Raw genomic sequence first — 57,671 nt, forward strand, 5'->3', positions numbered from 1 at the left:
GAATACAAACTTTTTAAGATTTAAATATGGATTATCATTTGTTTGGAATACCTATAGCTTAGACAACAACAATTATTTTGTGGTTGATGGTAACCAAAACAACATCGTAGAGTTTTCTGAAGACCTAGATAAATCTGAATTAAGACTCACCAATCTTGTTGTACCCTTGTTTTTTGAATTTGGACCATCCAAGAAAACCATTGAAAACGGTGTAACAAGCTACAACACACTACATAAAGTGAAATTTGGTATAGGTGGTTATGGCGGATTTAATATTGGCAGTATGCAAAAACTAAAATATAAAGTAGATGGTGACCGCGTTAAGACTAAAGAAAAAAGAGATTTTAACACCACAGACTTTGTTTATGGTCTTAGTGCATATGCAGGTTATGGCGGATTTAGCCTTTATGCAAAATATGGTTTAAATGATACATTTACAGATAGCACATTACAACAAAACGACTTCTCAATTGGATTGAGAATAGATTTTTAAAAGCAATGATTTAGCCAGTTATTATGAATTAAAAACCCTTCAAGTCTTCTAAAACCTGAAGGGTTTTTCTATGTTTGTACTACTTAAATTTTTAACTCTTGATTTCACAAAATACCATAGCCCAAGTATTTGAAACCGCTCGTGTAGAAGAGGTTATAGGTGATTTTGTGCAACTTAAAAAGTCTGGCTCTAATTTTAAAGGCTTAAGCCCATTTACAGATGAGCGCTCGCCAAGTTTTATGGTGTCTCCTGTAAAACAAATATGGAAAGATTTTTCAAGTGGTAAAGGAGGAAGCGTGGTTACTTTCTTAATGGAGCACGAGCACTTCTCCTATCCAGAAGCTATAAAGTATTTAGCTAATAAATATGGCATAGAAGTAGAAGAAACAGAACGCACAGACGAAGAGAAAGAACAAGCAAGTGAAAAAGAAAGTATGTATTTGGTAAATGAATTTGCCAAAGATTACTTTAATAACATGCTTACCAAAACCGATGAAGGCAAAGCTATTGGCCTTAGTTATTTTAAGGAGCGCGGCTTTAGCGAAGACACCATAAACACATTTCAACTAGGGTACTCACCAGATTCTTGGGAAGCTTTTACTACTGAAGCAATTAAGAAAGGCTATCAATTAGAGTTCTTAGAAAAAACAGGGCTTACAATTGTAAAAGAAGAAAAGCAATTTGACAGATTTAAAGGTAGAGTCATGTTCCCTATTCGCTCTATGTCTGGTAGGGTTTTAGGTTTTGGCGGTCGTATACTGGATAATAATAACAAAAAAGCTGCAAAGTATTTAAACTCACCACAAAGTGAGGTTTATGATAAAAGTAAAGTATTGTATGGTATTTACAATGCTAAGCAAACCATTGCTAAAGAAGATAATTGCTACTTAGTTGAAGGTTATACAGATGTCATTCAATTTAACCAAAGTGGTATTAAAAATGTGGTATCTTCTTCTGGTACTGCGCTCACACCAGAGCAAATAAGACTCATAAACAGACTCACCAAAAATATAACAGTCCTTTTTGATGGTGATGCTGCAGGAATGCGTGCCTCTATAAGAGGTATAGATTTAATCTTGGAGCAAGGCATGAACGTAAAGGTGTGTACCTTTCCAGACGGTGAAGACCCAGATAGCTTTGCCAAAAACAATACCGAAGAAGACCTTGTACTATACTTAGAAGAAAACGCAAAGGATTTTATTAATTTTAAAGCATCTCTTCTTGTTGAAGACTCTAAAAATGATCCTGTAAAAAAAGCAGGACTAATTAGAGATATGGTTACCAGTATTTCTAAAATACCAGAACCTATACAACGTGAGGTTTATATAAAAGAAACTTCCAGAATAATGGATATTTCTGAAGAAGTCTTATTCTCATCTCTAGCACAACTCTCTGCAAAAGAAACCAAAGACAATTCAAAAAAAAACCAAGGCAAAAGCTACAAGCAGTCTTTTGAGGTTGTAAAAGAACCAGAGCAGCAAAAAGTTGTTATTAATAGGCTATATGAATTAGAGCGAACTATTATTAGCCTCCTTTTATTATACGGAACTTTAGAAGATGATTTTGAAGAACTGTATTTAGCAGAAGATGATGATGGCCATCCTAAACTTGAAGCAGATACTCAAAAACTAAAGGTGTTCGAAAAAATTTATCTTGATCTTCAGGAAGATGAAATTGCTTTCGCTAATTCAAATTTCCAGACACTTTATAATCTTATTATTAGCAAACTCAACTTAGAATCTGAGCTTAAAATTGATGCGTTCATTAATGAGATAGATCCAGAACAAGCTAAAGAAGTAACCTCTATCCTTATGGATGATGAACAACATGTTTTGCATGATTGGGAGCGTAAAGAAATTTTTGTGAGAGATAAGAAAGAAAGTATTGCCCAACTTGTTAGCGAAACCATATTATCGCTTAGGCAGCATTTGGTAAAACTTCAAATTTCTGAACTTATGAGCAGTTTAAAAAATGCCGACTCAGAACAGGATAACAGCGAAATACTTCAAGATACCATGGATTATAAAGGACTAGAACTTTTATTATCTCAAAAACTAAATAGAGTCTTATAGCCTTGTTGTGGCACATTAAAATGAACATCCGAATAGACATTAAAAATCTTATAATTTTCTCGCTTGCATTCATTTTGTTAATGCAATCGGAACAGTCAGTCACGAATACGGTCATATAACTGCAGCCAAAATTTTAGGCTATGAAACTACTCTGCATTACAGAAGTATGAACTATGATAGTAGCGAATTAAATGATAAACTAATCCAAATTTATAACAAGTACGAAACTGAAATAAAGAATAATCTTAATTTTGAAAAGCGGACTGAATACGAAACTGGAATTGAAACATTAAAATCAAACGGACTTCTAATAACCATTAGTGGACCTTTACAAACAATATTTACAGGAATTATAGGCTTGATAATATTAATTTGGTGCAGAAAACAAATACATCAAAATGGATTGAAAATAATTGATTGGCTGGCTGTTTTCTTGTCTTTATTTTGGTTAAGAGAATTTTTTAATCTTGCAATGTCAATTGGTCATGAAATCATTTCACCAAATGGAACTTGGTTTGGTGGCGACGAAAAAAATATCTCTCAAGGATTTGAAATATGGTCAGGCACTTTTCCAATTATATTGGGATTACTTGGATTGCTAATATCAATATTTGTTATCTTTAAAATCATTCCGAATAAAATTAGATTGACATTTATATTAAGCGGATTTATAGGTGGAATAATCGGATTTATTTTGTGGATGAATATAATCGGCCCGGAATTAATATCGTAAAAATAAAGTACCACTACAACGTATAAAACAATAGGGCAATTTGTTCTTAATCTAATGTTTCAGGCACTTTTTTAAGATTACTAAATTTTTAAATTTGGATTATTGAGGGAAAAAGATAATAAGAAAAATTTGATTTGTGTTAATCCGAAAAGTTAATGCCTTTTTACACGCTACGTTTCATACACAAATCCGTTACTTGCAACCTAATTAAAAATCTTTAGGAAAGCTCCAACATTTTAGACTGCTTAATTAATCCAGCGACACTATCTACATTTAGCTTTTTTTGCAAACGTGTTTTATAGGTACTCACTGTTTTCTCATTAATTTTTAGCATTTCAGCAATATCTTTATTCTTTAAACCTTTTGAGATAAAATTAAGCACCTCAATCTCTCTACTTGAAAGAGCTCTATATTTAGAAACGACACCTGTTTTAGAGCTAGATTTAGAAGATATTTTTTCGCTTATAACCTTACTTAAATAAATGCCACCTCTAGCAACCTGATCTATAGCTGTTTTAATTTTCTTTAAAGACTTACTTTTGTTTATGTAACCCGAAGCACCAAATCGTATTGCACTTAATGCATATAACTCTTCTGGCTGGTGGCTAAAAATTATTATTCTAACCTCTGGATTATTTTGTTTTAGGGTTTTTATTATAGATAAACCACTTGAGTTTGGCATATCTATATCCATAATAATAATATCTGGAGACTTTAAGCTTATATGGTTCTTAAGTTCATTTTCATCATTAGATTTTGCTACAATTTTATAAGCTTCATCTTTTTTTAAAATGCTAGCTAATCCTTTAATAACAATAGGATGTGAATCTGCAATTAAAACATTCTTCATTTAACGTGGCTTTAGGATCTCACAAATAAAGCCGCAATAAAAACGTTGTAAATAAATCCTACTAATGAAATTAAATCTAATCGATAAAGTGCTAATTTTTTAGATGTAAGGGAATTTCACAAACTGGAATTGGCAACATTTTATGAAGATTGTTCCTATTATATCGTGAATAGATATCAAAAACCTCTTTCTGTCTTCCTACAAAGTCATCAGTAGTTTTTCCGGATTCTTTCATTTCCATAGCCCATTCTAACTCGTCGTAATTAGCACCAATTTGGTCTTCATCACTTCTACTGTCGCCATATAAGCCATCTGTTGGTTTTGCTACCATAATAGAATTTTGAACTCCTAACAACTCAGCTATCTCATAAACTTCGCTTTTCAACAAATCTGCAATAGGGCTTAAGTCTACGCCGCCATCACCATACTTTGTATAAAAACCTACACCAAAATCTTCAACTTTATTTCCTGTACCTGCTACTAAATACCTGTGTAATCCTGCAAAATAATACAATGTAGTCATTCGTAACCTAGCTCTAACATTGGCTAAGGTTAAATCAAGTTGATCACTTGGCTCTGCAGCGGGCAATCCTGTTTTAAGAGTCTCAAAAGTCTCTGTAAGATTCACCTCTACATTGGTAACATTTGCAAATCTATTTTTTAGTTGTGCAATATGCTCTTGCGCTCTGGTAACCTGACTTGGTGCTTGGTGAATTGGCATTTCAACACATAATGTTCTTAAACCTGTCATTGCACAAAGTGTAGACGTTACTGCAGAGTCTATTCCGCCACTTACACCTACAACAAAACCATCTTGTTTCGCGTTAATTGCATAATCTTTTAACCAGTTTACAATATGGTCTATTACTTTTTGAGATTTCATAGGTTTATTTTAAATATTATAGTGCCTAAGCATTTTATTTTCAAATTATTAGAAAAGATTAAAAATCAAGAAAATTTAAATAACGAAAAGCATAAGTCTTCATATCTTAACTATAACTCAATTTGTACCTTTGCAAACAAAAATAAGTCATTGAACTTAGGAATGAAAACAAAACTAACATCCCTTATAATCTTACTTTTCATAGTTGTGTCTTGTAATACAGATTGCACTGTTAATAAAGATATCTCCAATATACCAATGGATGTTGAAGTTGTAAGATTTGACAAAGCTTTTGCTGAAGCAACTACAGAAGATTTACCACAACTAAAAACAGCATTTCCAGAACTGTTTTCATCTCGTATTCCAGATAGCATTTGGGTAAACAAGATTAATGACACTTTACAAAATGAGCTTGAGTCTGAAGTTATTAAGACCTTTCCCGATTTTATTGAAGAGACTAATGATATAAGCACTTTATTTAAGCATATTAAATACCACTTCCCTGAATTTAAGAAGCCAACTGTAATAACTGTCACATCTGATGTTGATTACAGAAATAAAGTTATTGTTGCAGACCGTTTGCTTTTAATTGCTTTAGATAATTATTTAGGCACAGACCATCGTTTTTATGTAGGAATTCAGGAGTATTTAAAAGACAATTTTAGGAAAGCACAAATTGTCCCAAACATTGCTCAAGAATATGCAAATCAATTAGTACCCAGACCAACTAGCCGAACATTTTTAGCACAGATGGTATATTACGGCAAGTTACTTTACTTGCAAGATGTTTTTTTACCTTGTACAAATCCTAATGAGAAAATAGGCTATTCTAAAGAAGACTATCAATGGGCGTTAGATAACGAGGAACAAATTTGGAGGTATTTTATTGAAAAGGAACTTATATACAAAACAAGTAATAAATTACAGGAACGCTTTATAAACGAAGGTCCTTTTTCCAAATTTTATCTTCAATTAGATGCAGAAAGTCCTAGTAAATTAGGCCAGTATATAGGCTGGCAAATTGTAAAACAATATATGGACAAACATCCTGTAAGCTTAAAAAAGCTACTTATTACAGATGCTGAAACAATTTTTAAAACTTCAAAATACAAACCAAAGAAATAATGGCTAACAAAGTATCAAACATTAATATACAAGTAGAGGTTGATGAAAATCACGTACCAGAATCCCTGAATTGGACAGCTGAAGATGGTGGTGTTAAAGATGAAGAAGCTAAAGCAATGCTGCTTAGTATTTGGGATAGTAAACAACAAGAAACACTTCGTATAGATTTATGGACAAAAGATATGCCTGTAGATGAAATGAAAAAATTTTTTCACCAAACATTAGTAGCAATGAGTGATACATTTAACAGAGCTACACAAGATGAGAAGATGACAGCTACTATGAAAGATTTCTGTGATTACTTTGCTGAAAAACTTGAACTTAAAAAAGAGTAATTTAGTAAGGTGGCTTATAAATTTAACCTTGGGTTTTTAAGCTTTCATTTATAGTATCAATATACTCTAAAACCTCTTCAGCACCTGTTTTGTGTAAAGAACTGGTGGTAAAATACTCTGGCATTTCTGCCCAGGTTTCCATCATTTTTGAACTATAAACTTTAAAATTTCGGTCCCATTCACCCTTCTTAAGCTTATCTGTTTTGGTAAAGATTATAGCAAACGGAATTGAGTTTGTACCGAGCCACTCCATAAATTCTAAATCAATTTTTTGGGGCGCGTGTCTACTGTCTACAAGAACAAATGCACAAACAAGCTGTGATCGTTTTACAAAGTAATCTGTAATAAACTTCTGGAATACTTTTTTGGTTTTCTTACTGGTTCTAGCATAACCATAACCTGGCAAATCTACCAAATACCATTCATCATTAATTATAAAATGGTTTATAAGCTGTGTCTTTCCTGGAGTACTAGAAGTTTTTGCCAACTTCTTATTATTGGTCATCATGTTTATTAGTGATGATTTACCCACATTACTCCTTCCTATAAAAGCATATTCAGGAAGCTTGTCTTGAGGACATTTATCAACATCACTATTGCTAATTACAAATTTGGCAGTATTTATCTTCATGATTCAGAACGTTCTAAATATTGAAACAGATGTGTTTTAATTTAAGAATTAAAACTTACGCGCTTCTAACCAAGAGTTTAAAATACTATTAAATTCATCTGGGTGCTCCATCATAGCAGCGTGACCACATTTATCTATCCAAAATAAATCAGAATCTGGTAATAGTTTATTAAAATCGACAGCTACTTCAGGTGGCGTAACATTATCGTTTTTTCCCCAAATAATACACGTAGGAGTCGTCATATTTGGTAAATCTTTAGCCATATTGTGACGTATTGCACTTTTAGCAATTGCTAAAGTCCTAATAAGTTTATTACGGTCATTTACAACTGCATAAACCTCATCAACAATTTCTTTTGTTGCCACTTTAGGATCATAAAATACATTTTCAGCTTTCGCTTTTATGTACTCATAATCACCACGTTTAGGGTAACTTTCACCCATAGCACTTTCATAAAGCCCAGAGCTACCAGTTATAACTAAAGCTTTAATTTTTTCAGGATAAAGTTTGGTAGCCAATAAAGCTATATGACCTCCTAAAGAATTACCAAGCAATATCACTTCCTCATAACCTTTAAAATCTATAAACTCTTTTATAAAGTCTGTAAACTTACTCACCTTAGTTTTAAGGATAGGCATAGAGTATAGCGGCAGCTGTGGTATCACCACTTTATAACCTTTGTCTGGAAAATAGTTCTGAACACCTTCAAAGTTGCTCAAGCCTCCCATCAATCCATGCAGAATGATAATTGGCGTGCCTTCTCCAATCTCTAGGTATTCAAATTTTCCTTCAGTTTTAAGTTGGTTATCCATTAATAATATCGCAGTTAGAAGTGGCAAATATACGCATTCTGTGCAATTCGAGGCGCTACTTGTTTTTTGAGTTGAGAAAGTTTAGCATAATGTCTGATTTTGAGATATTTCCAATTTCACCTCCCACTTATAAACCCTATGTTAATAGCTTTTCAACAAACTGCAACACAGCATTTTAACAGGTGTTTAAACAAATTTACATCAATAAAACACAGACAACTTATTAACAATGTGGTAAAAAGTGGTAAAATGTGGTAATAATTTTTATATTTTTGAAGTTATAGTTTAAGACGTGGTAAATCTCATCGGAACATATGAATGTAAGGCAGATAGCAAAGGGCGCTTAATGGTTCCTGCTGCCCTCAAGAAGCAACTTTTGCCGTTGCTTCAGGATGGCTTTGTCATAAAACGTTCTGTTTTCGAGCCATGTTTAGAGCTTTATCCTATGGAAGAGTGGAATGCCATGATGGCAAAAGTGAATAAGCTTAACCGTTTCCGTAAGAAAAACAATGATTTCATTCGTCGTTTTACAGCTGGTGTAAAAACTGTGGAAGTAGATGCTAATGGAAGATTACTTATCCCTAAAGACCTATTAGGTTTTGCAGGAATCACTAAAGAGATTGTCTTAAACTCTGCTATTAATATTGTGGAGATTTGGGATAAAGATAAATATGAAACTGCCATTGAAGATGCTACAGGTGATTTTGCCGATTTAGCTGAAGAAGTAATGGGACAAGACGAAGAAGATGGAATATCATAACCCAGTTTTACTACACGAAACCGTAGATGGTCTCAACATTAAGCCAGATGGTGTATATGTTGATGTCACATTTGGTGGTGGTGGTCACAGTAAAGAAATCTTAAACAGACTTGGTCCTAACGGAAAATTATTTGCATTCGACCAAGATCAAGATGCTTTAGAAAATGCACTGGAAGATGACAGGTTTACACTTATACCACAAAATTTTAGATACGCTAAACGTTTTGTACGTGTTCAAGGTTACAAAACTGTAGATGGAATTCTTGGAGACTTTGGAGTATCGTCTCATCAATTTGATGTCGCAGAGCGAGGTTTTTCAACCAGGTTTGACAGTAGGCTTGACATGAGGATGAATCAAAATGATGCACTTAGTGCTTATGAGGTGGTAAACACCTACGAAGAAGGAAAATTAAGACAAGTGTTGTCTCAATATGGAGAGTTAAGAAACGCACCTAAGTTAGCTCGTGCAATTTATGGCGCAAGAAAAGATACGCCTATTGAAACAAGTGAACACTTAAAGGAAGTTATAAATAGTTTTTTACCGCGCGGTAAGGAGCACAAAATGTTAGCCCAAATATACCAAGCAATAAGGATAGAGGTAAACCAAGAATTAGAGGTTTTAAAAGAATTTTTAAAACAAACCGAAGATATGCTTACTACTGGAGGTCGCTTAAGTCTTATCTCCTATCATTCGTTAGAAGACCGCTTAGTAAAACGCTATATAAGAAGCGGTTTGTTTGAAGGTGAGCCTGAAAAAGATTTTTATGGAAATATCGAGGTTCCATTTAAGAAAGTCGGAAAACTAATAGTACCCAATGCTAAAGAAATAGCAACTAATAATAGAGCACGTAGTGCAAAATTAAGGGTTGCAGAGCGTCTTTAATTTAAAGACCGAGAGATAGAGTTATGAGTAACAAAATGTATGACATATTAAAAGGAACGTTTTTAATAAACGATGATGCCATTAAAAACTGGCAGTTTATCCTGTTCTGTACAGTTTTAGCAATTGTAATGATTGCTAGCTCTCACAGTGCAGAACGCAAAGTTCATACTATAGCTAAACTCAATAATGAGGTAAGAGAGTTAAGAAGTGAATTTGTAGATGGTCGCTCTAAATTAATGGATATGAAAATGGAGAGCACCGTAACAAGGAAAATGGCAGGCAGAGAAATTAAACCTTCATTAACGCCGCCTTATAAAATTAAAGTGAAGGCAAGAGACTAAAGGTAAATATGACAAATGAAAAGAACATATTAAACCGATTATATTTTGTAGCAGGATGTATGTTCATCTTTGCTATCCTTGTCGCGTTGAAACTTCTCAACATTCAATTTATTGAAGGTGACAAATACAAGGATCTTGCAGAAAAGAAAACCACAAAGAATTTTATTATACCAGCAAACAGAGGTAATCTATATGACGCCAATGGTAATTTACTAGCCACATCTGTTCCTAAATATGACATTAGGTTCGATGCCGTAACTGTAAAACAAGATGTCTTTGAAGCTAATGTAAATGACCTTTCTCAGGAACTTTCTAAACTTTTTGGTAAGCCAGCATCGTATTACAGCACCAACTTAAGAAAGGCTAGAGCAAATAAAAACAGGTATTATTTAGTGGCCAGAAACCTTGGCTATTCAGATTATATTAAAGTAAAAAACTTTCCGCTATTTAAACTTGGCGCATTTAAAGGTGGTTTTATTTCTGAGCAAAGAACTGTTAGAGAACATCCCTTAGGAAAAATGGCGGAACGCACGGTTGGCTATGAGCGTGTAGATGAAAAAGGCTATTACACTCGAGTAGGATTAGAAGGCGCATTTGGTCCTTATTTAAGAGGTAAAGAAGGTAGAAGGCTAAAACAAAAAATAGCTAAAAACCAATGGAAACCTATTAGCGATGCCAACGAGGTAGAACCGCGTGATGGTATGGATGTTATTTCGACTATTGATGTAAACATACAAGACATAGCACATCATGCGCTTTTAGGGCAATTAGAAAAGTTTGAAGCAGATCACGGTACTGTTGTGGTTATGGAAACAAAAACAGGAGAGATAAAAGCTATGTCTAACCTTGGCCGTACAAGCTCTGGCAAGTACTACGAAAAATTAAATTATGCTGTTGGTGAGTCTCACGAACCTGGATCTACATTTAAATTAATGGCAGTTGTTGCTGCATTAGAAGATAAAGTTATCGATTCTTCAACTGTAGTTGATACGGAAAAAGGAAGAATTAAGTATTACGACCGTACTGTATACGATTCAAAATGGGGTGGCTACGGAAAAATTTCAGTTGCAAGAGCTTTTGAATTGTCTTCTAACACAGCATTTTCAAAATTCATTTATCAAAACTACAAGGATAACCCTAAGCGCTTTATTAACAGACTTAGGAATATGGGACTTGACAAAAAATTAGGCTTAGAAATAAAAGGTGAAGGCGCTCCAATATTACCAAGTCCAGATGATAAGAATTGGTACGGTACAACATTACCTTGGATGGCTTTTGGCTACGGAGTATCTATGACACCATTACAAACACTTACATTTTACAATGCGATTGCAAATGATGGTGAAATGGTAAAACCAAGATTTATAAAGGCCATAAAAGAATGGGATAAGACAGTTGAGGAACACCATAGAGAGGTAATAAATAAAAGTATTTGCTCTAAGGAAACCGCTAAACAAGTACAAGAAATGATGGAGAACACTGTCATAAGAGGTACTGCAGATAATATTTACGAAGAACGCTTTTCAATGGCTGGTAAAACCGGTACGTGTCAAGTTGAATATTGGAAAAAGCCAGGACAGTATATCTCTTCTTTTGCTGGATACTTTCCTGCAGAAGATCCTAAGTATTCTTGCATCGTAGTTATACATAAACCTAAAAAAGAAATTGGCTACTACGGTAACATTGTAGCTGCGCCTGTTTTTAAAACTATAGCCCAAAAGATTTATACAGACACTCCTGTTACAGATGAGGTTGAAACTATAAATGTACAACACACCTCTGTAGAAGAAGAATACAACAGCTATTACAAGACTGCCCAAACGTATAAAACCATAATGCCAGATTTAAGAGGCTTGCCAGCTATGGATGCCGTTTCCTTATTAGAAAATATGGGAATGCGTGTTCAAATAAGCGGTACTGGCTCTGTAAAATCTCAATCGGTTAACAAAGGCACAAAACTAACTCCTAACCAAACCATAACCCTCATATTAAGTTGATTACACTAAAAGACATATTATATAGAGTATCTATTAACAAAGTGATTGGTAATACAAACGTAGCCATAACAAATGTTGAGTTCGATTCTAGAAAAGTATCACTTAATGATGTCTTTGTAGCAACGCGTGGCACAGTGTCAGACGGCCATGAGTATATTAAGAATGCAGTAAATCAAGGTGCAATTGCTATTGTTTGTGAAGAACTCCCAAAAGACACCGTTAACGGTGTTACATATGTTAAGGTTCAGAATGCACAACAGGCTTTGGCGTTTATGGCATCTAATTTTTATGAAAATCCTTCAGAGAATTTACAATTAGTAGGTGTTACGGGTACAAATGGCAAGACCACTATTGCTTCACTACTCTATCAACTTTATACTAAAGCAGGCTTCAAGGTTGGTTTACTTTCTACAGTTAAAATAATGGTGGGCAATATTGAGCATAAAGCAACACATACTACACCAGACTCATTAACGATAAACAAGTATCTGTCTAAAATGACAGATACTGGCTGTGAGTACTGTTTTATGGAGGTTAGTTCTCATGGAATTGCTCAACACCGCACAACTGGATTAAAATTTACTGGTGGTATTTTTACTAACCTATCACACGACCATCTAGATTACCATAGCACATTTGCTGAATATCGTGATGTTAAGAAAAAATTCTTCGATGAGTTACCATCTTCTGCTTTTGCACTTACCAATGCAGATGATAAGAATGGTATGGTTATGCTTCAAAATACAAAGGCTAAAAAAAGGACCTACGCGTTAAAATCTATAGCAGATTATAAGGCGCAGATATTAGAGAATCAATTTAGCGGGTTATTATTAAAGCTGAATAACAACGAACTATGGAGCAAACTCATAGGTAATTTTAATGCCTATAATCTCTTGGCAATCTTTGCTACTACAGAGTTATTAGGTATGCAAACAATGGAGTCCCTTCGGTTAATAAGTGAGTTAGAATCTGTAAATGGACGCTTTCAATACCTTATTAAAAATAAGATTACAGCAATTGTAGATTACGCACATACACCAGACGCTTTAAAAAATGTTCTGGAAACCATAAATGCCATCCGCACTAAAAATGAAGAGCTTATTACTGTAGTTGGTTGTGGTGGAGATAGAGATGCTACTAAACGTCCTAAAATGGGTCATATAGCTTCAGCATTAAGCACCAAAGTTATTTTTACTAGTGACAATCCTCGTACAGAAGACCCAAACAAAATTATAGAAGCTATAGAGTCTGGAGTTGAACCACAACACTTTAAAAAAACACTTTCGATAGCAGACAGAAAACAAGCCATAAAAACGGCTTGTTCATTTGCTAAAGAAAATGACATAATACTAATAGCCGGAAAAGGTCATGAAACGTACCAAGAAATTAATGGTGAACGTACAGACTTTGATGATTTTAAAATTGTAAAAACCCTACTAACACAACTGAATAACTAATGCTATACTATCTTTTTGAATATCTAGAATCAGAATTTCAGCTTACAGGAGCTTCAGTATTTGGGTTTATCTCATTTAGAGCAGCAATGGCTATCCTTATGTCTTTAGCTATCTCAACTATTTATGGTAAAAGTATTATAAACTACTTATTAGCTAAACAGGTTGGCGAATCTGTTAGAGATTTAGGGTTACAAGGGCAATCTGAAAAGGCAGGAACACCTACAATGGGTGGTTTTATCATCATTCTTGCAACGTTAATACCTGTAGTGCTATTAGCTCGATTAGACAATATTTATGTAATACTCTTAATAGTAACCACACTTTGGATGGGAACTATTGGTTTTATAGACGATTATATTAAAACCTTCAAAAAAAATAAGGAAGGCTTAAAAGGCAAATTTAAAGTTATAGGACAAGTAGGATTAGGAATTATTGTTGGAGCAACAATGTTTTTTCATCCAGATATTACCATAAAACAAGAGGTAGTAAACCCTAAGAATTCTCAAGAATTACTAACTCAAAACTTACCTCAAGAATTTAGGGAAGAAGAAAAGTCACAAAAGACAACTATTCCTTTCTTTAAAGACAATGAGTTTGATTATGCCGATTTAATTACTTGGATAGATCCTGGTTATGCTAAATATGCGTGGTTAATATTTATACCCATTGTAATCTTTATTGTAACTGCTGTATCTAATGGTGCAAACTTAACAGATGGTATAGATGGTCTCGCTGCTGGCTCTTCTGCCATAATTGTCCTCACATTAGGGTTGTTTGCTTGGGTATCTGGAAATATTATTTTTTCAGATTACCTCAACGTCATGAACATTCCAAGAACTGGTGAAATGACAGTGTTTATTACTGCATTTGCAGGTGCATTAGTCGGTTTTTTATGGTACAACACATTTCCTGCACAGGTATTTATGGGAGATACCGGAAGCTTAACCATTGGTGGTATTATAGCAGTATTAGCAATTGCTACACGAAAAGAATTATTAATACCTGTATTGTGTGGTGTCTTTTTAATTGAAAATCTATCTGTAGTAATGCAAGTAGGCTGGTTTAAATACACCAGAAAAAAATATGGTGAAGGCAGACGCATTTTTCTAATGAGTCCATTACACCATCATTATCAGAAAAAAGGACAGCACGAAAGTAAGATTGTAGTTCGCTTTTGGATTATAGGAATTTTATTAGCTGTCATAACAATTGTCACACTTAAATTAAGATAAATGGCTAAGAGGATTGCCATACTTGGTGCTGGAGAAAGTGGCGTTGGTACAGCTATACTGGCAAAACAAAAAGATTACGAAGTCTTTGTTTCAGACTTCGGTAAAATAACTGAAACCTATAAAGACGTTCTTGAAAATTTTGAGATTGAATGGGAAGAAAACCAACATACAGCATCTAAAATTTTAAATGCAGATGTGGTAATGAAAAGTCCTGGTATTCCAGACAAAGCGCCAATTATAAAACGACTAAAAGATAACAAGGTTGCTATAGTTTCTGAAATTGAATTTGCTTCAGAATTTACAAATGCAACAATAATTGGAATTACTGGAAGTAATGGCAAGACAACCGTAACACGTTGGACACATCATATTTTAAAAGAAGGTGGTTTAAACGCTTCTGTTGGTGGTAACATAGGAGACAGTTTTGCAAAACAAGTTGCTGTAAATCCTAGTGAACATTATGTATTAGAACTTAGTAGTTTTCAGTTAGATGACATTAAGAATTTTAGACCTCATATTGCAATTATCACCAATATCACACCAGATCATTTAGATAGATATGATTATGATTTCAGCAAGTATGTAGCTTCAAAATTTAGAATCACAATGAATCAAACAAAAGATGACTATTTAATTTATGATGCAGATAATGAAGCTATTAATGATTATTTAGAAGCACATACCATTCAACCAAAACTAGTGCCATTTTCAACTACAAAACCATTGAAATACGGTGCTTACATAGAACACAACGAACTGATTATTAACATTGACGAAAACAAAATACATATGCCAATTGACTCACTAGCCCTAAAAGGCACACATAACCAGAAAAACGCAATGGCATCTTCGAGTGCTGCTAAAATGCTTAAAATTAGAAAGCAAACTATTAGAGAAAGCTTAGCTAATTTTCAAGGTGTAGAGCACCGCTTGGAGCACGTTTTAAAAATTAATAACGTTAACTACATTAACGACTCTAAAGCCACTAATGTAAATGCTACGTTTTACGCATTAGAGAGTATGTCTAGCGATACGATCTGGATAGTTGGCGGTGTAGACAAAGGAAATGACTACAGCCAGCTTAACGCTTTGGTGAATGAAAAGGTTAAAGCAATAATCTGCCTTGGCGTAGACAATCAAAAAATACTGAAAGCTTTTAATAACTGTGTAGATATTATGGTTGAAACTCAATCTATGAGTGAAGCTATTAAGATTGCATACAAAATTGGTGAACGTGGTGATGCTGTGTTATTATCACCAGCGTGTGCAAGTTTTGATTTATTTAAAAACTACGAAGACAGAGGAAGACAATTTAAAGAGGCTGTACGTCTTTTATAAAACATAGAGAACACAACACATGAAACGTATTTTTCAAAATCTTAAAGGCGATAAGTTCATCTGGGCTATAGTCGGGTTATTAGCGATATTTTCGTTTATACCTGTATATAGTGCTAGTAGCAACTTGGCATACCTACAAGGTGATGGTAGTACGTTTAAGTATTTATTAAAGCACGGTGCTCACCTTTTCTTAGGTTTCATCTTGCTATACGTTATACATAAAGTGCCTTATCGATTCTTTAGAGGCTTATCTATCATAATGATTCCGGTAGTAATACTGCTCTTGTTATACACAATGGCGCAAGGCACAACTATAGATGGTGCTAATGCTAGTAGATGGATTAATGTTGGAGGTTTAAGTTTTCAAACATCAACGTTAGCATCGGTGGTTTTAATGGTTTACGTTGCAAGGTATCTATCTAAAATACACAACAAAGCCATAACATTTAAAGAAACCCTATTACCGCTTTGGTTACCTGTATTTGTAATCTTGGCCTTAATTCTTCCTGCTAACTTTTCAACTACTGCTATTGTTTTTGCAATGGTTGTAGTACTAGTTTTTTTAGGTGGTTATCCTTTAAAATATCTAGGTGTTATTTTAGGAATAGGACTAGTAATGTTAACCATATTTATCTTATCTGCAAAAGCATTTCCAGGAGTTTTCCCTAACCGTGTTGATACGTGGATAAGTAGAGTTGAAAACTTTACAAGTGATGATGATACAGACGCTTATCAAATAGAAAAAGCAAAAATCGCAATTGCTACAGGTGGCATTACAGGAACAGGTGCAGGAAAGAGTGTACAACGTAACTTTTTACCTCAATCCTCATCAGATTTTATATATGCAATTATAGTTGAAGAACTTGGATTAATAGGTGCCTTTGGAGTAATGATTGCATACCTATTGTTACTGTTTAGATTAACTATAGTCGCAACAAAAGCAGACTCAGTTTTCGGAAAATTAGTAGTTATAGGTGTTGGTTTACCTATTATTTTTCAAGCACTAATAAATATGGCAGTAGCGGTTGAGCTATTTCCAGTAACAGGACAAACCTTGCCACTAATTAGTAGTGGTGGAACATCTATTTGGATGACGTGTTTATCCTTAGGAATAATATTGAGTGTAAGTGCTAAACGTGAAGCCATTAAACAAATGGAAAGCGAAGAAAGTGATAACCCATTAGACATTTTAAGCGAAGCAATATGAGCAACTTAAAATTCATATTATCAGGTGGCGGAACTGGAGGACATATATATCCTGCAATAGCAATTGCCAATGAATTGAAAAATCGTTACCCAGATGCAGAGTTTCTATTTGTAGGAGCTAAAGACCGCATGGAAATGGAAAAAGTTCCAAACGCTGGTTACAATATCAAGGGACTTTGGATAAGTGGCATACAACGCAAACTCACCTTCACAAATCTTATGTTTCCATTCAAACTACTGTCTAGTTTATGGAAAAGTAGAAGCATTATAAAAAGATTTAAGCCAGACGTGGTAATTGGTACAGGAGGTTTTGCGAGTGGGCCATTGCTTAAAATGGCAAATAGCAAGAACATTCCTACCCTTATACAAGAACAAAATAGTTACGCAGGTATTACCAATAAATGGTTAGCAGATAAGGCTAACAAAATATGTGTGGCTTATGACCATATGGAAAAGTATTTTCCAGCAGAAAAAATTATAAAAACTGGCAATCCTGTTAGGCAAGACATTAAAGATCTTGATTCAAAAAGAGCAGAAGGCATAGACCATTTTGAATTAGATGAAACAAGAAAGACAGTATTAGTTCTCGGTGGAAGCCTTGGTGCTAAGCGTATAAATGAGTTAATAGCTAATCACGCTAAAGATTTTGAGGAAACAGGTGTAAACGTTATTTGGCAAACTGGTAAGTTATACTATGAACAATATAAAACGCTTGAAGAAAATAAACGTTTACAAGTGAAGGAGTATATAAACCGAATGGATCTAGCATATAGTGTAGCAGATATAATTATTAGCCGTGCTGGTGCAGGATCTGTAAGTGAGCTTTGTATCGTAGGAAAACCTGTGATCTTAATTCCTTCTCCAAACGTAGCAGAAAATCATCAAATGAAAAATGCTATGGCATTAGCTGTGGAAGAAGCTTGTTTAATTATGAAAGAAAGCGAAATGGACGAGCAATTTAAAAGACAATTTATAAGTCTTTTAGAAGATGAAGCAATGCAAGTAAAGCTTTCAGAAAATATAAAAAAACTAGCAAGGCCCAATGCAACTAAAGATATTGTAAACGAAATTGAACATTTAATTAATCATACTGCGTAGTAAAAAGCAGCAAAGACAATGAACACTCAAAACAACATAACACATTATTTCTTTATCGGTATCGGTGGTATTGGTATGAGTGGTCTTGCGCGCTATTTTAAAGCAAGAGGATTTGCTGTGTCTGGTTACGACAAAACTCCGTCAAGTATGACTAAAGCCTTAGAAAACGAAGGTATTCCTGTAGTTTTTAATGCATCATTGTCTGCTGTACCAAAAGGCTTTTTAAATAAGGATACTACACAAATTGTTTACACTCCAGCTATCCCAAAATCTCAGGAGCAATTTGTATATTTTAAAGAACAAAACTTTAGTGTAAAGAAGCGTGCAGAGGTTTTAGGAGATGTTACAAAGAACCAAAATACCTTAGCCGTTGCAGGAACACACGGTAAAACAACAACAACCTCTATCCTAGCCCATCTTTTAAAAGATTCTGGTTTAAATATAACAGCATTTTTAGGAGGTGTTTCAGAAAACTACAACACTAATTTTATAAATGATGGTTTAGATGCCATAGTTGTTGAAGCCGATGAATTTGATAGATCTTTTATGCATCTTTCACCAAATAAGATTGCAATAACATCTATGGATGCAGATCACTTAGATATCTATGGTAGCGCAGAAGAGTTATCACATACATTTAAAGGCTTTGCAGATTTAGTAAAAGATAAATCAAATGTCTTTTTAGCTAAAGGCTTGCCACTTAAAGGGGTATCAATTAGTGTAGATGGTAATGCAGACATAACAGCAGAAGACATCACAATTAAAGATGGTTCTTATCGTTTTAACTTAAGACTACAAGACAATATCATAAAAGGGTTTGAGTTTAATTTACCCGGAAAACACAACCTACAAAATGCGGTTACAGCTTTGGCATTAGCAGCACCTTTTGTTTCCCCAAGCAACAGTCTCACCAAAGCTTTAGCCTCATTTAAAGGTGTGCAAAGGCGTTTTACATACAGAATAAAGTCTGAGAAACTAACAATTATTGATGACTATGCACATCATCCTTCAGAAATAAATGCCGTTCATCAAGCGGTAAGAGAAATGCACCCAAATAAGAAGGTATTAGCTGTCTTCCAACCACATTTATTTAGCAGAACAAGAGATTTTATAAATGAATTTGCAGAAAGCTTGTCAAAGTTTGACAGTGTAGTTCTATTAGATATATATCCTGCTAGAGAAGAACCAATAGAAGGCATTACGTCTCAAGCATTACTTAAACTTATAACTAACCCTAACAAAAAAGTAATTGGAAAGGTAGATCTGATAAAAGAAGTTAAAGCAACATCTGCAGAAGTTGTAGCAATGATAGGTGCTGGAGACATAGGTGAAGAAATTTTAAAGGTCACTAAAGCAATGCGTCATGAAGATTAACTGGAACTACATAAAAGCATTTTTGGTTTTGGCCTTGGTAGTCTTTCTATTTGGCTTTGCTGAGAAACGCAATAACAATCGAAAAATCAACAATGTAGCTATAAATTTTGTGGATGACGAAAATCTATATGTTACCCATGAAATCGTTAATAAATTGTTGATACAAAATAACGAAAAGGTTAAGAACGCTTCTAAAGAAGCAATAGCTTTGAAAGACGTAGAAAATAGAATAGACAATCACGACATGATTGCCGATTCTGATGTGTATCTCACTGTAAATGGGACACTTGGTGTAACAGTTAAACAACGTAAGCCAATAGCAAGAGTGTCTCATCAAAAAGCGTTTTACATAGATGAAGAAGGCAAGATCATGCCGCTATCTAAATTTCACTCTGCTCGTGTACCACTTGTGTATCACATTTCAGAAAAAGATATAGATGTTCTGTTTCCGTTGTTAAAGTATATTACTAAAGATGTGTTTTTAACTAAGCACGTTACAGCAATTCAAAAAACATCTAAAGGTACTTACTACCTACAATTAAGAGATGTAGATTTTGAAGTTGATTTTGGACACATAGAAGATATAGATCGTAAAGTAAATAATCTTAAAGCATTTTATCAAAAAGCTTTAAAAGATAAAAAATTGAACCTGTATAGTAAGGTTAACTTACAGTTTGGCAGTCAGGTAGTTTGCACAAAAAAGGAATAGACATCAAATAGAATGATGATGGAAAAAGACAACATTGCAGTAGGATTAGATATAGGAACAACCAAGATTGTAGCTATGATTGGTAAGCACAATGAGTATGGCAAGTTAGAGATACTCGGCATTGGGCGTTCTAAAAGTTTAGGTGTACATCGTGGTGTGGTAAATAACATTACCCAAACCATACAGAGTATACAACAAGCTGTAGATGAAGCACAGGCAGATAGCGGTCTTAAGATTGAAGATGTTGTTGTTGGTATTGCAGGACAACATATACGCAGCCTACAGCATAGTGATTACATAACAAGACCTAACGCAGATGAAGTTATAGACTCAAAAGATATTGAAAAGCTTTGTGGGCAAGTACATAAATTGGTTATGCTTCCTGGAGAAGAAATAATTCACGTACTACCACAAGAGTTTAAAATAGATGGGCAAGCAGAAGTTAAAGAGCCAATAGGAATGTATGGCGGTCGTCTTGAAGCTAATTTTCATGTCGTTGTAGGTCAAGTAGCATCAATAAGAAATATTGGACGTTGCGTAAAAAGTTCAGGATTAGAACTTAGTACAGTAACTCTTGAGCCTCTTGCATCTGCTAATGCAGTGCTAAGTCAAGAAGAAAAAGAAGCTGGTGTTGCACTTATAGATATAGGTGGTGGTACTACAGATTTAGCAATTTTTAAAGATGGTATCATACGTCATACAGCTGTAATTCCTTTTGGAGGCAATGTGATTACAGAAGATATAAAAGAAGGTTGCTCAATTATTGAAAAGCAAGCTGAGTTATTAAAAATAAAGTTTGGTTCTGCGTGGCCAGGAGAGAATAAGGATAATGAAATAGTTTCTATACCAGGATTACGAGGTCGTGAACCAAAAGAAATTACATTAAAAAACTTGTCCAAAATTATTCACGCTCGAGTGGTAGAGATCATAGAGCAAGCGTATTTGGAAATAAAGAATTATGGCCACGAAGAGCAAAAGAAAAAATTAATTGCAGGAATTGTCTTAACTGGTGGTGGCGCGCAGCTTAAACATCTTAAGCAATTAGTGGAATACATAACCGGTATGGATACCAGAATTGGATTTCCTAATGAGCATTTAGCTCACGATAATGAAAAAGAGTTAACAAGCCCACAATATGCAACAGCAGTAGGTCTTGTTATGAATAGTTTAGAAGAAAACAAAAAGAAACCTCTCGTAGCAAAAGAGGAAGTTGTTGAAGAGTCTCAGGATGATACCTACGAAGACCAACCTATGTCTGAAGAGACAGAGCAATTGGTTAGAGAACATAAGGAACGTAAAAATTTCTTTGACAAATGGGTAGATAAATTCAAGGATTTTCTAGACAACGCAGAATAAAAAAGAAAAGAAAAAGAATAAAAAAAGCTCAGTAAAAGGAGTATAACACAATAAAAATTTGAATTATGAGTAGCACAGAATTCGAAAACATTGCATTCGATTTGCCTAAAAACCAATCGAACGTTATTAAGGTCATCGGTGTAGGTGGTGGTGGTAGCAATGCCATTAACCATATGTTTCAACAAGGTATTAAAGGTGTAGACTTTGTAATCTTTAATACAGATGCTCAAGCATTAGAAAACAGCAGCATTCCAAATAAAATTCAACTAGGAGTTACCCTAACTGAAGGTTTGGGTGCAGGTGCTAACCCAGAAGTTGGTGAACAAGCTGCAATCGAAAGCTTTGAGGATATAAAACAAATGTTGGACACTAACACAAAAATGCTGTTTATCACTGCTGGAATGGGTGGTGGTACAGGAACAGGTGCTGCTCCAATTATTGCCAAACAAGCTAAAGAAATGGATATTCTTACCGTAGGTATTGTAACTATCCCGTTTCAGTTTGAAGGTAAAATGAGAAATGAGCAAGCACAAATTGGTGTCGAAAAATTACGCCGAAATGTAGACTCATTAATAATTATAAATAACAATAAGCTTAGAGAAGTTTATGGTAACCTAGGCTTTAAAGCTGGGTTCTCTAAAGCAGACGAAGTCTTAGCAACTGCAGCTCGAGGTATTGCAGAGGTAATAACACATCACTATACGCAAAACATTGACTTGCGCGATGCTAAAACAGTATTAAGCAATAGTGGTACGGCTATTATGGGATCTGCAACAGCTTCTGGCGGTTCTAGAGCTCAAGATGCTATTACTAAAGCTTTAGACTCTCCGTTATTAAATGACAATAAAATTTCTGGTGCTAAAAACGTATTGCTACTTATCGTTTCTGGAACAGAAGAAATTACATTAGATGAAATTGGAGAAATAAACGAACACATTCAAAACGAAGCTGGGCATGGTGCTAATATTATTATGGGTGTTGGTGAAGATGACAGTTTAGAAGATGCAGTTTCTGTAACAATAATTGCAACCGGTTTTAATGCAGAACAGCAAAATGAAATCTCTAATACAGAAACAAAGAAAATAATACACACATTAGAAGACGAGCAAAAAGCAGTACAGGATTTAAGTGCAAAGAAAACAAGCACTCCAACAATGCCTCGGCCCGTTGTAAATGAAACTCCAGAACCACCAAAACCAACTAAAATAGTTCACGTTTTAGAAGATGATGTTACAGAGCCTGCTAAACCAAAAATGGATTTAGTGCAGACAACCAACAGCATTAAAAACATAGACGTAATCTATGAAGAAGTTAAAGAGGTTCTAGATACGCCTAATCACATAGAAGATGAAGAGTTCATTATAGTTGAAACTACAGAGCACATAAAAGATATGCGCGTAGTTGATGCTGAAGAAGTAAAGAACTCAACAACTACAACAGAAACTGAAGAAGAAGATCAATTTACATTTTCTTTTGATTTTCCTATAAACACCTCTAAAGAGACAGCTCAAACACAACCTGAAGCTGAAGAAGAGCACGAAGAGCCTGTAGTTTTTAATTTAACTGAAGACACTAATAATGCAAGAAATATTGAGGTTAAGGAATCTATAGAGATTATTCCAGTTACGGAAACAACATCTGGAGGAACTACTCGCTATAGTTTAGATGACTATATGGATCTAGAAGATGAACTAGAACAAGCTAAGCCTGTTGCTAAGAAAGAAGAGGAAGTTGAGGAGTCTTTAAGAATGGAAACAAAAACCGTTAAAGCGCCAGAGACTACACCAAATGATAATGATGAAGACCCTTTTAATCAACCTATTTCTAAAGACCTTATAGATAGAGCTGCAGAACGTAGAGCAAAGATGAAAGAGTTTAACTACAAATTTAGAAGTAGTACAAACCATATAGACGAGATTGAAAAACAACCTGCTTATAAACGCGCAGGTGTAGATTTAGAGCGTAAGCCAGAAGACTCTAAACTTTCAAGAACAACGTTAAATACAGATGAAGATGAAATTACGTTACGCAGTAACAACTCTTTTCTTCATGACAATGTAGATTAAGCGTTTGCTTAATTATATAACAATCCGCTTCCTATAAGAAGCGGATTTTTTTTGACTCCTATTTCTTATATTCGCACTATCTAAAACAAACAATTATGAGCTTATCTGCAGATGTAATGACGAAGATGAAAGAAGCTATGAAGGCTAAAGATCAAAACGCTTTAACCAGTCTTCGTGCAATAAAATCGGCATTGCTGTTAGCGCAAACCGAAACAGGTTCTAAAGAAGAAATTTCTGAAGAACAAGAATTAAAAATGCTTCAAAAATTAGTTAAACAACGTAAAGACAGTGCCGCTATTTATCTAGAACAAGGAAGAGAAGACCTTGCAGCACCAGAATTAGAGCAGGCAAAAGTTATTGAGAGCTTTTTACCAGAGCAAATGAGTGAAGACGAAATTGCTAAAGTTGTTGAAGATATCATTGCAAAAACTGGCGCATCTTCTATGGCAGATATGGGTAAAGTAATGGGAATGGCTAGTGGTCAACTTTCTGGAAAAGCAGATGGTAAAACTATTTCTACAATAGTTAAATCTAAGTTGGCGTAATTACCAAAATTTTAAACATTAAGAACTTTAAGACTTAAAAGGCCGCGTGGCGCAACTGAATAGCGCATCAGATTTCGGCTCTGAGGGTTGGGGGTTTGAATCCCTTCGCGGTCACAATTATAATAAAACCATCAACAAACACTTGTTTATACAGTGTTTGTTGATGGTTTTTTTGATTTTTAATATTAATTACAGGCAAAGAAGCTAAACCATTTATTAACACAAAATTAAAAGTTACACAACTGTTAATTAATAGCAAAATACATACACACTAATAGTATTACTATTATATTTGTGCATAATTAATGCATGATGAAGGAATTACTAAAAACACTTCAAATTAAAGTTAACGATAAAACGTATTTAAAAGATCCCGAAACATCAGATCTTGGTAAGCGTATCGTGGAGCACAGTATCATTTTAATTAATGAAATAGGCTTTGAAGCATTTACTTTTAGAAAATTAGGACTTAAGATAAACTCAAACGAAAGCTCTATTTATAGGTATTTTGAAAACAAGCATAAGCTCCTACTCTATTTAACATCTTGGTATTGGGCTTGGATAGAGTATCAAATTGTATTTGAAACCTATAGCATAGAGAATAATGTAAAGAAGTTAGAGAAGGTTATAGAGATAGTCTCTAAAAAAACAGAAAACGACTCTAAGTTCTCTCATATTAATGAGATGCTTTTAAACAAAATAGTCATCAGTGAATATTCAAAATCTTTTCTGACAAAGGAAGTTGATATAGAAAACAAGGAAGGATATTTTTCAATTTACAAAAGACTCATTTCTCGTATTAAAGATTGTATTGTAGAAGTAGATAAAAACTACCCATATCCTGCATCATTAGCTAGTACATTGGTTGAGGGTTCTTTACATCAATATTTCTTAGCAGATCATTTTCCAACAATCACAGATTGTAATGAAGCAACAAAACCTACAGCTTACTTTTCTCATTTAATTTTTAAAACATTAAATATTAATCTCGATGAATAAAGATATGACTCCTTGGCAGCGGTTTGTAAATCTGCTAAAATTAGACAAGAGAGATCTTAGGCAAATCTTTTATTATGCTATTTTCTCAGGATTAGTAGCACTTACGCTTCCGTTAGGTATACAAGCTATTGTAAACCTTATACAAGGTGCTCAAGTATCTACATCGTGGATAATTTTAGTAATTTTAGTTACAGTTGGCGTTGCCTTTCAAGGTATACTTCAAGTTATGCAAATACGTATTCTTGAAAATATGCAACAAAAGATCTTTACAAGGTCTTCTTTTGAGTTTGCATATAGGTTTCCTAAAATAAAATCGAGTGAATTTAACCACTATTATCCGCCAGAATTAGCAAATAGGTTTTTTGACACACTTACTGTTCAGAAGGGCTTAGCTAAAATTTTATTAGACTTTCCTGCTGCAATACTTCAAATAATATTTGGGCTAATACTGCTCTCACTTTACCATCCATTTTTTATTATTTATGGTTTACTGCTCGTTATTATGGTATATATCGTGTTTAATCTTACAGCTAGAAAAGGACTTATATCTAGTTTAAACGAATCTAAAAGCAAGTATGCTGTTGCACATTGGCTTCAGGAGATTGCACGTTCAATTACAAGTTTTAAACTTTCTGGGAACACATCTTTAGCAATGGACAGAAATAACAAACTAACCGAGTCTTACCTTGAGTCTAGAGAAACACACTTTAAAATCTTAATGCTTCAATTTGTGCAGATGATAGGTTTTAAGGTATTGGTTACAGCTGGATTGTTACTTATAGGAGGTCTTTTGGTACTAAACCAAGAAATGAATATTGGTCAATTTGTGGCTGCAGAAATTATAATTCTTTTAGTAATTAATTCAGTTGAAAAATTGGTTACTGGTTTAGAAAGTTTTTATGACGTCTTAACTTCCTTAGAAAAAATTGGTCAAGTAGTAGACAAAGAATTAGAGTCACAAGATGGCACAAATCCTTTTAAGAGTAATAAAGAGGCTACCATTTCACTAGATAATGTGAGCTATGTTGGTGGCACTGGAGACACTGTTTTACAAAATCTAAATTTAGAATTAAATCCTAAAGACAGAGTTTTTATAGATGGTCCATCTGGTTCTGGAAAGACAACACTATTAAAATTACTTTCAGGAATTATTGAACCAACATCAGGATCTATTTATGTAAATGACTTTAATATAAAAGGCATGCACATGAATACATACAGATCTCAAATTGGGCAAGTATTACCAGAACAAATGCCTTTTGAAGGTAGTATTTTAGAAAACATAACATTAGGCAACACAAACATTTCTATTGACAAGGTTAACCAAACCATTAGAGATGTAGGTCTTTTAGAGTTTGTACGAAAACAACCAAGAGGCATAGAAGATTTTATTTTTTCTGAAGGTCAAAAAATTCCGCATACAGTTTCAAAAAGGCTACTTATAGCAAGAGCTATAGTGCACAATCCTAAGATATTAATTTTAAAAGATGCATTAGAGCATTTTGAAGATCACGAGGCTCAAGAACTAATTCAATTTTTATCAGATCCAAATAGAGATTGGCTTCTAATTGTTTCTGGAAAACATACCGATTGGGAAGACGTATGCAATAAGCAGCTTTCTCTACATAAAGTTAACACTTCATCTTAAGATTATATATATGCTTAACATCTCACATAATCAGCTTAACAAAAAGGTGAATTTGTCTAAATATTCAGCGTTTACAAAGGCGCATCATATAAGGCATTTTAAATACTTTAATCAGTTTCTGTTCACCTTTGCAATTATAGGCATCATTATTCTATTTTTACCTTGGACGCAGACAGTTACAGGAACAGGTGCAGTTACCACACTCACACCTGAGCAACGCCCACAAACTATACAGTCTCCTATTCCTGGTCGTATAGAAGAATGGTTTGTAAGAGAAGGAGATTACGTAAATAAAGGAGACACAATTCTATTTATTTCTGAAATAAAAAATGAATATCAGGATCCTAACTTAGTATTACGAACAAAGGAACAACGTGATGCAAAAACAAATGCACTATCCTCATACAAGGAAAAAGTAAAAGCATTAGACAATCAGGTTTCTGCACTAAGAAGCGAACGTCAATTAAAAATAGAACAAGCAGAAAATAAATTAAAACAAGCCCAATACAAGGTTAAAAGTGATAGTATAGATCTTATTGCTGCCAAAACCAATAAGGATATTGCAGAGAAACAATATAACCGAACGGTAACCTTGCAGGAGGAAGGACTTAAATCTACTGCAGATGTTGAAGACAAACGCTTAAAACTACAAGAAACAGAAGCTAAACTTATTAGCCAAGAAAATAAACTCTTAGCTAGTAAAAACGATCTTATAAATGCACGAATAGACATAACACGTACCAGTGCAGAATATGCAGATAAAATTAGCAAAGCACAAAGTGACAAGTACACGGCATCTTCTGCACAGTATGATACAGAGGCACAAATATCAAAACTTGAAAATGCTTCAACCAACTATGAGTTAAGGGATAAAATGAGGTTTATCCTGGCGCCTCAAAATGGATACATTAATAAAGCTATTAGAGCTGGTATTGGGGAAACATTTAAAGAAGGTGAACAATTGGTTGGTATTATGCCATCAGACTATGATTTAGCTGTAGAAACCTACGTTGCACCTATTGATCTGCCTCTAATTCATGTAGGAGAACAAATACGAGTGCAGTTTGATGGTTGGCCTGCCATTGTTTTTAGCGGTTGGCCAGATGCCTCTTTTGGAACTTATGGAGGAAAGGTTGTCGCGGTTGAAACATTTATAAGTCCTAACGGAAAGTTTAGAGTCCTAATAGCTCCAGATGAAACAAAGGAAACTTGGCCAAAAAATGTTAGGGTTGGTTCTGGCGCACGCACCATAGCACTGCTAAATGATGTGCCTATCTGGTATGAATTATGGCGAAAAATTAATGGATTTCCACCAGATTATTATACCCCAAAAACTGCAACTACATCTAAATAAATTTTAAATCGCATGTCTAAATACTTAAAAACAGTATTAGTTATTTTAGCTTTTATGGGTTGTGGTTTTGCACAGCCAACTTTAAATGAATCTATTTCTTTTGAAGAATATCTCGCTTTTGTAAAGAAATACCATCCATTATTTAAACAGGCTAACTTAACGCTTTCTGTAGGAGAAGCAAACCTCTTAAAAGCTAGAGGTGCGTTTGATCCTAAGATTGAGGTAGATTATACACGAAAGAAATTTAAAGGCACCACATATTATGATAAATTAAATACTGCATTTAAAATTCCAACGTGGTATGGCATAGAGTTTAAAGGAAACTTTGAAGATAATTCTGGCGAATTTTTAGACCCAAGTTTTACTGTCCCAGAAGATGGTTTGTATAGTGCAGGCATATCCTTTTCTTTAGCACAAAGCTTTTTAATTAATGAACGAATGGCGTCGTTAAAAAAGGCAAAATACTTCTTATTACAATCTAAAGCAGATAGAGACCTTCTTGTAAACAATGTGTTGTACAACGCAAGCCTCGCCTATTTTGAATGGATAGAAGCCTGGCAGGAAGAACGTATTTACGAAAGTTTTTTAGAAAACTCTACTACCAGACTTCAAGCAATTACACGTAGTGTAGAAGAAGGTGATAAAGCAGAAATAGATATTACAGAAGCAAAGATTACGGTACAAAACAGGACGTTGGAGTTAGAAGCGGCACGTTTAAAAAGAAGAAAGGCAAAATTAAAAGCATCAAACTTTTTATGGTTAGAAAATGTTCCCTTAACAATTGAAGATGCAGTAACACCGGAAATACCAAGCTTAGAAATTCTGAAAGAAAACTTAATCCTAAGTGGTATTACAAATACTAATTTATTAGAAGAAAATCATCCTAAACTAAGAAGTTTGGAGGCTAAAATTGGCAGATTAGAAGTAGATCGTAATTTAAAAATTAACAAACTACTACCTAAGGTAAATTTGCAATACAATTTTTTATCTACAGAATATGATAATCTAGACAGCTTTAATACTGCAAATTATAAAGCAGCACTAAATGTAAGTGTACCAATATTGTTAAGAAAAGAACGTGGTGATTTAAAATTAGCTAACCTAAAACTAGCCGATGCAGAGCTTGAAAATCAAGCCGTATCACTAAGCCTTAAAAATAAGATTGAAGCAATTAACCTTGAGATTAATTCGCTTAGCACTCAGTATTCCTTAATTAAAGATATTGTAGTTAATTATTCTGTCTTGGTATCTGCAGAAGAACGAAAATTTGGCTTGGGAGAAAGCTCTCTGTTTTTAATAAACTCTAGAGAGCAAAAACTAATTAGTGCTAAGCTTAAGGAAAATACGCTTTCGGTTAAACAACTTACTGCGTTAGCTAAGCTTTACAATACATTAGGAATAACAGACATTACAGAAAATTAAATAACAGTATCTAAAAGCACCACTTAAACACACTCGTTATTATTCTTATATTTACAGTGTGAAATATATTACTGTCATACTATCTTTTTATATGCTGGCTCTAAACTTTGTCCCTTGTGGAGATGACAAACCAGAGCCTAAAGAAGATACTTATGAAACCTGTCAAGAGGTACAAAGTACAGATTCACATGATCATAGTGATACAGATATTTGTTCGCCATTTTGTATTTGTCACTGTTGCCAAATACATACCATAGATTTTAAATTACCTAATCTTGAGCCTGCTATTCCACTAGTATTTCAAGATGTATTCATCTATTTTGAAGGTCACGTAAATACCTACAACACTTCTATCCTACAACCACCACGAGTTTAATTCAGTATAGGGACACCTACGTCCAATCGAGATTTCTCTTTTTTAAATAATAGAGGAATTTAAATTATAACTGAACAAATTCAATTTCCATGATTAATAAAATCATTGATTTTTCAATCAATAATAAATTCATCATTGGGTTATTTACACTAGCACTTATTGGTGCTGGCATTTGGAGTATAACCCAAGTTCCTATTGATGCTGTACCCGACATAACTAACAACCAGGTACAAGTAATCACTCAATCTCCAAACCTTGGTACAGAAGATATAGAGCAATTTGTAACCTATCCGGTTGAAATTGCCATGAGCAACTTACCAAATGTTGAAGAAATAAGGTCTGTTTCCAGATTTGGTCTTTCTGTAGTAACCATTGTCTTTAATGATGACATAGGCACTTACTTACCAAGACAATTAGTTTCAGAAAAACTCCCAGAAGTTCAAGAACAAATACCTGAAGGATTTGGTAAACCAGCAATGGGACCTATCTCAACTGGTTTGGGAGAAATTTATCAATACACTTTAGAAGTAGATGATGCGTATAAAGGCAATTATGATATTACAGAGCTACGTACTATACAAGACTGGATTGTGCGCCGCCAAATGGCTATGGTGCCAGGTGTTATAGAGGTTAATGCTTTTGGAGGCAATAAAAAACAATATGAGGTTGCTGTAAACCCAAGTAACCTTAAAGCTTTAAATATTTCTATCACAGAACTCTTTCATGCTTTAGAGCAGAATAATCAAAATACAGGTGGCGCTTATATTGAGCGCAACAAACAAGCAAATTTTATAAGAGGTGAAGGTCTTGCCAGAACAGTTTTAGATATAGAAAACATTGTTGTGGCTAATAGAGATGGTATTCCTATTAAAATTAAAGATGTAGGTTCTGTACGTATTGGAAAAAATGTAAGATATGGTGCCTTAACTAAAGATGGCAAAGGTGAAGCTGTTGGAGGTATGATTTTAATGCTAAAGGGCGCAAACTCTAATGAAGTTATTAAAAATGTAACCGCACGTATTACCGAAATTCAAAAATCTTTACCCGAAGGTATTCGCATTGTACCCTTTTTAGACCGAAGTGAACTTATTGCAGAAACTACCGGCACAGTAAAAAGAAATTTACTGGAAGGTGGTCTCATTGTAATTTTTGTGCTTGTCCTATTGCTAGGAAATTGGCGTGGCGGATTAATAGTAGCGTCCACTATTCCACTTTCATTATTATTTGCCTTCATATTAATGAACGTTTTTAATGTGTGGGCAAATCTTATGAGCTTAGGAGCAATAGATTTTGGAATTATAGTAGATGGTGCTGTAATTATTGTCGAGTCTACCGTGTTTTTAATGTATAGATATGCTCGTAAAAATAAAACCGAATCTGTAGTAACTACAGATGAAATCGCCGCAAAATCATCTAAAAAAATGATGAATGCAGCATTTTTTGGTCAACTTATTATACTTATAGTGTTTTTACCTATTCTGGCTCTGGAAGGTGTTGAGGGCAAAATGTTTCAGCCAATGGCACTTACCTTCATCTTTGCTATGATTGGTGCAATGTTGTTATGTTTAACCTATGTGCCTATGGTTTCCGCATTAGTTCTTAAAATTCCCAAAGAACACAAGATATCATTTGGAGACAAAGTAGTTTTATGGATTGAGAAAAAATATGAACCGCTACTTAAAACTGCATTAAAACATGGTAAACTCATTATCGGGTCTGCCATTTTATTATTTGGAATAACAATAGTTTTATTTAATAAGATGGGTGGCGAGTTTATACCACAACTCGATGAAGGAGACATAGCATTTCATGTAATTTTAAAACCAGGCAGTTCCCTTTCTGAAACTATTGAAACGACTACTAAAGTAGAACGCATAATAAAAGCAAAATTTCCCGAAGCACAATCTGTAATTAGCAGGATTGGCGTGGCAGATGTTCCTACAGATCCTATGCCTATGGATATTGCAGACGTCTTTATTATTTTAAAACCACAAGAAGAATGGGTTACTACAGGCTCTAAAGATGAACTCTTAAATAAAATTAAAGAGGAAATAAGCATTTTACCAGGTGTTAATTATGAGTTTACGCAACCTATCGAAATGCGATTTAATGAGCTTTTAACTGGCGTGAGAGAAGATGTTGCTATTAAGCTGTTTGGTGAAGACCTTAATATTCTTGCTAGCAAGGCTCAAGAAATGGGTGCTCTAATTTCAAATATTCCAGGTGTTGCAGACTTAAAAGTTGAAGCTACAGATGGTTTACCACAAATTACAGTTAAATACAACCGTTTAAAAGTTGCACAATATGGGCTTAATATAAATGAATTAAACACCACATTACAAACTGCTTTTGCAGGTGGTAAAGCAGGCGTTATTTTTGAAGGAGAAAAACGGTTTGATCTTGTAGTAAGATTTTCAGAAGACAACAGGACTAGGATTGAAGACTTACAAAACCTCTTTGTTAATTTACCTAATGGCTCACAAATACCACTTAGAGAAGTGGCCAAGATTAGCTACGAGCCAGGTCCTATGCAAATTAGCAGAGATAACACGAATAGAAGAACCTATGTTGGTATTAATATAAGAGATAGAGATGTACAGTCTGTTGTTTTAGAAATTCAAAACGTATTAGATGAAAAATTTGAATTACCACCAGGATACTTTATAAGATATGGTGGCGCATTTGAAAATTTAGAACGTGCCAGCTCTAAACTAAAAACTGTTGTACCAATAGCTTTAGTGCTCATATTTGTACTTATTTACTTTGCATTAAAATCATTTCCTCAAACCGTAATGATTTACTTGGCCATACCAATGGCAACTATTGGAGGTATTTTAGCTTTATGGTTAAGAGGTATGCCTTTTAGCATTTCTGCAGGTGTAGGTTTCATTGTGCTATTTGGCGTTGCTGTGCTAAATGGTTTAGTTATGGTGAGCGGTTTAAATGAACTTAAGGAAGAAGGTGTCACCAATCTTAAAGACCGAATTTTACAAGGGACAAAACGAAGAATTAGACCTATATTATTAACTGCATTTACAGATATTTTAGGCTTTTTACCAATGGCCATTTCAGCTTCTGCAGGAGCTGAAGTACAACGTCCACTTGCAACAGTAGTAATTGGAGGTCTTATTACCTCTACATTACTCACCTTATTTATTTTACCAATATGCTATCATTGGGTAGAACAACGCTCGTTTAGATCTATAAAACTTCAACCAAAATATGCTATGTTACTTAGTATAGTTGCGTGCTTGTTTTTTCCATTGGCAGGGCATTCACAAGAGAAACAACCCGTTATTACTTTGGAGGAAGCGGTAACAATGTCTAAAGAAAATTTTCCGCTACTAAAAGCTAAAGCGTTAGAGATAACCAAACAAGAATCTTTTAAAAGCAATGTTCTAGATTTAGGAACCACAAAAGTTTTTACAAGTGGAGAAGAAATTGGGGACAATCGTGGTATTTATACACCAATTGGTCTTGGCCAACAAAACATAGATTTACTAGGGATTTCTGCCAAAAATAAGCTTCTAAAGCAGAAAGTTGCTGTTGCAGAATCTGCGTTATTAGTTTCTGAATTACAACTGGAATTAGAGGTAAAAAAAGCTTGGGCAACTGCATACGTGGCTAACCAGAAACTAAATTTATATAAGGAGCTAGATAGTGCATATGGTACATTTTTATCTGCTGTAAGCTTAAATTATGAAGTTGAATCTATTTCAAAATTAGAATATGCTTCAGCTAAAAACCAAGCGCTTCAAATTTCAAATTCATTTAGACAGTATGAAAGTGAGTTTCAAATTTCCTTAGAGCATTTAAATTTATGGTTAGCTTCAAAAGAATCTTATACTGTTCCAGATGCTCTTGTTGAGCAAAAATTAACCGCATTACCAACTGCTGAAGGATTATTAAATCATCCTGAACTTTTGCTAGTAAGCAAGGAACTAGACAAAACAGAAGCCGCATACACAGCTGCAAAAGCAGATTTACTTCCAAAATTTAATATTCAAGGTGGTTTGCAACGCGTTAATGGCAACTCTGGATTTTACAGTTATCAAGCAGGAATTAGCATACCATTATTATCTGGAGAAGAACAAAGCTTAGCTAAAGCTTCAAAAGTAAATACTCAAATTGTGCAATTAAATGCGTCTTATAAACAAGAGCTACTCACCTCTAAGTTACAACAAGCATTACAACGTTATAACACGAACAAGGTATCTTGGGAATTTTATAAAGATGATGCTTTACAACTTGCAAAACAACAACGTGATGGCGCATTACTAGCTTATAAAGAAGGCGCTATAGATTATGCTGCTTTCACACAAATTATTAAAGAAGCTATAGATGTTGAGCTACATGCTTTACAAGCGTTAGACCAGTATTTAATATCATTATTTCAATTACAATATTACACGCGATAATTATGACATCAATTATAAATTTAAACAGAATAGTCTTGCTTAGCAGTCTACTTTTAATAGGTGCTTGCAATACTAAAGAGACAAAGCAAGAAGACACACACACAGAACATACAGAAGGCACAATGACCGATGTTATGTTAACACCTCAGCAGTATAATGCTTTACAAATGCAAGCAGACACTTTACAGGTAAGAACTATGAGTGGCTACATAGAAGCTAACGGAACCTTAGAAGTGCCACCACAAAATGAAGCAGAAATTACTACGGCTGTTGGAGCAAATGTTGTTTCAATTGAAGTTATTGAAGGTGATAAAGTAGCAAAAGGAGAAACTGTGGCTTTTTTATCTCATCCTAATATTATTCAAATTCAAACCGATTATTTAAATGCATACAGTAATTCAGAATTTTTAGAGAAGGACTATTTACGCCAAAAGAAACTATATGATGCTGGTGTAGGTAGCGGTGCTAATTTCGAAAAAGCCGAAGCTAACTTTAAAGCTTCTAAAGCAAAAGCAAATGGGCTGAAGGCACAGTTAAGACAATTAAATATTAGTGCAACTGGTATAGAAAATGGAACTATTTACCAACGTGTTGCATTACGTAGTCCGATTGAAGGGTTTGTACAAAAAGTTGAAGTTAAAACTGGACAGTATGTAGAACCTCAAACGCCATTATTCGAAGTGGTAAACACACATCACGTTCACGCAGATTTAATGGTTTTTGAAAAGGATGTGCATCAATTAAAAATTGGACAAAAGGTAAGTTTCAATATACAGTCTATGCCAGATAAGGAGCTTACCGCAGAAATTTATTCCATAGGCAAAACTTTTGAACAAGAAACAAAAGCCTTACATGTTCACGCAGAAATAGAAAATAAGGAAGGCAACCTTATACCAGGAATGTATATTCAAGGTCGTATAGAAGCTAATGCTACACAGCTTACCGCAATACCAGAATCTGCTATTATAGAAGATGGCGGTAAACATTATATTTTTAGCGTTGAAAAAGAAGGTGAAGATTGGAGTTTAAAACCTGTAGAGGTTATTACTGGTACTACAGATGGTAACTGGACAGCCATATCATTTCTTGAAACTCCTAAACCAGATTCTAAATTTGCCTATAATAATGCCTATTATCTTATGGCAGAACTTAAAAAAGGTAGTGCAGGACACAGCCATTAAAACTTATATACCACAAGCCTAATGCATACTTAAGAGGCTTGTGGTATATTTACTGTTATATTTTATTATTATGGCATCAAATAGCAACATTACCTTAAAGGGTCTATCTAAGATTTTAAATCTATCTATTTCTACCATTTCAAAATCTTTAAATGATAGTAGCGAGATAAGTCAACTCACAAAAGATAGAGTTAAAGAAGTTGCCAAATTATATAACTACCAACCTAACAAAGTTGCTGTAAATTTAAAATCTGGGAAGACAAAGACAATAGGTGTTGTCTTGCCGAGTATTCAAAACTATTTTTTTAATAATGTTCTTAATGGTATTGAGCAAACCATAGAAAATACAGGTTACAATATCCTTATTAGTATTACCAATGAATCTCACAAAAAAGAAAAGCAGCATTTAAACAGCTTAGCAAATGGATTAGTTGATGGCTTTATAATTTCAGTTGCTGAAGAAACTCAACAATTAAAAGATGTAGAACACTACAAAAATGCCTTAGCTCTTAAAAAGCCAATTGTAATGTTTGATCGTGTTGCCGAAGCCATAGAAAGCAATACAGTTATAGGAAATGATAAACAAGCGGTTTATGAGGCTACTTCTTATCTCAAAACTAAAGGCAAGAAACATATAGCATTAGTTACTACATTACAAAATTTAAATGTAGGTAAAGAACGCTATGAAGGTTACAAAAAAGCGCTTGAAGAATTTAGTAATGAGGCTCAATTAGAGATTGTGCTAAAAACAACATCACCTACTGTGGAAAGCGACTTTAAATCATTCTTAACTTCCAATCCTGAGATAGACGCTATAATTGCATTAGATGAAGAGTCTTCTTTAGGTGCTCATAAAATGACTAAAGAGCTAAACAAACAGATACCGAAAGACATAGCACTTATTGGTTATGCAAATACTAAAATTGCAGAACATATGTCTCCAAAATTAAGTACGATTAATCAACATGGGTTTAAAATTGGTGAAATAGCCGCATTACAACTATTAAATCAATTGTCTCAAAATGTGACAAATAAAAGAACAATAGTGTCTTCAGAAATTATTCACAGGCAAACAAGCTAATTAAAGATTGTCTTAAAATTAATTTTAACACTACTCGTTTAAGTACACTTTTAGTATGTTTAAATACATTAATATTTAACAGTTATATAATTAGCGTGAATTATTAAGATTTCGTTAACACATAGTAAATTATAGTTCTGTTATATTTGAACTAATAGAACGCACCACATAATTTGTAAGAGATGTTATGTAATAATACGAATGCGGGATATTAAAGTTTTCATATTTAAAAGGCTCAATTTTTATTGAGCCTTTTTTCTATAATTATCATAACCACCATCTAGGTCGTATACTATTTTAAAGCCTTCTGCTTCGAGAATTTTTGATGCTTTAGCACTTCTACCTCCACTTTTGCAATACACCATTACAGGTTTCGTTTTATCTAATGCTTCCAGTTTATTTTTAAAGTTAGCATCATAAACTATATTTTCTGCGTTATTAATGAATCCGTTATTAAACTCATTTACTGTTCTAACATCTATAAGTTGTGCATTACTGTTATTGGCTAGTAAAGTATTAAACTCCTCTTCATTTACTACAGTAATAACTTCTGTAGTTTGAGAGTTACAAGAGGATAACCCAAAACCCAAAACAATCAATATAGTTTTAATATATGTTCTAAGCATTGGTTATAGTTTAGAGGTTTCGCCATCCCATTCAGAAAAACCAGTTTTAAGATTATAGGTATTCTCAATACCCATTTGGTTCATAAGCATACAGGCTTGTTGGCTTCTTCCACCACTTCTGCAATACACATAATAGCTTTTAGATTTATCCATTTCTTGAACACCTTGCATAAAACCGGCACTATCGTAAATATCTAAATGTTGTGCGTTTGGTATTACACCTTCATCTACTTCTTCCTGAGTTCTCACATCTAATACTACAGCATTTTCATCTTTTGCAAGACGTTCTTGCCATTGTTCATTTGTTAAATTCTCCATGTTATAAGTCTATTGTTGAAGTTGAAACTAAGTTCAACGATTTTAAATTAGTTTTTTTAATGGCTCCAAATCCGCCTTCTACATTTACCATGTTTAGATATCCTTTAGATTTAGCGATAGATGAGAATATCATAGATCTGTAACCTCCAGCACAATGTACATGATACGTAGATTGTGGTTGTAGTGAAGATAATTTCTTATGAATATCATCTAATGGTAATAGTGTAATATCTTCTATATGCTTCGTATCATATTCAGGTGTTTTTCTAACATCTAAAGGATTTTTAATCTCTCCAAGTTGAATACCATCTACAAATTCTTGAGCAGATATGTTTCCTGTTTTTTCAACTGGAAAACCTGCTTGTTCCCAAGCGGCCATACCTCCAGATAAATAACCTAAAGTATTATCATAGCCTACTCTAGCCAATCTTGTAACAGCTTCTGCTTCTCTGCCTTCTGGTGCTATAAGAATAATTTTTTGATGAATGTCTTCTATTAACGCGCCTACCCAAGGTGCAAAAGTACCATCTAACCCTATAAACCAAGCATTTTTCACACTGCCTTTTGCATAGTCATTTGGAGTTCTTACATCTAAAATATAAACATCTTCCTGGCGCGCTAAGTTTTGAAACTCCAACGGTGAAAGTGCGGTTGTTCCAGAACCTAAAATAGAATCTATAGTCGAGTTTACCGCTTTATTCATTGCTACGTTTAAGGGAAAATACTGTGGTGGTTCTGCTAAACCTTCTGTAGTCATATTTACAAACTCAGTTTTCGAAAGTTTAGAATCTAAAGCGTAGTTAAGCTTTTTTTGACTGCCTAAGGTGTCATAGGTTTCAGAACTCATATTCTTTCCACAAGCAGATCCTGCACCATGTGCTGGATATACTATAATATGATCATCCAACGGCATAATTTTGTTTCGTAAAGACTCATATAGGTAGCCTGCAAGGTCTGCAGTTGTCAGGTCGCTTTTTACTGCTAAATCTGGTCGTCCTACATCTCCTATAAATAAGGTGTCTCCTGTAAAGATTGCATGTTGTTCTCCCTTTTCTGTAAACAACAGATAACACGTACTTTCCATTGTATGTCCTGGCGTATGCAATGCCTTTATTTTTAAGTCTCCCAATGTAAAGATCTCACCATCTTTAGCTTGATGAAACTCATAAGCTGCAGTTGCATTTGGTCCTAAAACAATACGTGCGCCTGTCTTTAAGGCCAAATCTACGTGACCAGAAACAAAGTCTGCATGAAAATGGGTAAGGAAAATATATTTTAAAGTGGCACCATCATTTTTTAATCGTTCAAGATAAGGTTCTGTTTCCCTTAAAGGATCAACAATAGCCGCCTCTTTTCCAGATGTGATATAGTATGTAGCTTCTGCTAGACACTTGGTATATAACTGGTCAAGAATCATAGTTTTAAGTTTTTTCAAAAATACAAAATACCGCATAAAAAAAGCCTTGTATTTTACACAAGGCTTTTAATTTTAATCGGTGTTTTATTTAAGATTTAATACTACATCCTATCGCTCGTGTAGTTTCTACTTTAACTGGTTCGTTGTTTAGAAGTGCGTTTACAGCATCTTCAACATATTTATCGGTTGCCAGCTTTTCATCTTTGTAATTATTATCTATTGCGCCTATATATTTTACAATATTTTCCTGACCAACTTTTTCTAGAACATAAACGTGTGGTGTTTTGGTTGCACCATATTGAGGATATATGGTTTGACCATCATCAAATAAATATGGAAACGTAAAGCCCTTTTCTACAGAACGTTCTATCATTTTTTTATAACTGTCATCTGGATAAGCTTCAGGGTTGTTTGGGTTAATGGCAATTACTGGGTATCCTTTTGTTTTAAAGGCTTTGTCTAATGCTATAATTCTATCTTCATAGGCAACAGAATAAGGACAGTGATTACACGTAAATATGACTATAAATCCTTTGGCGTCTTTATAATCTATAAGAGATACCATATTTCCATCTACATTCTTAAGAGAAAAATCTGTTGCAGCGTCACCTATTGCATAGCCATTGGTTTTTGATGATGTAATAGCATCAAAACCTATAAATTGGTCTGCAGCAAGTGCAATTCCTGCAACGACAATTGTAAATACGGTTAAAATTTTTAAAGTTTTCATAGAAATGATTTTAATTCTTTTTGAAGTTGGTTGAAAGTAAAGGTTTGCTCATAAAACTTTTGCTTTCCATTCTTATAAATAATTGTTGCAGGAATTGCTCCTGTCCACTGTGCATTAATATCTCTAATCCAAAAGTTAGCATCAGGATCATCTAAAAGAATAACATCAGACTTTATCTGATTCTTTTTTACAAAAGGAATTACGTGACCATCTACCATACTTGGCATATCTAAACTTACCAATGTTACCGTAACATCTTCATTAGAATATTGAGAATTAATCATCTCAAAATAAGGCAATTCTTCAACACAAGGTTTACACCAAGTTGCCCAAAAATTAATGATATGTACTTTACCGTCCTGTTTTTCTAAGAATGGTTTAAAGCCATTATAATCATAAGAGGTAATTGTAATATCTGAGGCTGCATCATTATAATTATCTATTGCTTCTGGCGTTTCTTTGTCTGCCTTACAAGACACCAAAGTCGCTATAAATAATGCCATTAAAACGTACTTCATCTTCAAATTTTCAACTAATGTAACACCTATTAGCAGACCATCATAATGTTTAACAGAAGTTTAGCTTAACTTGTTAATTTATTATACAATTATCAGTCATAATTAATTTTTGACTTNTAATTTTACAAATTGTTTAATTTTTTAAGAATTATTATTTGATTTAAAACATTGNTTCTTTNTATAAATTAATTCAACACATAAAAAATAATTCATNTTCATTTGTATATACAACTATTGTTTATACATTTGTAGTATGGAAAGCAAAAAACTTGTCATAGAATTATTTAAATCTAACGTGTGGGCTAATGATATTATTCAAGAAGTCTTTAAACCACATGATATATCTATGCAACAGTTTAATGTNTTNCGCATCCTAAGAGGACAAAAAGGAAANCCAGCTAATTTATCAGACATTCAAGAACGTATGATTAGCAAGATGAGCAACACCACAAGACTTGTAGATAAACTTATTGCTAAAGGTCTTACATCTAGGGTTACGTGTCCTAATAATCGAAGAAAAGTAAATATTACCATAACTAAAAAGGGCTTAGCCTTGCTTGATGTTATTGACCCTATTTTAGAAAAACACGAAAAGGAAATGACAGATGCTTTAACTAAAGAAGAAAAAATAAAGCTTACCTCACTCCTTTTAAAAATGAAAAAAAACGACTAATCAAAAAATTTAACTCAACTGTTGTATATACAACTATTATTAATTTAAACCNAAANCACAATGACAANTAAAATTTTAAAAGGCGCTTTTGCCATAACTCTAATTTTTACAACTCTAGCATTTACAACTATGAACAAGGACATTAACATTAAAGACAGCACTGTAGTGTGGAAAGGAAANAAAATAACTGGANCNCATACAGGTACAATTCANTTTTCAAGTGGCACACTTCANTTAGAAGACGACANAATTATAGGTGGCGAATTTGTAATAGATATGACTTCTATTAACGTTACAGATCTTACTGGAGAATCTAAAGGAAAACTTGAAGGCCACNTAAAGTCTGACGATTTTTTTGGAGTAAACAATTTTCCNACATCTAAACTAGTAATTACGTCTGCAGAAAAAACAAGTGAAGGACATTACGTAACGGCAGACTTAACTATTAAAGATATAACAGAACCTGTAAACTTTGTACTTAACTTAAATGAAGATACAGCAACAACATCTTTAAAAATAGATCGTACAAAATATGGTGTACGTTATGGTAGTGGTAGCTTTTTCGACAATTTAGGAGACAATACTATTTCAGATAATTTTGAATTAGACGTAACTCTTAAGTTTTAAACTTTGCATTTAGAAATGTGCCGTTTTTAATAGATGTACGACGTATTTTAAGTTTACATAGGAATCTTATCTTAAAATTATCTAAAATAGTTTTAAAACATTATAATCCTGAGTATATTTGGCGCATATTATGAAAGCAAACAATACATCTTGGTGGTGGAACAACTCTAGACAATAGTCGTGAGCCACGCTTAGTATGTAAATACAATACCAAAAGCCTGTCGTCACGACAGGCTTTTATTTTTTTATACCTATGTACAAACTTAAAACTTACAGCACTAAAATACTTGCAGACACTATTACACCAGTTTCTGTATACCTAAAAGTTAGAGATCGTTTTCCTAACAGTATTTTATTAGAAAGTAGTGATTACCGAGCAAATGATAATACATTTAGTTATATATGCTGCAACCCGATTGCTTCAATAAATATACAAAATGAAGAAATTACCAAACAGTTTCCAGACGGCACAAAAGAACAGTCTTCAATAAATAAGACTACTAATGTCCCACTAGAGATTGAAGCATTTTCAAAATTATTTGATGCAGAAACTTCTGAACATAAGTTCCCAAATAATGGCCTTTTTGGTTACATTGCTTATGATGGAGTGCGTTATTTTGAAGATATAGACATTGCTAAGAAAGCTAATAACTTAGAAATACCAGATATTTATTACGCGGTATACCAAAACATTATTGCCTTTAACCATTTTAATAATGAGGTTTACATATTTGCGCATTGCTATAATACAGACAGTAACTTAGAGGCTATTGAGCAACTACTCAGAACAAAGAACTTTGCATCTTTCAATTTTAAGAAAGATGGTGAGGTTACCACAAATATTNCAGATGAAGATTATAAAGCCTTAGTAAGAAAAGGAAAGGANCACTGCCAACGTGGTGATGTGTTTCAGATAGTATTATCTAAACGCTTTTCTCAAAAATTTAAGGGAGATGAGTTTAACGTGTATCGCGCCTTAAGAAGTGTAAATCCGTCACCTTATCTATTCTATTTTGATTATGGTGATTTCAAGATCTTTGGAAGTTCTCCAGAGGCACANCTNGTGGTAAAGGAAGGNAAGGCAGAAATACATCCTATTGCAGGTACATTTAAGCGTACTGGAAATGATGAACAGGATGCAGAACTTGCTAAAAAATTAAGTGCCGATGAAAAAGAAAATGCCGAACACGTTATGTTGGTAGATCTTGCTAGAAACGACTTAAGCAGAAATGGAAATAATGTTACTGTTGAAACGTATAGAGAAGTCCAATTCTTCTCTCACGTTATTCACCTGGTAAGCAAAGTTACTGGACAAAAGCACGACAAAACGAGTACNATGCAGGTTGTTGCAGATACTTTTCCGGCAGGAACACTTAGTGGTGCACCAAAACATAATGCNATGAAACTTATTGAAAGCTATGAAAAAAGCAGCAGAGAGTTTTACGGTGGCGCCATTGGNTTTATGGACTTTAAAGGTAACTTTAACCACGCCATTATTATTAGAAGTTTTTTAAGCAAGCACCACGAATTACATTTTCAGGCTGGCGCAGGAATTGTGTCTGAAAGTAATGAAGAAAGTGAATTACAAGAAGTGTACAATAAATTAGGAGCTTTAAACAANGCTTTAGAAACCGCAGAACGAATTCTTTAAAAGAAGTATTTAGATTAATTACTACCTATGAAAAAAATAGTCGTTATAGATAACTACGATAGCTTTGTTTACAATTTGGTGCACTACCTAGAAGANCTAGATTGCCAAGTAACAGTACTAAGAAACAACCAATTAAATATTGANGACTTAGCAGCGTATGACAAGATTTTACTATCGCCAGGACCAGGAATTCCAGATGAAGCTGGTCTTTTAAAAGACATTATAAAAACCTATGCTGCTACCAAGCCTATTTTTGGTGTATGCCTAGGCCAGCAAGCCATTGGCGAGGTGTTTGGCGGCAAGCTTACCAACCTTAACAATGTNTTTCATGGTATTGCCACNAATGTAACTTTAACNGTAACNAATGAGCCACTTTTTAAGGGCTTAAACTCTACATTTAAAGTAGGCCGCTACCATTCTTGGGTCGTTTCTAAAGAAGATTTNCCAGATGCTTTAGAGGTTACCAGCTTAGATGAAAACGGACAAATNATGTCTCTAAGACATCGTGATTTTGATATTTGTGCCGTNCAATACCATCCAGAAAGTGTCTTAACACCAGACGGAAAAACNATGATTAAAAACTGGGTGAATAGTTAGAAANAAACATCCTTATCAACCTATAGANAATTACCACTCAANACCAAGCAGACCAATNGCAAATTCCTAATAGTAATTAGATGAAACAACTTTTAAACAGACTCATAAACCACGAAACCATTACCAAGCAAGAAGCACGAGATGTGTTGGTAAATATTTCTGAAGGCAAATACAACAGCAGCCAAATTGCATCTTTCCTAACGGTGTATATGATGCGAAGTATAACTGTTGAAGAGCTGGAAGGTTTTCGAGATGCCCTACTCGATTTATGTATAGCTGTAAACTTAAAAGACTATAATCCTATAGACCTTTGTGGTACTGGTGGCGATGGTAAAGACACATTTAACATCTCTACACTATCATCTTTTGTAACGGCTGGCGCTGGTGTTAATGTCACTAAACACGGTAACTACGGAGTTTCATCTTCTTGCGGAAGTAGTAATGTGATGGAACATTTAGGAATAAAATTTAGTAATGACACAGATTTTTTAAAACGCTGTATAGACAAGGCAGGAATTTGTGTGTTACACGCACCTTTATTTCATCCAGCGATGAAAGAAGTGGCACCAATACGCAAGGCATTGGCGGTAAAAACATTCTTTAATATGTTGGGGCCAATGGTAAATCCTGCATTTCCTAAAAATCAACTTGTGGGTGTATTTAATTTAGAGCTGGCAAGAATGTACGGTTACCTGTACCAAAAAACAGATAAGAATTTCACTATTTTACATGCTTTAGATGGTTATGATGAAATTGCCTTAACAGGTACTACAAAAGCCATAAGAAATGATACAGAGCTTATGCTAAAACCATCAGATTTTGGTGTGCAGCCATTAAAGGCAGAACATATCTCTGGCGGAAACTCTGTAGCAGCATCTGCAAAGATATTTATGGATGTTATTTCAGGACGTGGTACAGAAGCACAAAATAACGTAGTTTGCGCCAACGCAGGAATGGCCATTGCCACTGCAAAACATTTAAACCCCAAACAAGGATTTGAGTTGGCTAAGGAAAGTTTAGAGTCTGGCAAAGGTCTAAATGCTCTAGAAACCTTAATAACACTAAGTAAAAACTAAGTATGAAGACCATTTTAGACGATATAATTGCAAATAAAATATCTGAACTTAATTTAAAAAAGCAAGTTGTTCCTGCTAGCCAGTTTGAGAAAATGGCATTGTTTCACCGCAAGACTGTATCTATAACTAGTGCAATACGAAACGGTTCTGGCATTATTGCAGAGTTTAAAAGACGATCTCCGAGCAAGCCTGCCATAAATATGAATGCTCGCGTACAAAATGTAACCTTAGGCTATCAAGAAGCTGGTGCAAGTGCCATTTCTGTATTAACAGACAATAAATTTTTTGGTGGTTCTTTAGATGATCTTTTGTTAGCAAGAGCAAGTGTGACCATACCTGTACTTCGTAAAGATTTTATTATTGAAGAATACCAAATATTAGAAGCAAAGGCCAATGGCGCAGATGTTATCTTACTTATAGCTGCAGCATTACGAAAGCAAGAACTTAAAAACCTGTCTAAGTTTGCACAATCTTTAGGATTAGAGGTTCTCTTAGAAGTTCACAATGAAGAAGAGTTAGAAAAATCTCTATTACCATCTGTAAACTTATTAGGTGTAAACAACAGGAACCTAAAAACTTTTGAAACCAATATTAATACCAGCAAAGAACTGTCTAAACGCATTCCTAATGATTTTGTACGTGTTTCTGAAAGCGGTATTAGCTCCCCAAAAACAATTACAGAATTAAAGGCATATGGGTTTGAAGGGTTTTTAATTGGCGAACAGCTTATGAAAACCAATTCGCCTTATGATGATACTAAAACATTTATAGACGCTATAAACTAACACTATGAGTTTGGCCCTAAAAGTTTGCGGAATGTTACACAATACTGATGAAGTAGCAAGGCTTCAGCCAGACTATTTGGGCTTTATCTTTTATGAAAAATCGCCAAGATATGTATCGCATTCGCATATTGAAAGTTTACTGCCAGAGTCCAACAGTATAAAAACAACTAAAAACGTTGGTGTTTTCGTAAATGCTTCAGTAGATTTTATAATTAAACAATGTAAGGCCTTCAACTTAAATGTCATTCAGCTTCATGGCGAAGAATCTGTAACATTTATCAAGTCGCTCACTGCTGCAATACACTCAGACCACTCATTACAACCTTTAAAACTCTGGAAAGTATTCAGCATAAAAGATCATTTTAATTTTGATGTTTTAAAAGATTTTGAAGCTTATGTAGATGCATTTTTGTTTGATACTAAAGGAAAAGACAAAGGTGGCAACGGTTATACATTTAACTGGTCTGTTTTAAAAGACTATCAAAGTACTACCCCAATAATTTTAAGTGGTGGTATTGGTATTGAACATATTGAAGAGTTAAAAGCCCTTTTAAAACTAAAGCTACCCATTACTGCTATTGATGTAAATAGCAAGTTTGAAGATAAACCAGGCTTAAAAAATATAGAATTACTAAGCAGGTTTAAGGAACAACTAAAAAAAGAACAACTAATATAATGGCGTGCAAACGTTTTGCTAATAAGCAGTAGTTTGGCGCCAAGCAACACAATACAAATGACAACAACACAATCTTACCAAGTAAACGAAAAAGGCTATTATGGCGATTTTGGTGGTGCCTATATTCCAGAAATGCTATATCCCAATGTAGAAGAGTTACGCTCTCAATATCTTAAGATTATGGATGATGCCGACTTTAAAGCAGAGTTTAAAAAACTGCTTAAAGATTATGTGGGCAGGCCAACACCTTTATATTTTGCAGAGCGCCTTTCTAAGCATTACAACACAAAGATTTATTTAAAACGTGAAGATTTATGTCATACAGGAGCTCACAAGGTAAACAATACTATTGGGCAAATCCTTATGGCTAAACGTTTGGGTAAACACAGGATTATTGCAGAAACCGGTGCCGGACAACATGGTGTGGCAACAGCTACCGTTTGTGCACTTATGGGATTGGAGTGTATTGTATATATGGGCGCTATAGATATTGAGCGCCAAGCACCAAATGTGGCACGTATGAAAATGTTGGGCGCTACGGTAATACCAGCAGAGTCTGGCAGTAAAACCCTAAAAGATGCCACAAATGAAGCCATAAGAGATTGGATTAACAATCCTACAGATACGCATTATATTATAGGATCTGTAGTTGGGCCGCACCCATATCCAGATATGGTGGCACGTTTTCAAAGTGTGATATCTGCAGAAACCAGATTACAGTTACAAGAAAAAGAAGGTACAGAATTGCCAGATCACGTTGTTGCTTGTGTTGGTGGCGGTAGTAATGCGGCAGGATTATATTATAACTTTTTAGATGAGCCTAGTGTAAATATTATAGCTGTTGAAGCTGCTGGAAAAGGAGTAAACTCTGGAGAAAGCGCCGCAACATCTGCCTTAGGTAAAGAAGGCATTATACACGGAAGCAAAACACTTTTAATGCAAACCGATGACGGGCAAATTACTGAACCCTACTCTATTTCTGCAGGCTTAGACTATCCTGGCGTTGGACCAATGCACGCACACCTTTATAAAAGTGGCCGAGCAGAATTTATAAGCATTACAGATGAAGCTGCTATGAAAGCAGGTTTGTTTCTTTCTAAAACCGAAGGCATTATACCAGCTATTGAAACCTCTCACGCACTTTCTATTTTTGAAACTAGAGCCTTTAAGCCCGATGAGATTGTTGTGGTAAACTTAAGTGGTCGTGGTGATAAAGACTTAAATACCTATATAGATTATTTTGGCTATTAACACCTACAAGCACAACACTTAATAAACACTAGGTTAACCTCATCATTTTGATGAGGTTTTTTTATGTTACCAAATACCAATTAAAAACGACTATTCCCATTTGGAAACATTTATAAGTGTTTGTAAATGGCTTTAAATGGGTATTGTTTTGAAAGCCTTATATTTAATCCTTAAAATGCATAATTGAGTATAGTTACGCATATAAACGAGTTGTAAAACATTATGAAAGAATCTTATCGCATAATCACAATATCTATCCTTTTACTTGGAACAAGTTACAATCTATCAGCACAGGACATTATTGAGAAACTATCTAAAAAATTATGCAAGTGTATTGAAAAACAAGAAGTGAAAAATGCCAATGAAATTGGACCTTGTTTTGAGGATTTGCTGATAAATAATTGGAAAGAAATCAAAGAACATTATAAAGCAGAAACAATGGAAGACATCAATATGGAAGAAGTCGGAAATAAAATCGGCGCTAAAATGATTAAAGAATGTCCTTATGTTTTAGATAACTTTCCATCTGGTGTTGTTGGAGACAAAGAAAAAGTTGATAAACAACCAGATTTGAATTGCGAAGATTTGAAAAAAGGAGACTTCTATTATCTGACTGAAAGACCAGAAAGCGGAATCGTGGACACAACGTTTGTTACTATATCAAATGATATGTTTTTGGAACGTATGAAAAGCGGAAAAACCTACTCTCTTCTGAATATAAAATGGAAAGAAAATTGCGAGTTTGATTTACTTTTTAAAGAAAGTAATGACCCAATGAAAAAGGAATTTAGTAAAAATGGAGATGTCTATGAATATGAAATATTAACTAATAGTAGTGAATCTGTTTTCCTAAAAACCACTTGGATGGACAGAAGCTATCAATTTGAACTAATAAAAATAAAATAACGTTTTACAACAACGGCTATAGTTCATTACGGCGGAATTTCCTATCGGAAATTCCCTGTGTGTTTGCTATCTTTGGTTTACGGCGGAATAGTTCTGCCGAACCATTCCGCAACGAAACCATAGCCAAGACCGTTGTGGGCAATTTAAACCAACTGCCATAAGATAAATACTGAATGAAGAAAATTTTATTAATACTACCCTTTTTTCTACTGACTATTCTGAGCTGTAAAGCGCAGGATAAAGAACCATCCGATTTTATTCCCAAAGGTTATACTGAATTTAAAAAATATTCTGGAGACCTAAATAACGATGGATTGGAAGATTGTGTATTGATAATTAAAAAGACTGATTCAGCAAATGTTGTTATAAATCGGTTCGACAAAAAAGTTGACAGAAATAGGCGTGGAATTATTGTGTTATTTAAAAACGCAAACGGTTATGAACTTGCTGATAAAAATTTAGAATGTTTCTCATCGGAAAATGAAGATGGTGGAGTCTATTTTGCGCCTGAATTATGGATTGAAATTAAAGACAACAAATTATATATCCATTATGGACACGGCAGGTATGGATATTGGAAGTATACATTCAGATTTCAAAAATCAAATTTTGAACTAATTGGATATGATTCAAGCAGTAATCGTGGACCAGTAACAAACAGAGAAACAACCATTAACTTCTTGACAAAAAAGAAATTAACCAAAGAGAATACCAATGAAAATGCAGAAGGTGGAGATGAAAAATTTAAGGAGACTTGGTATAGTATTGAAATAGATAATCTAATTAAACTGTCTGAAATAAAAGATTTTGACGAATTAGATATGTATAACTTTTAAATAATAAACTACCCACAACAATGGCTATAAGTAATTGCTTGTTCTCGCCTACTTATAAAAACCCTCACAGATTTTATATTCGGTTTGTATTTGCTAAATTAGGTACTTAAACACGCCACTAATCATACACAAAACCGTTACGTATAAAAACCATATCCAATGAAAATAATATCAAGTTCTGGAAAAGGAAATTTTAAACTAATCAAGAATGATGATGAGGTTTGTGAATTGGTTTATACTAATTGGTTTTCAGAAAAAGCCAAAGCAGTATTAAACGGAAACAACATTGAGATCAAGCCAAAAAATATTTGGACAAGTAAGGTCGATATTTTTAAAAACAAAAGCCAGATTGGAGACATTACCTTTAATCTTAAAGGTCATATGGTTATTAGNCTAGAAAAAGAGAATGGAAAAGAATTTAACTATTTGTTGAAAAACAAAGCGAAATGGAAANTAAGATTTGAGGTTTTTAACGAATCTGAGGCACATCANTTTTCACTAAATTCAGTAAATAAATGGACGAAATTAAATTATGATTATGATGTTGAAATGNCTGACTACAATTCTGAATTTGAAATTGAGGAACTATTGATTTATTGTGGTTATGCAGCAAACTTATATTTGGCAATAATTAGTGCTGTTTAAAAATCAGAAATCACTACACCTAACCTGAGTATAAGTGGTTTTTTGTTCCCACATACTTATATGTATTCTCACAGGTTTTCAGATTACTGTGTGTTTNCAAAGTTAGCCGTATTGNAATTAATAAATATACAGGCANCCTAAACATGTAGNACTTTTAATCACTAATTACGCTTATACTTGACTATTAACAACAAAAAACCAAATCCAATGAAACTTAAATTTAATCATTGCGCACGATTTCAATTTAATAACTTAATGGTCATTTCAACCATTTTTATGGTTCTTTTAGGCGTTTCTTGTAAGGAAGAAACCAACTCGGCTAAAACCACAGAAAGTGAGTTAATACTAAAAATTAACGCTGTACAGGAACANGTGATGGCGCAAGGAACTATGACTGAAAAAGAGGAACAGGCTTTATTAAGTTTATGTAGNATCGTATCACAAGAAGATGGTATGGCTATCTATACTTCAGACGATAGTATTATATTGAAAGATGTAGACATTGCACCAGTTTATAATGGTTGTGAAGAACTTTCTATAGAAGACACAAGAGATTGTTTTAATACTAAAATATCGACATTTATTAAGCGTGAGTTTAACTTGAGTGTTTCTAAAGATTTAAATCTTTCAGAACCAAAACAGGTAGAAGCCTTTTTTATAATCAACGAAAATGGAAAGTTAACTGGTATGAAAGTGAGAGACTCAGAAGTAACCGTTCAGGCAGAAATCTTAAGAGTGCTTAGAAAAATACCTGTAATGAAACCTGCTATCCATAATGGAGATCCTGTTTCTGTAATATGTTCCATCATAGTAACCTATGGTAATAATATAGATGTAGATGTTGTTTATATTCCCGAAAGACCAGAATAATCTTTAATACTATCNACTAAAAAAAGCCAGCAACCTATTATAAAGAATTGATAGTTCTCGCCTATTACCGATAATCCTTTCAAATATTCTTTTGGTTTATATTTATTAAATTAGTTATATAAATTGTCAACGTATGTCATAAATACAGTTGCGTGTATTTTAAAACATTAATTTAAATAGTGTATATGGAAATTAAAGATAAGGTTGTAGTAATTACAGGTGCCAATGGCGGTATTGGAAGTGCAATAGCTAGAAAACTTGATAAAGAAGGCTGTTTTTTAGTGTTAGCTGCCAGAACTATAGAATCCNTNACAGATTTAAAGAAAGACTTAAAGACCAATTACCTAGAAGTAGAAATGGATGTGGCAAATANCAAGAGCGTTTCAGACGCCTTTACCACAATTTTAAANANGGTTGAAAGCATAGATGTTCTGNTAAATGTTGCTGGAGTAATGCCTCTTACATACTTAAAAAATCTTCACTTAGATGAATGGCTCAATACCATTGAGGTTAACGTTAAAGGTATTTTGAGAACACTTCATGGCGCACTACCAAGTATGAAAAAACAAAACAAAGGACATATTGTAAATATTGCCTCTGTTGATGGTAAAGAACTTTATAAAGGTGGTGCAGTTTACGGAGCATCTAAAGCTGCTATTATTGCACTTTCTCGCGCAATGCGTATGGAGCTCTCTCCAGAGTTTAATATCAAGGTAACATCTATCGAGCCTGGAACGGTCGACACAGACCTGAGAAACGATATTACAGATACAGAGCTTTTAAATGACAAGGATTACGGTGGAGATGAGCCTATGTTGCATCCAGAAGATATTGCAAGAGCCGTTTTGTATGTNATTTCAGAGCCAGACCAATCTAATATTAACCAACTNACTATTAAACCTACAGGTAAATCCTAAGGTTAAAATATAGGCATCAGCTAAAGTTTTAAGTGTATTAAGTATGAAAAAAACCATCGTTTTAATAGTGTTAATACTGGGTGTTTTTAGCTGTTCAAGTACCAAAACAAATTCAGACAAAAAAAAAGGAGTAGGTGTTAAANAAAAAACGCAAAATCCAAANACACCTTATATTTATAAAAACGGTTATTTAGATTATAATATACAACCTAAGCTAACGGTCATTGAAAATGATTCAACTTATATAAATGAATTAAAATTTAACGCAGTTTTTACAGCAATGTACACTAAGAAACTGATGTTTGACAACTTTGGAAAATGGGATAAAGAAATTAGACCAAATAATGAGAGACACCCTATTTTAATTTGGGAAAGAAAGAAGTTATTTGAAAATGATAATACATTATATAGCATTGCTGCAAGTGGTGAGGAAACATGGGAAGAAATCTATGCTTCAGTAATTGTGTATGATAATGAAAATNAGGANTGNCTTTCANAAACCTACACTAAAAAAGACGCCTTAATAAATTATTTTTCAGACGGTATTAAAAATTTAAAAACAGANAATACATTTTATGATGTGTATTGGGACATGGTAAATGCTCCTAGATAATTAGAAAAGCGGTTNACACCATAAGATTTACAAGTTATACTATAGCAGAATGGACTACAGCCAAATAGCCAAAACAATTATTGCTCTTAAAAACAACGATCTGGAATTTCGTAAAAAACTAATTAAGCGTGGGCAACTTGGAAAGGGTTACAATAAAGAGATGGCACAAATTCACAATCATAACGCAACTATTTTAAATGAGATAATTGATGAGATTGGCTACCCAACAGAACAGAATGTTGGTAAAGAAGCAAATGATGCAGCTTGGCTGATAATTCAACACGCCATAGGACAACCTAACTTTATGAAAAAGTGCNCCAGACTNCTANAAGTTGCTGAGCGTAAACACAAAACTNCATCAAAAAAATTGGCGTACTTAACAGACCGTATTGCTGTTTTTGAAAATAAGCCACAACGCTACGGCACTCAGTTTGATTGGGACCAAAATGGAGAATTAAACCCTAATCGTTTTGATGATTTGGAGAAAGTAAACAAAAGACGAAAATCTATAGGTCTTAATAGTATTGAAGAACAAACGGAACTTATAAGGCAACAGGCTAAAAATAACAATGAAGANCCTCCAAANGACTTTGAAAAACGAAAGCAAGAAATTGAAACTTGGAANAGAACCGTTGGNTGGATAACTTAAATACCTNTANACAACTACGTATAACTGGTAGTATCAAACTCAAAANTCAGAACTTTTGAATCATAGATTTTNTAATAAAACAAAAATTGANCAACAAAGTATTTTAACCCTAATAGCCATTCGCGCACTTACAATTATAGCGGTATCAATTATTATAGCAGTCTACACAGGTATATACCTTATAGGCATAGTAACGTTTGCAATAACCTTGTCTATAATTGCACCGTTCTTTGATATGCCTTCACTAAAAAGTAGTGGTAAAATTGTTTATTATTCACCATTATTCTTAGCCGAAAAACCAAAGAACAATCTTACCAAAATTCACGGAGGTACTTTATTCGATTATTATTTTGTTATNGACAGATCTTTAAACGGAAAACAAAGAACAGATTTTATNATCCAACAGTATTTAAGTGGCCTTTTAGCTTTTATTGAAAAACACAAAACTAATAAGCAAATGAAAGTTAGAGGAACAAGCTACATTATAAATAAGCGAACAGCAGAAAAAATTGGCTTTAAGGTTGTTGAAACTAATATGCTTCAAAAAATAATATTAATCTATANTTATTTTAATGTAATGGTTTCAAATTCAATAGCAAAAAACAAATTGGCATTCCCAAAATTGAGCAATACAAAGACTTTTGAAGCAGATATTGGGCAACTGCTAGCAAAAAGAGACTACATAAAGACCTTAAGCAACACATTAAAATAATTAACAAATGATAAATTTTACTTTTAACCACATTGCACTTTCAGTAAGAGATGTAGATGAGTCTGTTGCATTTTACCAAAAGGTTTTTCATTTTAAAGAAATAGAAAACACCGCTTCTAACTCTAAAACAAGATGGTTAACAATTGGTAATGGGAAACAGCTTCACTTAATACCGCGTCCAGATTTTGAAATAAAAATTAATAAAGCTGTACATTTTGCGTTTTCAACAGCGGATTTTGATGCTTTTATCACATACTTAGAGGATATAAATATCACCTATTCAGACTGGAATGATATACCAAACAAAGTGTATATTCGACAAGATGGTATTAAGCAGATTTATTTTCAAGACCCAAACGGGTATTGGCTCGAAGTAAATAATGACTGTTAGTTAAGTTGGTTAGCATTAACACAACATAAGTTTTAGATGTGATTATCGAAACTAAATGACTTATGGCAAATTTTAAACGCATAAAATATGATAGACTCTAAAACCTTTAGTAATCAATCGGTATTACTTCTAAAAAAATATGCGTAAATAAAATTAAACAAAAAAGTACTAATCATTTTTACATATCGAGAATTATAGATATATTTGCATTATGAATTTAAGGATCGCAACAGAAATTGGCAAATGCTTATCTAATAAAATTAGATTTCAAATACTGGAGTGGTTAAAAGAGCCAGAAAAGCATTTTCCTCCACATGAAACATTAAAGCATTTTAATGATGGTGTTTGTGTTACTTACATTCAAGAAAAAACTGGTCTGTCACAATCAACCATTTCAACATACCTTACAAATATGGAAAAATGTGGCCTTCTCATTTCTACAAGACATGGCAAGTGGTCCTATTTAAAAAGAAATGAAGCAACAATTAAAGCGTTTACAGAATATTTGACATAAAAAAATTTAATATATCATATTGATATATTGCAATATAACAAAGTATGAGATTGCTTATAGATATTTTAGGATGGTCTGGCTCGGGATTAATTATTCTCGCATATGGCCTTACACTTTTGGAAAATAAAAAGTATTTAACCTTCGGTAAATACTTAAATCTTCTGGGTGGCCTTTTAATTGCAATAAACTGTTATTACTACAATGCAATACCTCCTTTTGTAACTAATTTACTTTGGAGCGTTATTGCAACATTAACTATATACAAATCAAGACATAAAAAAAAGTATTGTAATAAAAATCAATGTTTAACTTAATAAAAATAACTATGAAAATTTTAATTATAGGAGGTAATGGTACAATTGGCAAACCTGTTGTTGCTCATTTTAAAGAACAAAATGAGGTATTAATTGCTGGTAGAAGTAGTGGAGATATTACTGTAGATATTGCAAACAGCAATTCTATTTCAAAAATGTTTCAAAACATTGGAAATGTAGATGCTATAATCTGTATAGCTGGAGAAGCCAAATGGGCTAATTTTAATGAGCTTGAAGAGGAAGACTACCACATAGGTTTAAACAGTAAACTCATGGGACAAGTTAACCTTGTTCGTATAGGACAGAATTACCTAAATACAGGTGGCTCTATTACATTGTCAACAGGTATTTTAGCAGATGATCCTGTTGTAAAAACAACTAGTGCCGCAATGGTAAATGGTGGCATACACAGTTTTGTAATGGCAGTTGCCCTCGAAATTGAAAACAACATTAGAGTTAATGTTGTGTCTTCTGGAATGGTAGAGGATGCATATGAAAAATACAGAGACTATTTTCCAGGACACAACCCAATACCTATGAAAAAGGTGATTAATGGATATGTAAGAAGTGTGAACGGAAAAGGTAACGGTGAAATAATAAGAATTTATGACTAAGTTAAGTATATGATATATTATCAAAGTATCCTTAGATTTCTTTCAGGACAATCGTATTTCCTAATCAGAATTTAACAAGAATCATCTGCTCTTAAAATCTGTAGGTTCAGTTTTATTCTTACTAGTTTTAATGATATTCTTATTGTGTTAGGCAACGCTGTTTGGTAACGTTATTTAAAGAGTTTTAACTCAAATATAGAAAGGTGAAGTATCAAAAATAACATCTTACTTATGTATTTGATAAGCTTTTATTAAATTACAACTCTAACAACTGTCTAACACATTAGTGTATTATTAGCGTTTAAAACATAAAAAATGAAGGTCACTACAGAAAAAAATGAGAAAGTTGCCAAAATGGTATTTGCTACCATTTATCCTCTTTACCTCAATAGGTTAGAAAAAAATGGTAGAACAAAAGAAGAGTTTCATAAAGTTCTAACTTGGTTTACTGGATATACCGAAGATGAATTACAAACCCTTATAGACCAAAAAGCGACGTACAGAACACTCTTTGAAAACGCTAAAATACACCCAAACGCTCACTTAATTAAAGGCGTTGTTTGTGGCTACCGTATTGAAACTATAGAAGATGAGTTTGAAATATACAAACAATGTAGACGTATGGAAAAGCTAATTGATGAATTGGCAAAAGGTCGTAAAATGGAAAAAATATTACGCGAAGAGAAAAAGTAGGGTTCTCTTATAATGCGAGTATTTTAAATTCCTAACGGATTTCATATTCAGATTAATTTCTTAATTTAGAGGCACTAATCACTGTATTACATTTAGCAGTAAACAGTTTAAATTTTGCCCCTATGACACAGTTATCTAAATTAAAATCTGAATTAGAATTATACGCTCAAGAAAAGAATCTTACCGAGTTGCAAGTTGTTGAGAAGTTAAACGCATATTATTTCAACAAAAAAGTAAATGATAATTTAAAGCTTTATAAAAAAGGAAAGAAAAAAGTGAGCGCTATCACAAAAGACCTAAAAATCTCTCCGCGTAAATTTTATGCTATACTAGAGGAAAAAAACATTCCTCATAAAAAATACAACAAGACAGCATCAAATTAATAGCCTTCAATTGCATCTAACTTAATTCTATAACGTGATTACTCTTGCCAACATTAACCATAGTAAAGACAATCGCGAACAAATTGCCACATACTTAATTAATCACCCTAAAGACATTAACCTGTATTTAGCCATTTTAAAAGCAAAGACTGTAAATGACTATTTTAAGGCAGCTTGGGCCTTAGAGTTTGTGTCCAGAATATCTTGCACTACACTGCTACCCTATTTAGATGAACTTATATCTTTAGCTAAAGAAGAAACTGCAGACCAAGCTATAAGACCGTTTGCCAAAATTTTTGAAACATTTGTATTAAAACATTACAAAAAGGAGCTTACCCAACCATTAACCAACTCACAACTTGAATCTATTTCTGAGCAATGTTTTGATTGGTTAATTACAAAGCAGAAAGTAGCTGCAAAAGCATATTCTATGACCACGTTGTACAAATTGGGCTCAACCTTTAGCTGGATTCATCCAGAACTTAAATTAAATTTAGAAGCTAATTTTAATGAAGGCTCTGCTGCATTTAAAGCACGTGCAAGACATATTTTAAAAAAACTATAACTGCTTTAAAATTCTTAGAACTTCTCTTTTTCATACCTTACCTTTACAAAAAGACAGGTTATGAACACATCTTTATCTACCAAACAATTGCAATGGCGCTATGCCACAAAAAAGTTTGATTCAGAACAAAAGATTTCAGAACAAAAGTTAGATATCATAAAGGAAAGCTTTAACCTTACCGCAACGTCTTATGGCTTACAGCCAATAAAACTCATTGTAGTGAGCAATAAAGATATACAAGAATCTTTGGTGGCTCAATCTTGGAACCAGAGGCAAGTTGCAGATGCCTCTCACCTACTTATTTTCTGTATAGAGAAAAAGCTAAGTG

At 33.8% G+C, this 57,671-nt stretch carries 56 protein-coding genes and 1 tRNA gene (2 of these 57 running past the window's edge); 48 read left to right on the forward strand and 9 right to left on the reverse strand.

Annotated features, from left to right (window positions below):
• The 3 genes from CL818_RS11650 to CL818_RS11660 form a co-directional block, all read left to right on the forward strand.
• A protein-coding gene (locus tag CL818_RS11650; protein WP_272973490.1) for a porin family protein crosses the window boundary here: on the forward strand, positions 1-493 show its final stretch. The gene continues 599 nt to the left of window position 1, outside the view; the window shows 493 of its 1,092 coding nt (coding positions 600-1,092); the start codon falls outside the window, past its left edge; its stop codon occupies positions 491-493.
• A 98-nt stretch (positions 494-591) separates the two neighbouring features.
• Positions 592-2,565, forward strand: a complete 1,974-nt coding sequence (gene dnaG, locus CL818_RS11655; protein ID WP_272973489.1) for a DNA primase — start codon at positions 592-594, stop codon at positions 2,563-2,565.
• A 166-nt stretch (positions 2,566-2,731) separates the two neighbouring features.
• Positions 2,732-3,298, forward strand: coding sequence for a hypothetical protein (locus CL818_RS11660; protein ID WP_272973488.1), 567 nt, complete (start codon positions 2,732-2,734; stop codon positions 3,296-3,298).
• 217 nt (positions 3,299-3,515) lie between these two features.
• On the opposite strand, the gene CL818_RS11665 is transcribed toward CL818_RS11660, so the two are convergent.
• Both CL818_RS11665 and nadE read right to left on the reverse strand, forming a co-directional pair.
• Positions 3,516-4,148 (reverse strand): response regulator, encoded by a 633-nt coding sequence (locus CL818_RS11665; protein ID WP_272973487.1) that lies wholly within the window; start codon positions 4,146-4,148, stop codon positions 3,516-3,518.
• 91 nt (positions 4,149-4,239) lie between these two features.
• Entirely contained in the window at positions 4,240-5,031 is a 792-nt protein-coding gene (nadE, locus tag CL818_RS11670; RefSeq protein ID WP_013187074.1) for an NAD(+) synthase, read from the reverse strand.
• A 162-nt stretch (positions 5,032-5,193) separates the two neighbouring features.
• Here nadE and gldB point away from each other — a divergent pair, with 162 nt between their 5' ends.
• Both gldB and gldC read left to right on the forward strand, forming a co-directional pair.
• Positions 5,194-6,156 (forward strand): gliding motility lipoprotein GldB, encoded by a 963-nt coding sequence (gene gldB / locus CL818_RS11675; RefSeq protein WP_272973486.1) that lies wholly within the window; start codon positions 5,194-5,196, stop codon positions 6,154-6,156.
• Complete coding sequence (gene gldC, locus CL818_RS11680) at positions 6,156-6,491, forward strand: gliding motility protein GldC (RefSeq protein WP_013187072.1); 336 nt, start codon at positions 6,156-6,158, stop codon at positions 6,489-6,491. The genes gldB and gldC overlap by 1 nt, the downstream gene beginning before the upstream one ends.
• A gap of 22 nt (positions 6,492-6,513) precedes the next feature.
• On the opposite strand, the gene yihA is transcribed toward gldC, so the two are convergent.
• Together yihA and CL818_RS11690 are read right to left on the reverse strand one after the other, a co-directional pair.
• Positions 6,514-7,122, reverse strand: a complete 609-nt coding sequence (gene yihA / locus CL818_RS11685; protein ID WP_272973485.1) for a ribosome biogenesis GTP-binding protein YihA/YsxC — start codon at positions 7,120-7,122, stop codon at positions 6,514-6,516.
• 48 nt (positions 7,123-7,170) lie between these two features.
• Positions 7,171-7,935, reverse strand: a complete 765-nt coding sequence (locus tag CL818_RS11690) for an alpha/beta fold hydrolase (RefSeq protein ID WP_272973484.1) — start codon at positions 7,933-7,935, stop codon at positions 7,171-7,173.
• Positions 7,936-8,227: 292 nt separating this feature from the next.
• Between CL818_RS11690 and mraZ the strand changes: the two genes are divergently transcribed.
• The 23 genes from mraZ to CL818_RS11805 all read left to right on the forward strand — a co-directional run bounded on the left by mraZ (position 8,228) and on the right by CL818_RS11805 (position 36,776).
• Positions 8,228-8,695: a division/cell wall cluster transcriptional repressor MraZ gene (gene mraZ / locus CL818_RS11695; protein ID WP_041240939.1), complete on the forward strand. Its 468-nt coding sequence runs from the start codon at positions 8,228-8,230 to the stop codon at positions 8,693-8,695.
• Positions 8,682-9,578: a 16S rRNA (cytosine(1402)-N(4))-methyltransferase RsmH gene (gene rsmH / locus CL818_RS11700; RefSeq protein WP_013187068.1), complete on the forward strand. Its 897-nt coding sequence runs from the start codon at positions 8,682-8,684 to the stop codon at positions 9,576-9,578. The genes mraZ and rsmH overlap by 14 nt, the downstream gene beginning before the upstream one ends.
• Before the next feature lie 23 nt (positions 9,579-9,601).
• Entirely contained in the window at positions 9,602-9,919 is a 318-nt protein-coding gene (locus CL818_RS11705) for an FtsL-like putative cell division protein (protein WP_013187067.1), read from the forward strand.
• 8 nt (positions 9,920-9,927) lie between these two features.
• Entirely contained in the window at positions 9,928-11,916 is a 1,989-nt protein-coding gene (locus CL818_RS11710; RefSeq protein WP_013187066.1) for a PASTA domain-containing penicillin-binding protein, read from the forward strand.
• Positions 11,913-13,373, forward strand: coding sequence for a UDP-N-acetylmuramoyl-L-alanyl-D-glutamate--2,6-diaminopimelate ligase (locus CL818_RS11715; protein ID WP_272973483.1), 1,461 nt, complete (start codon positions 11,913-11,915; stop codon positions 13,371-13,373). The genes CL818_RS11710 and CL818_RS11715 overlap by 4 nt, the downstream gene beginning before the upstream one ends.
• Positions 13,373-14,605, forward strand: coding sequence for a phospho-N-acetylmuramoyl-pentapeptide-transferase (mraY, locus tag CL818_RS11720; RefSeq protein ID WP_272973482.1), 1,233 nt, complete (start codon positions 13,373-13,375; stop codon positions 14,603-14,605). The genes CL818_RS11715 and mraY overlap by 1 nt, the downstream gene beginning before the upstream one ends.
• Positions 14,606-15,943, forward strand: a complete 1,338-nt coding sequence (murD, locus tag CL818_RS11725; RefSeq protein ID WP_286973135.1) for a UDP-N-acetylmuramoyl-L-alanine--D-glutamate ligase — start codon at positions 14,606-14,608, stop codon at positions 15,941-15,943. It begins immediately after the preceding gene.
• Between the two features lie 19 nt (positions 15,944-15,962).
• On the forward strand, positions 15,963-17,150 hold the full coding sequence (locus tag CL818_RS11730; RefSeq protein ID WP_013187062.1) for an FtsW/RodA/SpoVE family cell cycle protein: 1,188 nt from the start codon (positions 15,963-15,965) through the stop codon (positions 17,148-17,150).
• Positions 17,147-18,247 carry an undecaprenyldiphospho-muramoylpentapeptide beta-N-acetylglucosaminyltransferase gene (murG, locus tag CL818_RS11735; protein ID WP_272973480.1) on the forward strand — a complete coding sequence of 367 codons (1,101 nt, stop codon included), beginning with the start codon at positions 17,147-17,149 and terminating at the stop codon, positions 18,245-18,247. Before CL818_RS11730 ends, murG begins: the two co-directional genes overlap by 4 nt.
• A gap of 18 nt (positions 18,248-18,265) precedes the next feature.
• Positions 18,266-19,621: a UDP-N-acetylmuramate--L-alanine ligase gene (murC, locus tag CL818_RS11740; protein WP_272973479.1), complete on the forward strand. Its 1,356-nt coding sequence runs from the start codon at positions 18,266-18,268 to the stop codon at positions 19,619-19,621.
• Complete coding sequence (locus tag CL818_RS11745) at positions 19,611-20,330, forward strand: cell division protein FtsQ/DivIB (protein ID WP_272973478.1); 720 nt, start codon at positions 19,611-19,613, stop codon at positions 20,328-20,330. Before murC ends, CL818_RS11745 begins: the two co-directional genes overlap by 11 nt.
• 18 nt (positions 20,331-20,348) lie before the next feature.
• Complete coding sequence (ftsA, locus tag CL818_RS11750) at positions 20,349-21,686, forward strand: cell division protein FtsA (protein ID WP_013187058.1); 1,338 nt, start codon at positions 20,349-20,351, stop codon at positions 21,684-21,686.
• Between the two features lie 65 nt (positions 21,687-21,751).
• Entirely contained in the window at positions 21,752-23,752 is a 2,001-nt protein-coding gene (ftsZ, locus tag CL818_RS11755; RefSeq protein WP_272973477.1) for a cell division protein FtsZ, read from the forward strand.
• A gap of 95 nt (positions 23,753-23,847) precedes the next feature.
• A complete protein-coding gene (locus tag CL818_RS11760) occupies positions 23,848-24,297 on the forward strand; it encodes a GatB/YqeY domain-containing protein (protein ID WP_272973476.1) in 450 nt (149 codons plus the stop codon).
• A 40-nt stretch (positions 24,298-24,337) separates the two neighbouring features.
• Positions 24,338-24,411 (forward strand) — tRNA-Arg (locus CL818_RS11765).
• 198 nt (positions 24,412-24,609) lie between these two features.
• Positions 24,610-25,296: a TetR/AcrR family transcriptional regulator gene (locus tag CL818_RS11770; protein WP_272973711.1), complete on the forward strand. Its 687-nt coding sequence runs from the start codon at positions 24,610-24,612 to the stop codon at positions 25,294-25,296.
• The gene (locus CL818_RS11775) at positions 25,289-26,944 is read left to right on the forward strand and encodes a peptidase domain-containing ABC transporter (RefSeq protein ID WP_272973475.1); all 1,656 of its coding nucleotides are present in this window, start codon (positions 25,289-25,291) and stop codon (positions 26,942-26,944) included. The genes CL818_RS11770 and CL818_RS11775 overlap by 8 nt, the downstream gene beginning before the upstream one ends.
• 10 nt (positions 26,945-26,954) lie before the next feature.
• On the forward strand, positions 26,955-28,298 hold the full coding sequence (locus CL818_RS11780) for an HlyD family secretion protein (RefSeq protein WP_041240938.1): 1,344 nt from the start codon (positions 26,955-26,957) through the stop codon (positions 28,296-28,298).
• Between the two features lie 12 nt (positions 28,299-28,310).
• On the forward strand, positions 28,311-29,720 hold the full coding sequence (locus tag CL818_RS11785; protein WP_272973474.1) for a TolC family protein: 1,410 nt from the start codon (positions 28,311-28,313) through the stop codon (positions 29,718-29,720).
• A 58-nt stretch (positions 29,721-29,778) separates the two neighbouring features.
• Positions 29,779-30,096, forward strand: a complete 318-nt coding sequence (locus tag CL818_RS11790; protein ID WP_041240937.1) for a DUF6660 family protein — start codon at positions 29,779-29,781, stop codon at positions 30,094-30,096.
• 89 nt (positions 30,097-30,185) lie between these two features.
• Positions 30,186-34,514 (forward strand): CusA/CzcA family heavy metal efflux RND transporter, encoded by a 4,329-nt coding sequence (locus CL818_RS11795; protein WP_286973138.1) that lies wholly within the window; start codon positions 30,186-30,188, stop codon positions 34,512-34,514.
• Positions 34,515-34,516: 2 nt separating this feature from the next.
• Positions 34,517-35,695, forward strand: coding sequence for an efflux RND transporter periplasmic adaptor subunit (locus CL818_RS11800; protein ID WP_272973472.1), 1,179 nt, complete (start codon positions 34,517-34,519; stop codon positions 35,693-35,695).
• A gap of 70 nt (positions 35,696-35,765) precedes the next feature.
• Positions 35,766-36,776 (forward strand): LacI family DNA-binding transcriptional regulator, encoded by a 1,011-nt coding sequence (locus CL818_RS11805; RefSeq protein ID WP_272973471.1) that lies wholly within the window; start codon positions 35,766-35,768, stop codon positions 36,774-36,776.
• Positions 36,777-37,018: 242 nt separating this feature from the next.
• Here CL818_RS11805 and CL818_RS11810 read toward each other — a convergent pair whose 3' ends face one another.
• The 5 genes from CL818_RS11810 to CL818_RS11830 all read right to left on the reverse strand — a co-directional run bounded on the left by CL818_RS11810 (position 37,019) and on the right by CL818_RS11830 (position 40,385).
• Complete coding sequence (locus CL818_RS11810) at positions 37,019-37,402, reverse strand: rhodanese-like domain-containing protein (RefSeq protein ID WP_272973470.1); 384 nt, start codon at positions 37,400-37,402, stop codon at positions 37,019-37,021.
• A 3-nt stretch (positions 37,403-37,405) separates the two neighbouring features.
• Positions 37,406-37,720: a rhodanese-like domain-containing protein gene (locus CL818_RS11815; protein WP_013187047.1), complete on the reverse strand. Its 315-nt coding sequence runs from the start codon at positions 37,718-37,720 to the stop codon at positions 37,406-37,408.
• Position 37,721: 1 nt separating this feature from the next.
• Positions 37,722-39,137 carry an MBL fold metallo-hydrolase gene (locus tag CL818_RS11820; RefSeq protein ID WP_272973469.1) on the reverse strand — a complete coding sequence of 472 codons (1,416 nt, stop codon included), beginning with the start codon at positions 39,135-39,137 and terminating at the stop codon, positions 37,722-37,724.
• Between the two features lie 88 nt (positions 39,138-39,225).
• Positions 39,226-39,867, reverse strand: coding sequence for a thioredoxin family protein (locus CL818_RS11825; protein ID WP_272973468.1), 642 nt, complete (start codon positions 39,865-39,867; stop codon positions 39,226-39,228).
• Positions 39,864-40,385 (reverse strand): TlpA family protein disulfide reductase, encoded by a 522-nt coding sequence (locus tag CL818_RS11830; RefSeq protein WP_013187044.1) that lies wholly within the window; start codon positions 40,383-40,385, stop codon positions 39,864-39,866. Before CL818_RS11830 ends, CL818_RS11825 begins: the two co-directional genes overlap by 4 nt.
• A 346-nt stretch (positions 40,386-40,731) precedes the next feature.
• Here CL818_RS11830 and CL818_RS11835 point away from each other — a divergent pair, with 346 nt between their 5' ends.
• The 20 genes from CL818_RS11835 to CL818_RS11935 all read left to right on the forward strand — a co-directional run.
• On the forward strand, positions 40,732-41,058 hold the full coding sequence (locus CL818_RS11835) for a MarR family winged helix-turn-helix transcriptional regulator (RefSeq protein ID WP_502692253.1): 327 nt from the start codon (positions 40,732-40,734) through the stop codon (positions 41,056-41,058).
• A 129-nt stretch (positions 41,059-41,187) separates the two neighbouring features.
• Positions 41,188-41,685 carry a YceI family protein gene (locus CL818_RS11840; protein ID WP_502692254.1) on the forward strand — a complete coding sequence of 166 codons (498 nt, stop codon included), beginning with the start codon at positions 41,188-41,190 and terminating at the stop codon, positions 41,683-41,685.
• A gap of 253 nt (positions 41,686-41,938) precedes the next feature.
• Positions 41,939-43,336, forward strand: a complete 1,398-nt coding sequence (locus CL818_RS11845; RefSeq protein WP_286973143.1) for an anthranilate synthase component I family protein — start codon at positions 41,939-41,941, stop codon at positions 43,334-43,336.
• 27 nt (positions 43,337-43,363) lie between these two features.
• The gene (locus CL818_RS11850) at positions 43,364-43,933 is read left to right on the forward strand and encodes an anthranilate synthase component II (protein ID WP_286973144.1); all 570 of its coding nucleotides are present in this window, start codon (positions 43,364-43,366) and stop codon (positions 43,931-43,933) included.
• 80 nt (positions 43,934-44,013) lie between these two features.
• Positions 44,014-45,009 carry an anthranilate phosphoribosyltransferase gene (gene trpD, locus CL818_RS11855; protein WP_013187039.1) on the forward strand — a complete coding sequence of 332 codons (996 nt, stop codon included), beginning with the start codon at positions 44,014-44,016 and terminating at the stop codon, positions 45,007-45,009.
• A 2-nt stretch (positions 45,010-45,011) separates the two neighbouring features.
• Positions 45,012-45,794 (forward strand): indole-3-glycerol phosphate synthase TrpC, encoded by a 783-nt coding sequence (trpC, locus tag CL818_RS11860; RefSeq protein ID WP_272973464.1) that lies wholly within the window; start codon positions 45,012-45,014, stop codon positions 45,792-45,794.
• Positions 45,795-45,798: 4 nt separating this feature from the next.
• Complete coding sequence (locus CL818_RS11865; RefSeq protein WP_272973463.1) at positions 45,799-46,470, forward strand: phosphoribosylanthranilate isomerase; 672 nt, start codon at positions 45,799-45,801, stop codon at positions 46,468-46,470.
• Positions 46,471-46,527: 57 nt separating this feature from the next.
• Positions 46,528-47,721 carry a tryptophan synthase subunit beta gene (gene trpB / locus CL818_RS11870; protein WP_272973462.1) on the forward strand — a complete coding sequence of 398 codons (1,194 nt, stop codon included), beginning with the start codon at positions 46,528-46,530 and terminating at the stop codon, positions 47,719-47,721.
• Between the two features lie 222 nt (positions 47,722-47,943).
• A complete protein-coding gene (locus CL818_RS11875) occupies positions 47,944-48,627 on the forward strand; it encodes a hypothetical protein (RefSeq protein WP_272973461.1) in 684 nt (227 codons plus the stop codon).
• Positions 48,628-48,800: 173 nt separating this feature from the next.
• The gene (locus tag CL818_RS11880; RefSeq protein ID WP_272973460.1) at positions 48,801-49,463 is read left to right on the forward strand and encodes a hypothetical protein; all 663 of its coding nucleotides are present in this window, start codon (positions 48,801-48,803) and stop codon (positions 49,461-49,463) included.
• 1,700 nt (positions 49,464-51,163) lie between these two features.
• Positions 51,164-51,895 carry an SDR family oxidoreductase gene (locus CL818_RS11895; RefSeq protein ID WP_286973148.1) on the forward strand — a complete coding sequence of 244 codons (732 nt, stop codon included), beginning with the start codon at positions 51,164-51,166 and terminating at the stop codon, positions 51,893-51,895.
• Positions 51,896-52,557: 662 nt separating this feature from the next.
• Entirely contained in the window at positions 52,558-53,157 is a 600-nt protein-coding gene (locus tag CL818_RS11900; protein WP_286973150.1) for a DUF6624 domain-containing protein, read from the forward strand.
• Between the two features lie 719 nt (positions 53,158-53,876).
• On the forward strand, positions 53,877-54,260 hold the full coding sequence (locus CL818_RS11905) for a VOC family protein (RefSeq protein WP_272973453.1): 384 nt from the start codon (positions 53,877-53,879) through the stop codon (positions 54,258-54,260).
• Positions 54,261-54,471: 211 nt separating this feature from the next.
• Entirely contained in the window at positions 54,472-54,774 is a 303-nt protein-coding gene (locus tag CL818_RS11910) for an ArsR/SmtB family transcription factor (RefSeq protein ID WP_013187021.1), read from the forward strand.
• A 44-nt stretch (positions 54,775-54,818) separates the two neighbouring features.
• The gene (locus CL818_RS13610; RefSeq protein WP_013187020.1) at positions 54,819-55,088 is read left to right on the forward strand and encodes a CBU_0592 family membrane protein; all 270 of its coding nucleotides are present in this window, start codon (positions 54,819-54,821) and stop codon (positions 55,086-55,088) included.
• Positions 55,089-55,099: 11 nt separating this feature from the next.
• Positions 55,100-55,702 carry a short chain dehydrogenase gene (locus CL818_RS11915; protein ID WP_272973452.1) on the forward strand — a complete coding sequence of 201 codons (603 nt, stop codon included), beginning with the start codon at positions 55,100-55,102 and terminating at the stop codon, positions 55,700-55,702.
• Positions 55,703-56,017: 315 nt separating this feature from the next.
• The gene (locus CL818_RS11920) at positions 56,018-56,395 is read left to right on the forward strand and encodes a DUF2200 domain-containing protein (RefSeq protein WP_272973451.1); all 378 of its coding nucleotides are present in this window, start codon (positions 56,018-56,020) and stop codon (positions 56,393-56,395) included.
• A gap of 122 nt (positions 56,396-56,517) precedes the next feature.
• The gene (locus tag CL818_RS11925) at positions 56,518-56,778 is read left to right on the forward strand and encodes a hypothetical protein (protein WP_013187017.1); all 261 of its coding nucleotides are present in this window, start codon (positions 56,518-56,520) and stop codon (positions 56,776-56,778) included.
• Positions 56,779-56,812: 34 nt separating this feature from the next.
• Positions 56,813-57,343, forward strand: coding sequence for an adenylosuccinate lyase (locus CL818_RS11930; RefSeq protein ID WP_272973450.1), 531 nt, complete (start codon positions 56,813-56,815; stop codon positions 57,341-57,343).
• A gap of 60 nt (positions 57,344-57,403) precedes the next feature.
• Positions 57,404-57,671, forward strand: the 5' end (the start) of a protein-coding gene (locus tag CL818_RS11935; protein WP_272973449.1) for an NAD(P)H-dependent oxidoreductase. The gene runs 377 nt beyond the window's last position; the window shows 268 of its 645 coding nt (coding positions 1-268); the start codon lies at positions 57,404-57,406; the stop codon falls past the right edge of the window.

The sequence above is a fragment of the Croceibacter sp. genome (assembly GCF_002716225.1).
Taxonomy (GTDB): domain Bacteria; phylum Bacteroidota; class Bacteroidia; order Flavobacteriales; family Flavobacteriaceae; genus Croceibacter; species Croceibacter atlanticus.

Excerpts from the sequence above, each read along its gene's own strand:
- CL818_RS11920 (WP_272973451.1), top strand. The coding sequence starts at position 56,018 with ATGAAGGTCACTACAGAAAAAAATGAGAAAGTTGCCAAAATGGTATTT.
- CL818_RS11825 (WP_272973468.1), bottom strand. The coding sequence starts at position 39,867 with ATGAAAACTTTAAAAATTTTAACCGTATTTACAATTGTCGTTGCAGGA.
- CL818_RS11915 (WP_272973452.1), top strand. The coding sequence starts at position 55,100 with ATGAAAATTTTAATTATAGGAGGTAATGGTACAATTGGCAAACCTGTT.
- trpD (WP_013187039.1), top strand. The coding sequence starts at position 44,014 with ATGAAACAACTTTTAAACAGACTCATAAACCACGAAACCATTACCAAG.
- CL818_RS11805 (WP_272973471.1), top strand. The coding sequence starts at position 35,766 with ATGGCATCAAATAGCAACATTACCTTAAAGGGTCTATCTAAGATTTTA.
- trpC (WP_272973464.1), top strand. The coding sequence starts at position 45,012 with ATGAAGACCATTTTAGACGATATAATTGCAAATAAAATATCTGAACTT.
- rsmH (WP_013187068.1), top strand. The coding sequence starts at position 8,682 with ATGGAATATCATAACCCAGTTTTACTACACGAAACCGTAGATGGTCTC.
- CL818_RS11665 (WP_272973487.1), bottom strand. The coding sequence starts at position 4,148 with ATGAAGAATGTTTTAATTGCAGATTCACATCCTATTGTTATTAAAGGA.
- CL818_RS11810 (WP_272973470.1), bottom strand. The coding sequence starts at position 37,402 with ATGCTTAGAACATATATTAAAACTATATTGATTGTTTTGGGTTTTGGG.
- nadE (WP_013187074.1), bottom strand. The coding sequence starts at position 5,031 with ATGAAATCTCAAAAAGTAATAGACCATATTGTAAACTGGTTAAAAGAT.
- CL818_RS11745 (WP_272973478.1), top strand. The coding sequence starts at position 19,611 with ATGAAGATTAACTGGAACTACATAAAAGCATTTTTGGTTTTGGCCTTG.
- CL818_RS11865 (WP_272973463.1), top strand. The coding sequence starts at position 45,799 with ATGAGTTTGGCCCTAAAAGTTTGCGGAATGTTACACAATACTGATGAA.
- CL818_RS11820 (WP_272973469.1), bottom strand. The coding sequence starts at position 39,137 with ATGATTCTTGACCAGTTATATACCAAGTGTCTAGCAGAAGCTACATAC.
- CL818_RS11690 (WP_272973484.1), bottom strand. The coding sequence starts at position 7,935 with ATGGATAACCAACTTAAAACTGAAGGAAAATTTGAATACCTAGAGATT.
- CL818_RS11795 (WP_286973138.1), top strand. The coding sequence starts at position 30,186 with ATGATTAATAAAATCATTGATTTTTCAATCAATAATAAATTCATCATT.
- gldC (WP_013187072.1), top strand. The coding sequence starts at position 6,156 with ATGGCTAACAAAGTATCAAACATTAATATACAAGTAGAGGTTGATGAA.
- CL818_RS11780 (WP_041240938.1), top strand. The coding sequence starts at position 26,955 with ATGCTTAACATCTCACATAATCAGCTTAACAAAAAGGTGAATTTGTCT.
- CL818_RS11660 (WP_272973488.1), top strand. The coding sequence starts at position 2,732 with ATGAACTATGATAGTAGCGAATTAAATGATAAACTAATCCAAATTTAT.
- CL818_RS11875 (WP_272973461.1), top strand. The coding sequence starts at position 47,944 with ATGAAAGAATCTTATCGCATAATCACAATATCTATCCTTTTACTTGGA.
- murC (WP_272973479.1), top strand. The coding sequence starts at position 18,266 with ATGAACACTCAAAACAACATAACACATTATTTCTTTATCGGTATCGGT.
- CL818_RS11830 (WP_013187044.1), bottom strand. The coding sequence starts at position 40,385 with ATGAAGTACGTTTTAATGGCATTATTTATAGCGACTTTGGTGTCTTGT.
- CL818_RS13610 (WP_013187020.1), top strand. The coding sequence starts at position 54,819 with ATGAGATTGCTTATAGATATTTTAGGATGGTCTGGCTCGGGATTAATT.
- murG (WP_272973480.1), top strand. The coding sequence starts at position 17,147 with ATGAGCAACTTAAAATTCATATTATCAGGTGGCGGAACTGGAGGACAT.
- CL818_RS11785 (WP_272973474.1), top strand. The coding sequence starts at position 28,311 with ATGTCTAAATACTTAAAAACAGTATTAGTTATTTTAGCTTTTATGGGT.
- mraY (WP_272973482.1), top strand. The coding sequence starts at position 13,373 with ATGCTATACTATCTTTTTGAATATCTAGAATCAGAATTTCAGCTTACA.
- yihA (WP_272973485.1), bottom strand. The coding sequence starts at position 7,122 with ATGAAGATAAATACTGCCAAATTTGTAATTAGCAATAGTGATGTTGAT.
- ftsA (WP_013187058.1), top strand. The coding sequence starts at position 20,349 with ATGGAAAAAGACAACATTGCAGTAGGATTAGATATAGGAACAACCAAG.
- CL818_RS11770 (WP_272973711.1), top strand. The coding sequence starts at position 24,610 with ATGAAGGAATTACTAAAAACACTTCAAATTAAAGTTAACGATAAAACG.
- trpB (WP_272973462.1), top strand. The coding sequence starts at position 46,528 with ATGACAACAACACAATCTTACCAAGTAAACGAAAAAGGCTATTATGGC.
- CL818_RS11880 (WP_272973460.1), top strand. The coding sequence starts at position 48,801 with ATGAAGAAAATTTTATTAATACTACCCTTTTTTCTACTGACTATTCTG.
- CL818_RS11730 (WP_013187062.1), top strand. The coding sequence starts at position 15,963 with ATGAAACGTATTTTTCAAAATCTTAAAGGCGATAAGTTCATCTGGGCT.
- CL818_RS11925 (WP_013187017.1), top strand. The coding sequence starts at position 56,518 with ATGACACAGTTATCTAAATTAAAATCTGAATTAGAATTATACGCTCAA.
- CL818_RS11760 (WP_272973476.1), top strand. The coding sequence starts at position 23,848 with ATGAGCTTATCTGCAGATGTAATGACGAAGATGAAAGAAGCTATGAAG.
- CL818_RS11910 (WP_013187021.1), top strand. The coding sequence starts at position 54,472 with ATGAATTTAAGGATCGCAACAGAAATTGGCAAATGCTTATCTAATAAA.
- CL818_RS11705 (WP_013187067.1), top strand. The coding sequence starts at position 9,602 with ATGAGTAACAAAATGTATGACATATTAAAAGGAACGTTTTTAATAAAC.
- gldB (WP_272973486.1), top strand. The coding sequence starts at position 5,194 with ATGAAAACAAAACTAACATCCCTTATAATCTTACTTTTCATAGTTGTG.
- CL818_RS11905 (WP_272973453.1), top strand. The coding sequence starts at position 53,877 with ATGATAAATTTTACTTTTAACCACATTGCACTTTCAGTAAGAGATGTA.
- murD (WP_286973135.1), top strand. The coding sequence starts at position 14,606 with ATGGCTAAGAGGATTGCCATACTTGGTGCTGGAGAAAGTGGCGTTGGT.
- CL818_RS11815 (WP_013187047.1), bottom strand. The coding sequence starts at position 37,720 with ATGGAGAATTTAACAAATGAACAATGGCAAGAACGTCTTGCAAAAGAT.
- CL818_RS11710 (WP_013187066.1), top strand. The coding sequence starts at position 9,928 with ATGACAAATGAAAAGAACATATTAAACCGATTATATTTTGTAGCAGGA.
- ftsZ (WP_272973477.1), top strand. The coding sequence starts at position 21,752 with ATGAGTAGCACAGAATTCGAAAACATTGCATTCGATTTGCCTAAAAAC.
- CL818_RS11775 (WP_272973475.1), top strand. The coding sequence starts at position 25,289 with ATGAATAAAGATATGACTCCTTGGCAGCGGTTTGTAAATCTGCTAAAA.
- CL818_RS11800 (WP_272973472.1), top strand. The coding sequence starts at position 34,517 with ATGACATCAATTATAAATTTAAACAGAATAGTCTTGCTTAGCAGTCTA.